General features: G+C 60.8%; 46 protein-coding genes and 4 pseudogenes. 26 read left to right on the top strand and 24 right to left on the bottom strand.

Annotated features, from left to right (window positions below; translation table 11 throughout):
- The 3 genes and pseudogenes from JL39_RS03395 to JL39_RS03405 form a co-directional block, all read right to left on the bottom strand.
- Positions 1–444 (bottom strand): annotated as a pseudogene (locus JL39_RS03395) (integrase); the annotation flags it as partial.
- Positions 434–850, bottom strand: coding sequence for a type II toxin-antitoxin system VapC family toxin (locus JL39_RS03400; RefSeq protein WP_037146307.1), 417 nt, complete (start codon positions 848–850; stop codon positions 434–436). The pseudogene JL39_RS03395 and the gene JL39_RS03400, both read right to left, overlap by 11 nt.
- Entirely contained in the window at positions 850–1,089 is a 240-nt protein-coding gene (locus tag JL39_RS03405) for a type II toxin-antitoxin system prevent-host-death family antitoxin (protein ID WP_037146308.1), read from the bottom strand. Before JL39_RS03405 ends, JL39_RS03400 begins: the two co-directional genes overlap by 1 nt.
- A gap of 182 nt (positions 1,090–1,271) precedes the next feature.
- Between JL39_RS03405 and JL39_RS03410 the strand changes: the two genes are divergently transcribed.
- The 6 genes from JL39_RS03410 (at position 1,272) to JL39_RS03435 (ending at position 7,213) form a co-directional block, all read left to right on the top strand.
- Positions 1,272–2,435, top strand: a complete 1,164-nt coding sequence (locus JL39_RS03410; protein ID WP_037146309.1) for an RHE_PE00001 family protein — start codon at positions 1,272–1,274, stop codon at positions 2,433–2,435.
- Between the two features lie 561 nt (positions 2,436–2,996).
- Entirely contained in the window at positions 2,997–3,866 is an 870-nt protein-coding gene (locus JL39_RS03415; RefSeq protein ID WP_037146424.1) for an AAA family ATPase, read from the top strand.
- On the top strand, positions 3,863–4,321 hold the full coding sequence (locus JL39_RS30415; RefSeq protein ID WP_052182635.1) for a hypothetical protein: 459 nt from the start codon (positions 3,863–3,865) through the stop codon (positions 4,319–4,321). Before JL39_RS03415 ends, JL39_RS30415 begins: the two co-directional genes overlap by 4 nt.
- A 1-nt stretch (position 4,322) precedes the next feature.
- Complete coding sequence (locus JL39_RS03425; protein WP_037146310.1) at positions 4,323–4,820, top strand: hypothetical protein; 498 nt, start codon at positions 4,323–4,325, stop codon at positions 4,818–4,820.
- Positions 4,817–5,698 (top strand): CBASS oligonucleotide cyclase, encoded by an 882-nt coding sequence (locus tag JL39_RS03430; RefSeq protein WP_037146311.1) that lies wholly within the window; start codon positions 4,817–4,819, stop codon positions 5,696–5,698. The genes JL39_RS03425 and JL39_RS03430 overlap by 4 nt, the downstream gene beginning before the upstream one ends.
- A 9-nt stretch (positions 5,699–5,707) precedes the next feature.
- Positions 5,708–7,213: an SAVED domain-containing protein gene (locus tag JL39_RS03435; protein WP_037146312.1), complete on the top strand. Its 1,506-nt coding sequence runs from the start codon at positions 5,708–5,710 to the stop codon at positions 7,211–7,213.
- A gap of 21 nt (positions 7,214–7,234) precedes the next feature.
- On the opposite strand, the gene JL39_RS03440 is transcribed toward JL39_RS03435, so the two are convergent.
- The 3 genes from JL39_RS03440 to JL39_RS03450 all read right to left on the bottom strand — a co-directional run bounded on the left by JL39_RS03440 (position 7,235) and on the right by JL39_RS03450 (position 12,441).
- Positions 7,235–8,146, bottom strand: coding sequence for an ImmA/IrrE family metallo-endopeptidase (locus JL39_RS03440; protein WP_037146313.1), 912 nt, complete (start codon positions 8,144–8,146; stop codon positions 7,235–7,237).
- Positions 8,143–8,469, bottom strand: a complete 327-nt coding sequence (locus tag JL39_RS03445) for a helix-turn-helix transcriptional regulator (RefSeq protein WP_037146314.1) — start codon at positions 8,467–8,469, stop codon at positions 8,143–8,145. Before JL39_RS03445 ends, JL39_RS03440 begins: the two co-directional genes overlap by 4 nt.
- Before the next feature lie 210 nt (positions 8,470–8,679).
- Entirely contained in the window at positions 8,680–12,441 is a 3,762-nt protein-coding gene (locus JL39_RS03450) for an SIR2 family protein (protein WP_037146315.1), read from the bottom strand.
- A 558-nt stretch (positions 12,442–12,999) separates the two neighbouring features.
- Here JL39_RS03450 and JL39_RS03455 point away from each other — a divergent pair.
- Positions 13,000–17,037 carry a hypothetical protein gene (locus tag JL39_RS03455; RefSeq protein WP_152601031.1) on the top strand — a complete coding sequence of 1,346 codons (4,038 nt, stop codon included), beginning with the start codon at positions 13,000–13,002 and terminating at the stop codon, positions 17,035–17,037.
- Positions 17,038–17,299: 262 nt separating this feature from the next.
- On the opposite strand, the gene JL39_RS03460 is transcribed toward JL39_RS03455, so the two are convergent.
- Positions 17,300–17,686 (bottom strand): nuclear transport factor 2 family protein, encoded by a 387-nt coding sequence (locus tag JL39_RS03460; protein WP_037146317.1) that lies wholly within the window; start codon positions 17,684–17,686, stop codon positions 17,300–17,302.
- A gap of 13 nt (positions 17,687–17,699) precedes the next feature.
- On the bottom strand, positions 17,700–18,392 hold the full coding sequence (locus JL39_RS03465; RefSeq protein WP_052182636.1) for a GntR family transcriptional regulator: 693 nt from the start codon (positions 18,390–18,392) through the stop codon (positions 17,700–17,702).
- 252 nt (positions 18,393–18,644) lie between these two features.
- Here JL39_RS03465 and JL39_RS03470 point away from each other — a divergent pair, with 252 nt between their 5' ends.
- From JL39_RS03470 to JL39_RS03495, 6 genes are all read left to right on the top strand, one after another.
- A complete protein-coding gene (locus JL39_RS03470) occupies positions 18,645–20,477 on the top strand; it encodes a gamma-glutamyltransferase family protein (RefSeq protein WP_037146318.1) in 1,833 nt (610 codons plus the stop codon).
- Positions 20,478–20,514: 37 nt separating this feature from the next.
- Entirely contained in the window at positions 20,515–22,032 is a 1,518-nt protein-coding gene (locus JL39_RS03475) for an ABC transporter substrate-binding protein (RefSeq protein ID WP_081952686.1), read from the top strand.
- A gap of 25 nt (positions 22,033–22,057) precedes the next feature.
- A complete protein-coding gene (locus JL39_RS03480; RefSeq protein WP_081952687.1) occupies positions 22,058–23,098 on the top strand; it encodes an ABC transporter ATP-binding protein in 1,041 nt (346 codons plus the stop codon).
- Positions 23,095–24,201 (top strand): dipeptide ABC transporter ATP-binding protein, encoded by a 1,107-nt coding sequence (locus JL39_RS03485; protein ID WP_037146320.1) that lies wholly within the window; start codon positions 23,095–23,097, stop codon positions 24,199–24,201. The genes JL39_RS03480 and JL39_RS03485 overlap by 4 nt, the downstream gene beginning before the upstream one ends.
- 3 nt (positions 24,202–24,204) lie before the next feature.
- Complete coding sequence (locus JL39_RS03490) at positions 24,205–25,146, top strand: ABC transporter permease (RefSeq protein WP_037146321.1); 942 nt, start codon at positions 24,205–24,207, stop codon at positions 25,144–25,146.
- 77 nt (positions 25,147–25,223) lie between these two features.
- Positions 25,224–26,042 (top strand): ABC transporter permease, encoded by an 819-nt coding sequence (locus JL39_RS03495; RefSeq protein WP_037146433.1) that lies wholly within the window; start codon positions 25,224–25,226, stop codon positions 26,040–26,042.
- Positions 26,043–26,147: 105 nt separating this feature from the next.
- Here the strand turns inward: JL39_RS03495 and JL39_RS03500 are convergent, their stop codons facing one another.
- From JL39_RS03500 to JL39_RS03525, 6 genes are read right to left on the bottom strand one after another with little or no spacing between them, the layout of a single operon-like run.
- A complete protein-coding gene (locus tag JL39_RS03500; protein ID WP_037146323.1) occupies positions 26,148–27,935 on the bottom strand; it encodes a gamma-glutamyltransferase in 1,788 nt (595 codons plus the stop codon).
- 10 nt (positions 27,936–27,945) lie between these two features.
- Positions 27,946–28,728 (bottom strand): ABC transporter permease, encoded by a 783-nt coding sequence (locus JL39_RS03505; protein ID WP_037146325.1) that lies wholly within the window; start codon positions 28,726–28,728, stop codon positions 27,946–27,948.
- Positions 28,729–28,731: 3 nt separating this feature from the next.
- Positions 28,732–29,595 (bottom strand): ABC transporter permease, encoded by an 864-nt coding sequence (locus JL39_RS03510; protein ID WP_052182638.1) that lies wholly within the window; start codon positions 29,593–29,595, stop codon positions 28,732–28,734.
- Positions 29,592–30,677, bottom strand: a complete 1,086-nt coding sequence (locus JL39_RS03515; protein WP_037146327.1) for an ABC transporter ATP-binding protein — start codon at positions 30,675–30,677, stop codon at positions 29,592–29,594. The genes JL39_RS03510 and JL39_RS03515 overlap by 4 nt, the downstream gene beginning before the upstream one ends.
- Positions 30,664–32,073, bottom strand: a complete 1,410-nt coding sequence (locus JL39_RS03520; protein ID WP_161784734.1) for a BPL-N domain-containing protein — start codon at positions 32,071–32,073, stop codon at positions 30,664–30,666. The genes JL39_RS03515 and JL39_RS03520 overlap by 14 nt, the downstream gene beginning before the upstream one ends.
- 56 nt (positions 32,074–32,129) lie before the next feature.
- A complete protein-coding gene (locus JL39_RS03525) occupies positions 32,130–33,194 on the bottom strand; it encodes an extracellular solute-binding protein (RefSeq protein WP_081952689.1) in 1,065 nt (354 codons plus the stop codon).
- A 241-nt stretch (positions 33,195–33,435) separates the two neighbouring features.
- Here JL39_RS03525 and JL39_RS03530 point away from each other — a divergent pair, with 241 nt between their 5' ends.
- The 3 genes from JL39_RS03530 to JL39_RS03540 all read left to right on the top strand — a co-directional run bounded on the left by JL39_RS03530 (position 33,436) and on the right by JL39_RS03540 (position 36,706).
- Positions 33,436–34,125 carry a FadR/GntR family transcriptional regulator gene (locus JL39_RS03530; RefSeq protein ID WP_037146334.1) on the top strand — a complete coding sequence of 230 codons (690 nt, stop codon included), beginning with the start codon at positions 33,436–33,438 and terminating at the stop codon, positions 34,123–34,125.
- A 793-nt stretch (positions 34,126–34,918) separates the two neighbouring features.
- Positions 34,919–36,172: a flavin-dependent oxidoreductase gene (locus JL39_RS03535; RefSeq protein WP_037146336.1), complete on the top strand. Its 1,254-nt coding sequence runs from the start codon at positions 34,919–34,921 to the stop codon at positions 36,170–36,172.
- A 39-nt stretch (positions 36,173–36,211) separates the two neighbouring features.
- Entirely contained in the window at positions 36,212–36,706 is a 495-nt protein-coding gene (locus JL39_RS03540; RefSeq protein ID WP_037146338.1) for a hypothetical protein, read from the top strand.
- 3 nt (positions 36,707–36,709) lie between these two features.
- On the opposite strand, the pseudogene JL39_RS03545 reads toward JL39_RS03540, so the two are convergent.
- Positions 36,710–37,907, bottom strand: a pseudogene (locus JL39_RS03545) (IS256 family transposase).
- 239 nt (positions 37,908–38,146) lie between these two features.
- Here JL39_RS03545 and JL39_RS03550 point away from each other — a divergent pair.
- Positions 38,147–38,539 carry a hypothetical protein gene (locus tag JL39_RS03550; RefSeq protein WP_037146340.1) on the top strand — a complete coding sequence of 131 codons (393 nt, stop codon included), beginning with the start codon at positions 38,147–38,149 and terminating at the stop codon, positions 38,537–38,539.
- Here the strand turns inward: JL39_RS03550 and JL39_RS03555 are convergent.
- A complete protein-coding gene (locus tag JL39_RS03555) occupies positions 38,536–39,282 on the bottom strand; it encodes a GntR family transcriptional regulator (protein WP_081952690.1) in 747 nt (248 codons plus the stop codon). The two genes, JL39_RS03550 and JL39_RS03555, sit on opposite strands and share 4 nt — an antisense overlap.
- A 176-nt stretch (positions 39,283–39,458) precedes the next feature.
- Between JL39_RS03555 and JL39_RS03560 the strand changes: the two genes are divergently transcribed.
- The 4 genes from JL39_RS03560 to JL39_RS03575 are packed head-to-tail and all read left to right on the top strand — an operon-like array spanning position 39,459 to position 44,635.
- Positions 39,459–40,589: an ABC transporter substrate-binding protein gene (locus JL39_RS03560; protein ID WP_037146345.1), complete on the top strand. Its 1,131-nt coding sequence runs from the start codon at positions 39,459–39,461 to the stop codon at positions 40,587–40,589.
- Positions 40,590–40,598: 9 nt separating this feature from the next.
- The gene (locus tag JL39_RS03565; protein WP_037146347.1) at positions 40,599–42,332 is read left to right on the top strand and encodes an iron ABC transporter permease; all 1,734 of its coding nucleotides are present in this window, start codon (positions 40,599–40,601) and stop codon (positions 42,330–42,332) included.
- Between the two features lie 14 nt (positions 42,333–42,346).
- Positions 42,347–43,432, top strand: a complete 1,086-nt coding sequence (locus tag JL39_RS03570) for an ABC transporter ATP-binding protein (RefSeq protein WP_052182639.1) — start codon at positions 42,347–42,349, stop codon at positions 43,430–43,432.
- A gap of 45 nt (positions 43,433–43,477) precedes the next feature.
- Entirely contained in the window at positions 43,478–44,635 is a 1,158-nt protein-coding gene (locus JL39_RS03575) for a mandelate racemase/muconate lactonizing enzyme family protein (RefSeq protein WP_037146349.1), read from the top strand.
- Positions 44,636–44,820: 185 nt separating this feature from the next.
- On the opposite strand, the gene JL39_RS03580 is transcribed toward JL39_RS03575, so the two are convergent.
- The 6 genes from JL39_RS03580 to JL39_RS03605 form a co-directional block, all read right to left on the bottom strand.
- Positions 44,821–45,546 (bottom strand): helix-turn-helix domain-containing protein, encoded by a 726-nt coding sequence (locus JL39_RS03580; RefSeq protein WP_210165740.1) that lies wholly within the window; start codon positions 45,544–45,546, stop codon positions 44,821–44,823.
- Positions 45,547–45,619: 73 nt separating this feature from the next.
- Positions 45,620–47,122, bottom strand: a complete 1,503-nt coding sequence (locus tag JL39_RS03585) for a tripartite tricarboxylate transporter permease (RefSeq protein ID WP_037146353.1) — start codon at positions 47,120–47,122, stop codon at positions 45,620–45,622.
- A gap of 30 nt (positions 47,123–47,152) precedes the next feature.
- Complete coding sequence (locus tag JL39_RS03590; protein ID WP_037146355.1) at positions 47,153–47,689, bottom strand: tripartite tricarboxylate transporter TctB family protein; 537 nt, start codon at positions 47,687–47,689, stop codon at positions 47,153–47,155.
- Positions 47,686–48,636, bottom strand: a complete 951-nt coding sequence (locus tag JL39_RS03595; RefSeq protein WP_052182640.1) for a tripartite tricarboxylate transporter substrate binding protein — start codon at positions 48,634–48,636, stop codon at positions 47,686–47,688. The genes JL39_RS03590 and JL39_RS03595 overlap by 4 nt, the downstream gene beginning before the upstream one ends.
- A 48-nt stretch (positions 48,637–48,684) precedes the next feature.
- Entirely contained in the window at positions 48,685–49,686 is a 1,002-nt protein-coding gene (locus JL39_RS30420; protein WP_052182641.1) for a CapA family protein, read from the bottom strand.
- A 422-nt stretch (positions 49,687–50,108) separates the two neighbouring features.
- On the bottom strand, positions 50,109–51,026 hold the full coding sequence (locus JL39_RS03605; protein WP_037146357.1) for a LysR substrate-binding domain-containing protein: 918 nt from the start codon (positions 51,024–51,026) through the stop codon (positions 50,109–50,111).
- A 231-nt stretch (positions 51,027–51,257) separates the two neighbouring features.
- Here JL39_RS03605 and JL39_RS03610 point away from each other — a divergent pair, with 231 nt between their 5' ends.
- The 5 genes from JL39_RS03610 (at position 51,258) to JL39_RS03630 (ending at position 56,457) form a co-directional block, all read left to right on the top strand.
- Positions 51,258–52,346: a mandelate racemase/muconate lactonizing enzyme family protein gene (locus JL39_RS03610; protein ID WP_037146444.1), complete on the top strand. Its 1,089-nt coding sequence runs from the start codon at positions 51,258–51,260 to the stop codon at positions 52,344–52,346.
- A gap of 75 nt (positions 52,347–52,421) precedes the next feature.
- Positions 52,422–53,543, top strand: coding sequence for an extracellular solute-binding protein (locus tag JL39_RS03615; protein ID WP_037146359.1), 1,122 nt, complete (start codon positions 52,422–52,424; stop codon positions 53,541–53,543).
- Positions 53,544–53,564: 21 nt separating this feature from the next.
- A complete protein-coding gene (locus JL39_RS03620; protein ID WP_081952693.1) occupies positions 53,565–54,512 on the top strand; it encodes an ABC transporter permease subunit in 948 nt (315 codons plus the stop codon).
- Complete coding sequence (locus JL39_RS03625) at positions 54,509–55,354, top strand: ABC transporter permease subunit (protein ID WP_037146363.1); 846 nt, start codon at positions 54,509–54,511, stop codon at positions 55,352–55,354. The genes JL39_RS03620 and JL39_RS03625 overlap by 4 nt, the downstream gene beginning before the upstream one ends.
- A gap of 5 nt (positions 55,355–55,359) precedes the next feature.
- Complete coding sequence (locus JL39_RS03630; RefSeq protein WP_152601034.1) at positions 55,360–56,457, top strand: ABC transporter ATP-binding protein; 1,098 nt, start codon at positions 55,360–55,362, stop codon at positions 56,455–56,457.
- 139 nt (positions 56,458–56,596) lie between these two features.
- Here the strand turns inward: JL39_RS03630 and JL39_RS03635 are convergent.
- Together JL39_RS03635 and JL39_RS03640 are read right to left on the bottom strand one after the other, a co-directional pair.
- Positions 56,597–57,342, bottom strand: a pseudogene (locus JL39_RS03635) (IS6 family transposase).
- A gap of 14 nt (positions 57,343–57,356) precedes the next feature.
- Positions 57,357–57,619: pseudogene (locus tag JL39_RS03640) on the bottom strand (IS110 family transposase); the annotation flags it as partial.
- Positions 57,620–57,671: the final 52 nt, after the last annotated feature.

Here is a 57,671-nt window from a genome sequence, read left to right on the forward strand (position 1 = left end):
GCGCCATTTCGTCAGCGTCGACCAGCTGGCAAGCCGCCGGCGCACCGTGTCGGGCGCATGCGGTCCGGAAGATCGAAGGAAGCGTTGCTCGCGCAGGCTTTGCTCAACAGCTGCAGGCATGCCGTGGTGAGGATCGATGTCGCGCTGGTCGGGCTGCCACAGATGGTGGGCGACGAATTTCAGTAGCAGTGCCTCGGGCGCCGGCCAGGGGAGGGAGGCGCCGGTTGCGGCCAGCGACCAGGCCTGCAGATAGGCGAGGTCGGAGGTGAGGGCGCGCAGGGTGTTTTCGCCCATGCCCTCGTTGACCAGATGGCGCAGTGTTTCGATGTCCTGGTCGGTCAACAATTCGGCCAGTTCGTCGCGCCGGTCGATCGGCAGGACGGCGGCGATCGTGTCGAGTTGTTTGGCGCGGGCAGAGACGAGAACTTCGCTGTCAGTCGCCATGAGCGTAAGGGCCGAGCACGGTTACCCCCTCTTTCCGGGCTGCGGCGGCCAGCTTGCGGTCGAGGGTGGCCAGGGGCACGTTTCTATTGATGGCCAGGGCAAGATAGGCCGCGTCATAGGCGCTGAGGATGTGATTGGAAGCCAGGAGCAGGATTGATCCGTCGCCGCCAATCCCTGCATCGTCGAGCGGCAATCGTCGCACCCGCTCCATGCCAAGTAGCGCGCCTCCCGAAGCAATCCGGCCACGCCTTTCCGACATGACCAGAATGTTGCGAATTTCGAACCAGAACAGTGACGGCGCAGGGCAGGGCTCCGCAATCGAGGCGATAACGGTCTCGGCCGCATCGCTATACTCTTCCGGTAGCAGCCAGGCCGCTACCAGGGATGCATCAATGACGAAGGACATTATCGGCGCCCTTCGTCCCGCCAGGACATGATCTCATCGTGAGAAGAGGGCTTTGCCCGGCCACGGGCGGCCCGCACTTCATTGACCAGAAGCTGAAGATCGGTTTCCCCGCGGATCCGGGACAGCTTGGCAATCGGGTCGTTTCCGCGTGAGATGATCACGTCTTCGCCGGCTTCGACCCGGACGAGCAATTCGGACAGATGGGCCTTGGCCTCGGAAACCTTGACGGTGGTGCTCATGACGCGCTTCCATAAAACGGGTGATTTTCGCCGAGGATAAGGCGGCTGCGGCAGTTGGTCAACCGGTAGATCTTCTAACATACGATAAGGGTTACTTATCGGAGGTTATAACCCCAACCGCCAATCATACCATGTGAGGAACTGTAATATTTATATAGAGTTCGTTTAAGAAATCATTTACCATGATTTCAATGGCTTACGATATCGCGAAAATCAGCATGACAGCGCTGATGCGGCCGGCATTCGACGCCGGTGCTGCGTTGACCCGTCTCGACGAGCGCATCGCCCGTTCGCCGGTCGGTCGGGGCTGGATCGAACGCGCCCATTTCGCCGATGCCTGCGCCTCTTTGTGGATCGACGGCGAACTCGTCCATCTCGAAGACCTCGTCCTCCACGACGCCACAAAGGATATTCGCACACCCACCCATGAGCTGACAATCGCCCGTGACGTCCTGAAAACCCGCCGGCGCATCGCTGGCCAGTCGCCGGACTGGGCTTTGTCCGCCGACGGTATCCGAACGTTGCGACAGACCCAGGCGTGGCCTGGACCATCAGACGGTTCTGATAGCGCCGCGAACGTCCGCAGAGTTGAGCCTGCACAGCTGGTCGAGCGGAAAGGGGAAGGAGATGATGGTGAGGGTGACAAAGATCTGCTTGGCGTCGACCTCGCGGCCATCGATGCGACGCTGGCCCGATCGTCGGCCGCGATCGAGGACGCAACACGTCCCGGCCGCGCCGGCGACCGTGCGACGGCCAGCCGTCCGGAAAAGGATCCGATGATCTATGATCTCGACTGGGACGAAGATGCCCGGCTCGACGAATGGCGTGCTGTGCTGCGCCAGGCCGAACACCTGCCGGCGGTGCTGCAGGCAATCGTTGCCCTCGACGCATGGAATGAGCTGTCCGTGCTGCAGCACGCCCCTTGGCTTGGCAGGCTGTTGGCCGCGTCGATTCTTCGGCAGGCCGGCATCACCACCGGTGCCCATCTCGCCGCCATCAATCTCGGCCTCAAAACCATTCCCGTCGATCGGCGCCGCCACCGCGACCGGGAAACCCGGCTGCTCGCCATCGCCCACGGACTTTTGTCAGCGGCCGAGATCGGCATCAAAGAACACGACAGGCTGACGTTGGCGAAAACGATGATGGACCGGAAGCTGGTGGGACGGCGTTCGTCTTCGAAATTGCCGGAACTGGTCGAGCTGATGATGGCGAAGCCGTTGGTGTCGGCCGGGATGGTGGCGAAGACGCTGGAAATGACGCCGCAGGCGGCACGGCGGATTGTTTTGGAACTCGGCTTGAGGGAGATGACGGGCAGGGGGAGGTTTCGGGCATGGGGGATTATCTAGGCCCAAGCGGCGCAGGACCAGTGCGGAAGTCCTTGGGCGCCCCACCTCTCGAACTACTCGCCCGCCCCGTTACAACGGAGCGCCACGCTTAGGGAATCGATCCCTTTCCCCGTCGGCCCCGGACATGGAAGCTCCTGCGGCCGCCTTATTCCGATCCGGGCTTCAAGAACTCCGAAATCCCGCGCTGGCGGTCGACGCCACACTAATTTCTTCGATGATTTCCATCCGTGCGAAGGTGCTTCCTCCCTTTGGGAGATATGCCACATCAGATCGTCAATAGGGATGTCTTGTGGCGCTTGGGCATGCCCGTGTGCTTCACGCGATGAAGCCCGGAAAAATTCAACTGTCCACATGTTCGGAGTAGGCGTATTTTTTGTTCTTGACATTTCCGGGCTACATCCCACATTTGGTTCGGCGTAGTGGTATGGTTAATGCCTCCTTGATAGCATAAGCAGCATATGTTGTGCCTCGTTGCATCTTGTGACTCAATATGTAGTATGCTGTAACATTGGAATTGCCGGACTCACGTCGCTTGGGCCGCATTTGGACATGGGTGAACGCATGAACGCAATCGTCGAGAATATTCTGCTGCCCCGTAAAGACTTCGGCGAGGCATGGGACGCGATCAAGGTGGAGGCTTCGGTGAAGCAGCGGCTTCTCGCGCAGTCGATCCTCTCCCTGCAGCTCCGCGAACGATTTGCCTTTGAATCGATGCCGATCCACGGCTTGATCGTCATGACCGGGCCTCCGGGGACGGGCAAGACCACGCTGGCGCGCGGCCTCGCCAACCAGGTCGCGAAGGCGCTGGGATCGGTTCGCTACCTGCAGCTTGACCCGCATGCCCTGGGCAGTTCCTCTCTCGGCAAGAGCCAGAAGGAAGTCTCGAAGATTTTCCAGCAGACGATCCCCGAGTTCGCCGCCAACGAGCCAACGATCGTCCTGCTTGACGAAGTCGAGACCTTGGCGGGCGACCGGCAGAAGATGAGCCTCGACGCCAATCCCATTGACGCGCACCGGGCGACCGACGCGGCGCTGGCCGGCATCGACCTTCTCTCCCGCACCCATCGCAATACGCTCCTGATAGCCACGACCAACTACCCGAAAGCGGTCGACCGCGCGTTGCTTTCGCGGGCGGACTGGATCGAGGACATCGGTCCGCCGAACGCCGAAGCCCGCCGCGAGATCATCCTCGACACGCTCGGCCTTCTCGCCAAGCACTGGACGAAGGTCGGCGACCTGAAGAAGGACATCGCCGCATTTGTCGAAGCGTCGGAGGGCATGGACGGCCGCAGGCTCAGGAAGGCCATCACGGCCGCCGGGGCGATTTCCATCGACATCGCCAAGGACCTCAACAATCTCAAGGCCGACCATGTGATCGCGACGCTCAAGCGTGCTGCATCGCAGGCGGACGTTCAGGGAGACGCAGCATGAAGGTGAAGCGTACCATTGCATCCATTCCCAAGCGGTCGGCCGCCGAGACCTGGCGCACGATCCGGGAGCTCATCACCGGGACGGGTTCGGTCGACGCCGACAAACTGTTGGCGGCCGCCAGCGTGATGGAATCGCTGATCGCCGACGAACACCCGACATCCGTTCCGATCGTCGTCAAGGGCGTGGGGTCACGGCTCGTCATCTACTGCCTCTATGGCGAAGACGCCATGGAGGCAGACCTCGAGGTCGAGAAGCTCACCTGGAACCCCACGGCGGGCAACTGGGCGATGACCGCCCCGACCGACGTCGACGACGTCAAATGGATGAACGACACGCTCGCGAAGCGGTGCTCGCGCATCACCGTCCACGACGTCAACACAACCGTCGACGAGGCGGAGGAAGACTCCGCGGCCACAGCGAAATCGCTGGCCGTCAACTGGGGAGCGATCGAATAAGATGGCCGTCAGCACGCACAACTACACCAGGACGAACACGGCCATCTACGTGTCGGACAAGGTCCGCAATCTGATGCGGCTCCTGATCATCAACTACGGCTTGGACCCGACGGAGCTGGTCGACGCTTGGTCGGACTGGGTCCAGGACGCGGCGCGCCAATGGATGGAAGACGGCGACCTCAGGGGGTTCGCGATCGAGTTCTACAAGCCGGGGGCGTCAGCAGTCTCCGCACGGTGGGAGTTCCCGATCCGGTACGATGGTTCCGACATCGACCAGATGTGGATCGACACCGACTTCCTGAAAGGTACCTTCGCCAAAGCACCTGCGCCGCCCGCGGGATGCACCTATCGTATTCTGCTGCAGCCGACCGCGAATGCGAGGCCGCTTCCCGGGATCGGAGACGCGTCGAAGCTCAGTCTTGCGGGCCTGACAGCGCGCGAGGCGGGAACGGTGATTGGAACCCCCGACATCATGGCGTCAGCAAGGTATTACAGATGATCACGACCGAGGAAGCATTCGAGAAGTTCCGCCAGCGCCTTGAACTCAGCGAGACCGAGCGCAAGGATACCATCGAGCGCCATGAGGAAGTCCGGGGTGTGATCAAGGGCGATTTCGTGGTCGATCGCGACATCCTCACCGGGTCGTACAAGCGCCACACCAAGACCAAACCGTTGAAGGACGTCGACGTGTTCTTCGTCCTCGGCAAGAAGGAACGCGACAAGTATCGCGACAAGCCTCCCGCGGACCTGATCAATGCGTTCGTAAAGACGTTGCGCGCCACGTACGGTGACGCCGCCGTCGAGCCGGGCCGTCGTTGCGCCACCGTCGAGTTCGATAAGAACACGACCGACGAGGAGGGTAAGGTCCTGTCGATCGACGCCGTCCCCGCCTTCGACATCGGCGACTGTTACGAAATTCCCGACCGGATTCGCGGCGATTGGGTGAAGACCGATCCGGAAATCCACATGGAGCAGGCCATCAAGAAGAACAAGGAGCTTGGCGGCAAGTGGATTCCCTTGGTGAAGATGATCAAGCGCTGGAACCGTTCAGCTGGCAAGCCGATCAAGCCGGCCTTCCTGATCGAAGTCATGATGCAGGACCTCGTCGACCCGCCGTTCACCACCTATCCCAGCGAGGTGCGTCGCTTCTTCGCCGCCGCGCTGGATGGTATCGAACGCGAGTGGCCCGATCCCGCGGGCTATGGGCCTCCGGTTTCGGAGCAGATGACGCCGGAGTTGATCAAGGCCGCCAAAGAGACGCTCCGTCAGGCCGAGATGAAGGCGGCGCGGGCTGTGCAGCTAGAAAAGCAGGGCAAGCAGGGCGACGCGATCGCCCTGTGGCGCGAGATCATGGGGCGTTATTTCCCGACGAAGTGAGGTGTGGCGATGGCGGATGCGGTGCTGGCCCGGCAGCAGGGTGATGACTTTCAGGCCCGGATGTTCTGGCTGAATGCCGCGCTCCTGCTGCGTGGCGACGGGATGGTGACGAAGGTCGCCTTCGAAACGGGCCCCAAGGCTTTCGACGACGTGGTGATCGACTACGCCGCAGGCAAGGGTCCGCTCGACCACCAGGGCTTGCGGATTTCGCGGCTTCATAAACAGTGCAAATGGCACGTCAAGCCGGGGGATTTCGGCGCGGCAGAGTTGCTCGTGCCGAAGTTCATTGGCGGCGAGAAGCATTCCTTCCTGAACAGGGCGCGCAACGCCCAAGTCGCCTTTGCGCCGACGGGCGAAGGAGCGATGTTCGAACTCTTGACCAATTGGAACCTGCGGCGCGCTGATCCGCTGTGGAAATTGATCCGCACTGAATGGAACGCGCTCGACCTCGACCTGCTTTTCGATGGCGGCCCTGGCACCGTCATGGGCAAGCTGCGCGCAGGTTGGGCAGATCATCTCGGCATAGACGAACCTGAACTCCGCAAGCTTGCCCGGACCCTGGTGCTTCACACGCGGCTTCAGTCCGGTGCTCAGCTTCGCGAGCAATTGAATGATCGTTTCGCGTCGGTCGGCATGCGGCAGATCAGTTCAGCGCAGACGGGTTTCGAGTATGACGACCTCATCCGGAAACTTCATCTGCAGGGCCGCAAGGAATTCGACCGCAAGAGCTTCGGTGAACTTGTCCGGGAACAGAAGCTGCTGGCCGGACCGCCGGAGCCGGAGAGGACCATCGTCGGCGTCCGTTCCTTCATGCACCCGATCGACAATCTATCGGCCCGCGTGCCGGACATGCTGGACCTGATCGGAGATTTCGACGGACGCTATCTGAAGGAGGGCAAGTCCTGGAATGGAGACCTTCTTCCGCGAGTGCGCGAGTTCATGGTCGGTGCCGCGCAACAGGGCGACCATATGCGCCTCGTGCTCGACGCCCATGTGTCGCTTGCGTTCGCCGTCGGATCGATCCTGAACGTGAAATCAGGAAAGTCGATCGAAATCGAGCAACGGACGGATGGCAAGCGCTTCTGGAAGCGCGACGATGTTCCCGTTGACCCCGAGTGGCCCGGAATCGTGGTCGAACGCGTGGAGATGGAAAACGACGGACCCGAACTCGCCGTCGCGATCGGCCTGACGCACGACATCGTGCCGATGGTGGAGGATTATTTGCAGTCGCGTCCCGACATAGGGGCATTGCTTGCGGTGAGCCTCGACAAGGGATCGGCGTCCGGGGAGAGCGTGAAGTCCGGCTCTCACGCGATGAAGCTTGCGGAGGCCGTGGCAGCGGCCGTGCGGAAGGAAAAGCGCGGCTCGACGTTGCATGTCTTCATCGCCGCGCCGAACGGATTCACATTCTTCCTCGGGCAACAGCAGCAGGCGCTTGGTCGAACGGTGGTTTACGAGTGGGACCACGACGGTCCGCGCGGCAGCGGCTATTCCGAAGGTATCGTCGTCGGATGACGGGTGGCCAGCCGATTCCGGCTATCTTTCGGTTCGTCCGAAAAACTGGGTGTAGGCATCGCCCGCGTCTTCCAGCTCGGCCTGGTACGCAGGAGATTTTCCGTCGAAGTGCAAGAGCGTGAGCTCGAAGTCGTAGCGGTCGGTACGCATGCACATCTCCACCACGCTCTCTGGGAACCAGACCCCTGCTGCCTGACGAACTCCGGTCAAGGCTTCGTCGCCCCCAACCTTTCGGACCGCGAGGCTGGAGGCGGGCATCTCGTACATTTCGTTGCGGGTGCGGATGTATCGCCCTGACTTCAGCGCGGCCTCACTCGGCTTGGCCCAATGGGCATAGCCTTCCGTGGACGAGATGACCATCGCCCTAGTCCTGGTGTAGCTCAGCCACCGAAGTGTCGCCGCGGTGAGGGAGACGCCATATCTTTGGGCGGCACGCCCCAGGCGTTCGAGATCAGCGAGTTCGTTGGCGGGAATAATGCGCCGAAAGTCGTCGAGCGGCATCAGAAGGGTTGCGGCGAACTCGTTCGCCTCCTTTTCGATGTCTTTCCCGGAGCCATGCTCGACCGCATCCTTCGAACAGTAGAAGCCGCCATCGAAGGCCGGGTCTTGATCGACAAGGTGTCTATGCACCATGAAGTGGCCGAACTCGTGCGCGACCGTGTAGGCACGTCGCCCGGGGCTCTGACGGCGATCATAAATGATGCCCCATCGCCGCGGTTTGGTTTCACCGGGAACCAGCGCCCCTTCGCAGCCATCCAGATCGTCGGCCACGATCCGTTCAATATACTCGCCGTGCGCCCCAGCCGTTTTCCGGGTGTACTCGAGCGCCAATGCTTCAACATCGACTGGGCCTCGGTCGAACCGGTCCTCGCCAAGAACCGCATTCAGCATCAAGGTGATGTCGTTTGCAGTGCGCCGCGGCGACTTTTTCATTCCTTCGCATCACTCCCAAGCAATTTCGCCATCGCTCTGATCTTTTCCCGCGTGGCTTGGGGCATGTTGCTGTATTCCCGGAAGAAGGCTTTGTCTTCGGCTGCTTCCAAGGTGGCCTCGCGCCCAATGAGATAGTCGATTGTAACATCGAGCACGCCGGCTATTTCTGATAATTTCTCAGCCGATGGTCGCGGGGGATTTTTGTTCTCTAGTTCCCAGATGTAACTCTTTGACGAGCCCGTTGCCGCAGCAAGGTCGTCCAGCGTCATCCCTTTTTTTGTCCGTAACTCTTTTATTCTTTTGCTGAAAATCGCGGTCGCCATCTCTCAGCCCTCATTGCGCAAGGTTCGGAGTAGGCGAATCCTAACTCCCTTCTTAGGCGACTTCAACCACCTGGACCTTAACGTGACCTTACGCCGCGCTGTTCCATCTGTAACTTTCAGACCGACATTTCAGATTTCGCCGGGATCTACGCTTAATCGTGATGGCGGAACCATATAGGTGCTTCTTACGGCAGGCGACGACGACCGGTATCATGGATTAGGCGTGATCGTCGGGCGGCCCAAAGCACGTCGGAGCTGTTTGAGGCGTGTATCGTCGCTCACTTTGGGAGTGCGTGCGAGCCGGTCGAGAATCTCCCCGGTATAATGTGGCCAGCGGCTAACATCGGTCGGCAACAATCGGAGCAGGACCTCGAGAAGGGCTTCGGGGTCGGTCTCAATAATCCCACGCTCGCCATCAGAATGGATGGTATAGGCATCAAAGTTATCGCACGGAACAAGCCGGCCGACGATCAGGCTCGACACGTCTGTGAACAGGTCCCCCGTCTTGAACAAGAAGGTGCTGAGGGCGCGCGATATCTCCGCCGACTTCAGTGCCTTCTGAAGCGGCCAGACCTCGCTGAAAAAGAGAACGACCTTTTCACCTGATACCGTCTTCCTCTGCAATCGCCGTCCGAGGTTCCACAGCACCTGAGTGCCGAATTCCGACCCTCCTTCGACAATGGTTTCTCGAAACTGAGCATTCGTGAATGGTGGCTTCTTCCGGTCCGACCATTCGACCCACGCGTATAGAATGATGTCTGCCAGGCTGTCGGTTATGGGCTTGCGCCGCGATCCCTCGATAACTTTCCGAACGATCGAGGTTCTCATTTTCGTGAGCAGTTCCGGTGGCGGCACCTTGTTGGCCCACAGAAAACCATCCCAAAACGCGTCGCCGTCGGCGTTTTCGGACTCCATGCTCGGCATGATCGTGGCCTCGGCCCATTTCGGATCGATCAGCCAGAAGAACACGAATTGGAACCCGGCGAAGACAAGTGCTTGCCGACGGAGGTCGCCAGGCATAGCCAAGAGGGTCTCCATCTTGGCTTTCCAGTCCAGGTCGAGCCCTGACTTTCGGCGCCTCCCCGAAAGGCTGGCGTCTTGGAGCAGGACTTGCGTCAGCTTTCCGACGGGCCTGTTCAGGCCGTCATCGGCCCAGTTCCGCTCGGAATATCTCTCGCCGCCGGCCGCCGGAAGCGCAACAGCAGCTTCTACCAACTTCAGCCACAGCGTTTCGAATTGATCTGGGAGCTCAGCCCTCAACCGTTTCGCGAGCCGCCTCATCCATTCTGTGACCGAATAAAGGATCTCCGCCAGTTCTCCAGCCGCCATCTCAGCAAGCCTCGCGCAGATCAGATGCAACAGCCTTGTGGGATCCCGCTCCCTCTTTTCCGATCGAAAGAAGGATCCCCATGCTTCCGCATGCATCCTGCCATTCCTTGCTTCGTATGCAAGTGCGGCCAGCGCTTTGACAGGGCGACGGTCAACCAGCCCGGAGAATGGATCGTGCTGGACATGCGTACGATAGTCGATGCCCTCTGCCGCCGCCGCCGTCGAGAGGATCTCGGCGATCGGAAGCGAAATGAGACTGTCGGGGTTATTTCGCGTTTCGATTGAGAAAACTCTCGGTTGTGTGTCCTCCACTGCGTCATCGACGTCGGGTAGCTGTCCACCAAGACGAGCCGCGAGATCGGCGATCATCCGGTCGACCTCGAACGAAAACTGCAATCCCTGAGCAGCCAGCCACCGCAGCCGCTCAACGAGTGCTCGATCGTTATATTCCGCGCTTCGGCTGGGATTGTCCCAGGGATAGCTGGTCGACGTTAGCTTTTGCTCCAGTCGAAGACGAGCGCTCTGCGAAAACTCGCCCCATCGAATCCCCAAGGCCATCATGAGGTCACGCTGGTGGAGGCTTCCCCAGAAAGCCTTGTCCGATAGCCCGACCAGGACGCCCGCCGCCTCGTCGGCCGACGTGATGCTTGGCTGCCCCGCCGCCCAGATGCGCAATCTGGCGAAAATGCCGTCGTCGTCGATCGGCCATCGGAGAAACTCGGCATGGGCGGCCGGCGGATCGATAGCGGCCAGGCGACTCATCGTCCTTTGCGTATCCAGGACCGGCCCCACAAGACCGTGGCCATTGGCGTCCAGAAGTTGCCCGGCATTCTCGTAGGTCGTTGGCAAGTAGATCCAGTCGCTGCTGCGCACCTCTTTCTCAAGCGATTTCGCATATTCTAGGTTTTCGCGGAGGCGCGCAACCGCACTGCCGAGCATCTCGGGCGGAATTTCCACCTCGATATGGTGCCTTGGATAGTCGATGCTTAAGCTGAAAGGGCGATCATCGTCGGATAGGCGCATCTTGAACGCTGCCTCTACCAGCAGGCGCGCGCGGCGGGTGCTTATGAGCTTTCGCACCATTTCATCGGACCATCCGACCGCATTCGCTTCTGCCGAGACGGCAAAGGCGACCTGATCGGGGTCTTCACGGCGGTCGTCCCAGGTCCTCAATAGATACCGCCATCCCCGGGCGATCTCGGCAGGAAAAGTGTCACCCTTGTCCCTTAGTTCCCAGGTCACGAGAGATTTTGCCCGTGGGTGAAGATCGGGCTGTTTTACGGCCCACGAAAAGGCTTCAGGCTGGTGCGCGACCTTCATCAGCCACACGGCGAGAAGATCGAGACGGCTTGGGAGCGGGTCCGCCGTGGCCGCGCCATGCCCGTGGAAGACACCCGATCGCCGCACCGGCACGGGAGCATCCGTCGGGTATAAATCGAAACCGTCCCAGCTGTTCTTCGGGACCTCTCGAGGTCGCATGATATAGGTGAATTCGTCTTCGCTGGGTTTAGGAGGCGGTGGCGGTGCATCGTCGTCGAGGCCGAACTGATCGAATGGATCGACACGCCCTTTCGAGAAGCTCGCGTCCGTCTCGGGCTGTCCGTAGCGCTCTTTTGGATCGATAACCCGAAGCCATGAGGCGGGAATTCCCCCGCCTGGGAGCTGTATCAGCCGACGGACCCCTTCTGTGGAGGAAAGGATGTGGGCGACCTGGCCACGTTCGTGCGGCGGCAGCGCCTCGGGACCGGCAACTGCTTTCTTGAGGACGCGGTCATGCCATCCATCGACGTCGTTGGCGCGCTGCGACCATGCTTCCAGGGTTGACCACAGAGCTTCGTGACCGTTGGACGGATCGTAGGCCATCGCATGGACGCCCTTGTTCTCCCAAAGGGAAGAGGCGACCGCGCTCTCGCCGGACTGAAAGGCGTACATTCGCCCATCCAGCGCGGATGCTCCTTTCAGAGCCTCGAGTAGATATTGTACGGGCGGGTCGTCGGCCGAATAACCGAGAAACACAATGCTGAAACGGGAGAGTAGCGACTGAATGAATCTCGCGGCCCAGCCGTCAGCAAGATAGGCGCGGCCGAAATCGCCGCTCGACAGTACAAATCCTTCCTCGTCCGAGCCGACATAGGCAGGATCGACCCGTCCGTGGAGATGGATCACCGCATTGAGCTCGGCCCGCTTCGGGTCAGGAAGATGTGCCGGACCGATTGATCTGAGATCCGGATTGCAGTCTTCGAACAGCCGATCGAAGTTGGTCGTAACCAAACGTACGGCGCCCGACTTCCGGCCGGCCAGATCGAGGACCAGTTCGTGGGCCGATAGATCAGCGGCGTTCTGCGGCTTCAGTGCCGCTGCGACGGCAGCATGGATATCTGGCGCGTCGAATTCCCGCTCAAGAAGAGAGAAAACCCTGTCCGTTGCAACGAAACTGCCGACGCCTTGGATGGGATCGAGTGTTGTCGCGAGTTCGAGTAGCTTCCTCGCCGGGCTGCCGCTTGCTGGTCCGAGTTGGTCCATGACCTTTCGAGCCAGTTGCGCGAAGTTCGAAAGCCCCGCCCGAGCCTGTGACACCCCTGCGCCGCAGAAAAAAACCACCTCGTTCCTGTCGCGGGCAAGCAGCAGGTCGTCAGGGATCATCGGGCCGTGGGCAGTGAATCTCATGCCGTAGATAAAGCAAGCGCGATCGCCCTTGTCGAGATTGTATCACGTCTATCAACTTCCTTTTAGAGTTGAGGATCGGCCGCCTGATTGCGGATTTCTGGTCAGTTCGGGTGCTATTGTTTTGAAGGAGGTGTGGGCCATCGGCTCGCTGCGAGCGGAGCGCACGCTATGCCGATGGCATGGAGTCGACCTTTCAGCCGTCTCCGCCGATCCCGGTGACGATCGCTTGTCCATAGGGCCCCATAGCACCCGATCATGAAGCCCGTAGCGCCACTTTTGCCTGCTTTCGTCCCACGACATCGCCGTCCGGGCGGATCGGGGGCTGACCGGTAGCGCAAGTGAACCCGTTTTCGCGTTCTAACTGGCTGGCGAACTCGCAGCCCTAATCAGCTTCGGCAGCCTTGTCGATCGACTTGGCATTACGACGCTTTTCGTCTCCCACGATCAGACTCTCCGCAGTTTCAGATCGTCGGTCGAAGCTGGCCGGTGGAAGCAGATGAGCTGGATATTGCGGTATGGTGCCACCGTGTTTAGATGTCATCTGCAATCACTGATAGATCGATTCCTGTGGCAAGATCCGCGTCCAAATCAGAAAACTCCCGGAAACAAAAGCGAAATGCTCCTAACAGCAAGCCGCGCGATAAGCGGCGCGTCGCGGGAGGGGCCGCGACAGGGGGCGGGGTCAATTTTCAGGCAGCGGTAACAGCCATCGCGTACGCCTATATGGTGCGCGGACGGCCACTCAAATGGCTCGACGGACTCCATGACGATATTCCTGTTTCGGTCGATGCAGAGACTGGTAAGGGCGGCGACGATATTCAGCTCGTCCTGAAAGGAGGCGGGCGATGCGATGTGCAGGTCAAGCGAGGGTTGCAGCGCGGCGACGATCTCTGGGACCCCTTGCTGGCGATGGGAAAGGCGATTACCGAAGGTAAGATCGGATTTGGGGTTCTCGCGGTTTCGACGAGCAGCAGCAGCACCATTCGCGAGGATTTAGCAAACGCCATTTTCAGGATAGGTGATGGCCGTACCGACGATCTTCCGGAAATCGCCGAGGCGTTCCTCGAAAAGCTCGACACTGCCGGTTTGGCTCGATCGGTCTGTAAGACTTTGCGCATCGTCACTCTCTCGGCAGCCACGCATGACGGAGCATCAATTGCTGCCGCACGCGCTGAACTGGGGCATGTCTGTCGAGCTTGGACGATCGATGCGGCCTGGAACACGTTGTATCGCGACGGAATCGAGTTGATCGACCGTCGCGGCCGACGCGAACTTTCGTCGCTCGTGCAGCTTCTCAAAGCGAATAACGTTGCATTGATCGATGACGTCGGATCGCCTGCCGGATTGCTCTCGACTTTGGCGGATTGGACAATCAGGACGAATGCGACTTTCTCGATTTTCGGAGTGAAGAAGCCGCTTCGGCTCAGTGAGGCGTGGATACCGCTGCACGCAATCGTTCGTGAAGAACGGGTAGTCCCTTCCGACCCGATGGCTGCCCTCCACGCATATCAGTCTTGGCACAGTCGCGAATATTCCCGCGATACTATAAGCATAGATCCTGAGACGCTCGGCCGGTTCATCAAACTCGCTGTTCTGGTGGCCGGGCCGGGCATGGGAAAAACGACGCTGTTGAGCAGGATCGCTCAGGCCTATGCGAAGGACGGCATCCCGGTTCTCAATGTCAGGCTCGCTTCAGTTGCCGCGCGCATGCAAAGCGGCGAGACCTTCGAGGAAGCAGTGTTTGCGCTTGGCTTGGCCGGCAGCACGATATCAGCCGAAGCTGCAAGAGGGGCTGATATCCGTAATTGGGTGCTCCTCTGTGACGGTCTTGACGAAACGGGAGCCGCCCAAGTGCAGATTGCATCCGCGGCAGAGCGTTTTGCTATGGGTCATCCGGAGTGCCGGGTCATCGTAACGACGCGGCCGGTCGGATACCACGCTAGCGATCTAGGCGCCTGGCGGCACTATGACATCGTGCCAATAGATCGCTCAGCCGCACATCAACACCTGACGCGACTCCTGCGCGAGATCGGAACCCAAGGATCGAGACCTCTTGATGACCCCGCGGACATCGCCAGAGCCGAGTTGGAAGAGGACGCTGTCGCGGCGACGATATTGCGCTCGCCGCTCCTTTTGTCCCTCGGCGCGTCGCTGATCGCGCGAGGCGGCTCGCTGGGCCTAAGTCGAAACCGGCTCTACGAACAGCTCTTTGAGCTCGTCGATGAAGCTCCGAACTCGAGGACACCCGAGCCGCCCGCGCAATCGCTCGTACTTCGTCGGTTTCTCGACATCCTCGGATGGCAGATCTCTTCCGACCCTATTGCATCGGCCAACACCGTTGTCGGTAACTGCGCGAAGATCCTTGAAGAAGAACTTGGAATGAAACCGCTCGCAGCTCAGGCGGAGGCACAGTCTTATTTGCGTTATTGGCAGGATGTAGGACTTATAGAGCGTGTCGGCCTGCAGGGGGCGGAGACCCTCACCTTTCTCCACAAGACGTTCGGTGAGTTCGCAGCAGCGCGCTTTCTAGTGGCGCTGCCCTTGGCTGAAAGAACGGCTACGTTGTCGTCGATCCGCAGTGAGGAGAACTGGGAGGAAGTGCTGAATTTTGCGGCAATGCGTGGTCTTGCCGGAGACGTCTGTACGCTACTCATGGAGGGCATTGCGTTTGATGGACCCGGAATTGCCTCGATAGTTCGATGCCTCGAGATTTGTGGTGAAGCAGACCTCGCACCAAGCGAGCAGGTCCGTCACGCGATCCTTGATTACGCGCTCGAGGTGATAATGTCGCCGCGCCGAGAGAGGGCGGCCGAAGTCGGTATCGCAATGGTTCCTCATGCGCAGCGCTTTCCTGACGAAGTGGCGGCACGCTGCGCGGACCTAACGTCTCATCCCCAATCTTGGACGCGTTTAGCTGCCTGGGCCGCCTTGGTCGCGGCTGGACGGCACCATCTCGAGATATCGCGTCTGCAGATGATCATTCGCGACGAAGCTTCGCTCGCCGAGTCTGGCATATGGTCGAGCCACAGTGGCCGCCTGGTGTTCGGGTCGGGCAAAGAGCGTGATCTGGCCCAGGCCTTCGTACTTGGCGGCGCGCGACTGTTGCTGGAACATTATCCAGGGCCGGCGACCGACGAGGCCATTGCTGCAGCATTGCGCACCGAAAGCCTGGGGAGCATGGGATTTCTCCAGCGAGCTTCGCGATTGCTGAAGGAGTTTGGAAAGCCCGCCAATGTTTGGCCGGAAGCGACCAAGAACTCCCTGGCCCGGCTCATTCCGTCGACCGACTTCCTGAACGCGCAGCGCAAAGCGTTTTCCGCACAACTTGATGCTATTGACGGTTGCGGGGGAACAGTAGAGGTCCAGTCGGCTGTAAAGTCCAAGCTGCTGAACCTGAGCGCGCTCTTTTATGTGACTAACTATATGAAACTTCCACTCAGCGACGTCTGGAATTGGCAGGAACCCTTCGATCCAGGCCCCGTCCGCGAGACGTTGCGCGCCGCAATCGAAGCGTCGGGCATTCCACGAGATATCCTCGAGCATGAGGTTCGGATCGCACGCAACGTCATCGTGGAAGGCGATGCATTTGTTCATCTTTTCCCACTCATCGCCGACGTAGATATGAGGCCTGTAGACTGGAAGCAGGCTTCAGCCTGCGAACCGGATCTCCAGAAAATCGAAGCTGCGCTCTATCATCGGTCCCCATGGGTAATCTGGATAGCCGCCACTCTCCTGGAGGCGCTTGCGGACAAGGCCACATTGCAGGACATAGCGCGACGGGCTATTGCCGGCGGACAGGGCGAGACGTTATGGGCGGCGGCGGGACTTGCCGTTGATCTGGACAAAGCGGAAATGGCTTCGGCCATCTACGACCGCCTGCGCGACGATCTGTCATACGGCTGCGGTCACCTGCTGCTCGCACTTCCCGACTTGGCGGCCCCCGTGGATGCCCGCCTGCTCGTAGCGCTCGAAGCCGCGTTTCTGCACGGCCTTCTTGAGACCGCGATGGCGGCAGGCAAATTGGCTGTGCGATATGCTTCACCCGACGTCCTGGACCTGCTCCCAATTCTTGACCGGGCTGCCGCGCATTGGAAGATCAAAGAGATGCCTTATCCGAAGAATGGTGGTGTTGTGCCGGACAGTCCGCGTGCGGCGATCGCCGAAGCGCGAGCCGCCATCCAGGCGCCGACCTACGAAAATCTAAAGACCTATCTGACGGACACGCGTTCGGATATGCGTGAGCTTGGTTCTAAAACCTTGGTCACCTGCCTTTCCGGACAGCCCCAATTGGCGTTAACCTTTCTCGCGGACATCGAGGAGGGAGCACTGTCTGCGGATATTCTCGACAAGGCGTTGACGAGCGGTGTCGCCTGGAAGGCAGAACCCATCGCAAAGGTGAACGGCTTTCTGAATTCCTCCACAAAGGCGCTACGGTTTGCGGCTATGGCCGTCTTGCGGCAGGAATACTGCCAGCCGGACTTCATTCGAAGTGAAGCAACACGGATGACAGAGGATCCTGATCGGCAGATCAAGGAGCGGGCCTACCGCATTCTCGATCTGTTGCAAGTCTGAGACCCCGGTGCATTTGTGCCACTCGGATCTTTATTGTCGGTCGAGGACATTATCGTGGATATTCAGCGTCTTGGTTTTATACACAACGGGCCGCAGGTTCGAATCCCTTCAAGACCTTACTATGTTCTGGCAACAGCGATGTTGTGCAAAGCCATTGAGCGAACTCGTCTCTACGTTTCTGGCGGACAATCCAGGACCAGAAGCGGCAATAAAAGTAGAACATCTTGGTTTGGCGCATTGCTATTCATCTGGAAGGCGCACCCTACCGTTCAGTGTTTGAGACGTGGTTAAGTGCGATAATCCATTTGCCGTTACGCTTGCGCATTAGGCGGGTGTTCACGCCGGACTGGTTTCCGACGGCGCGTACCAGCTTGTAATCGCTGATCAGTTGCGCTGCATCCGGTGCCAGCATTTCGATCCGGATATTGGAGAAGGCAAGCTCGCCCTGTGAGCCGGGGGACCCGCCATAATCGTCGATATAGTGGTCCAGCGTTGCCTGCCAGTCCTTCTGGATCTTGCCTCGCGAGACGAAGATCACGTCAGGATTTGCGAACCCAGCCATGTATCCGTGGAAATCCCCGCGGTTCCAGGCGGCCTGCATCTCTGCGATGACATTGCGAATGGCGTCTTTTTCGATCGTATCGGACATCGATATGCTTTCTTCAAAGGTGACTTTTGGCGGCGGCTTCGTCTTCCTGTCGCTGGCGCTTGAGAAGGACTTCCTGGGCCGCGGAAACGAGGTGGCGGCGCAACGCGTTTTCTGCGGCTTTCGGGTCCTGATCGAGAATGGCGTCAACGATCTGCTGATGCTCGCGGCAGGAACGCTTCAGGCGACCCTTGTCCTTCAGCTGATATTTGCGGAAAGGTGCAAGCTTCAGCCTCAGGGTCTGCGCGGCCGAGATGAGATCGCTGTTGTGGCTGCCCTGGAAGAGCAGGCTGTGAAACCGTGTGTTGATCTCGTTATAGGCTTCGTGATCGCCCTCGTCGGCCAACGCATTCATGTCCCGATGCATGTTTTCGAGCTCCGCTCGCTCGCTCATCGTCATCCGGTGTGAGGAAAGCCGGCCACAAGTTGCCTCAAGTTCCGCCATCGCTTCGAACATCTCGTCGATACGCTGCGCCGAAATCTGGATGACGACGACGCCCTTGTAAGGCTCACGTTCGGCAAGACCGCGGCCGCAAAGAATGTGCAATGCCTCGCGAACCGGCGTCCGCGAAACGCCGAACTGCGCCGCGATCGATGTTCCATCGAGACGTGAACCCGCCGGGATGTCGCCATTGATCACAGCTTCCTCCAGCTGTTCTGCAACGAAATCACTTCGACTTTTCTTGGCGTTAGCCGGAGTTTCCAGCATCAGGCATCCCCCTTTGCCCATTTCGGGCTGTCTGCTTGTATCGTTTTGATCGCCCAATCGGCAAGATATTACACAATCCCCTTGCAATGTCGGCAACAAATATACAGTATGTCCACAGAGAGGGGCTGTCGCATGCGATGCGGCACTTAACATTTAGATTTGTATATAATCCAGCACCAACATGCGGTCCCGCCGGTAACCTCTGCGAAGAGGCTGAAAGATGGGACGCACGCGGCTGGCCGGGGAATTGCCATGACCTTCACAACACGACCGGAACTCAGGGGCACGTTCGGAGCAGTGTCATCGACCCACTGGCTCGCCTCAACAGTCGGCATGTCCATGCTGGAAAAAGGCCATACGGCCTTTGACGCCGCGGTTGCGACCGGCTTTGTCCTTCAGGTTGTCGAACCCCATCTCAACGGCCCTGCGGGCGAAGTGCCGATCATTGTCACACCTGCCGGCGCAACGGCCCCGACTGTGATTTCCGGTCAGGGGCCTTCCCCGTCCAGTGCCACGATGAAGTACTTCAAGGAACTTGGCCTCGATATTATTCCGGGAACCGGGCTGCTTGCGGCCTGCGTACCGGGCGCATTCGGCGCATGGCTGACCCTGTTGCGCGACTACGGCACGGCTGAACTGGAAGACGTGCTGGCCCCGGCGATCTATTATGCACGGACCGGCCATCCGCTGGTGCCGCGTATTGCCAACACGATCGCCTCCATGCGCCAGCTGTTCGAAACGCATTGGCCGAGCTCGGCGGAAGTTTACCTGCCTGGCGGTGTGGCGCCGCAATCCGGCAAGCTTTTCCGCAATCCACTGATTGCAGACCTCTACCAGAAGATCATCGACCAGACGAAATCGGCCAAGACTCGCGAAGCGCGGATCGATGCTGCGCTTGATTTCTGGTATCGCGGCCCGGTCGCCGAACGGATTGAGGAATTCTGCGCAACGGAAGAAGTCTGGGATGTGTCCGGCCGTCGCCACAAGGGTCTGATCACAGCCCAGGACATGGCCGATTACAAGCCGCTGATCGAAAAGCCGGTTTCCACCACCTATGGCGATTGCGAGGTCTTCAAGTGCGGGCCGTGGTCGCAGGGCCCGGTTCTTCTGCAGATGCTGAACATCCTCAAGGGCACGGACATCGCCGATCTCGACCCGATGAGTGCCGATTTCGTGCATCTCGTCGTCGAGACCACCAAGCTTGCGATGGCTGACCGCGATTCCTGGTATGGCGACAGTACCGACGTGCCGATGGGGGCGCTCTTGTCTTCCGACTATGCCGAAACCCGCCGGGCTCTGATCACCAACACGGCCTCGATGGAAGTGCGCCCCGGTACGCCGGACGGCCGCAATCCCAATATGCCGCCGCTGCGCACAGTCGGCACGATTCATCAACCCGGCCTTGGCGGCGGAGAGCCGACAGTCGCCCGTGAACCCAAGCTGCCGAACGACAGGTATGGCGAACCGGCGCTCACATTAGAGGGCGCACAGCGCGGCGATACGGTGCAGGTCAGCGCCGTCGACCGCTGGGGGAATATGGTTTCAGCAACGCCTTCCGGTGGATGGTTCCAGTCGAGCCCGGTCATCCCGGGCCTCGGCTTCAGCCTCACCACCCGCGGCCAGATGTTCTGGCTCGAAGAAGGTCTAAATTCGTCACTCATGCCGTCGAAGCGTCCGCGCACAACGCTAACCCCGTCCACCGTCTTCCGCAACGGCCAGCCCTACATGGCCTTCGGTACGCCGGGAGGCGACCAGCAGGACCAGTGGCAGCTCATTATGCTGATGTACCATATCCATCACGGCATGAACCTGCAGGAGGCGATCGACGCGCCGTCCTTCCACACCGACCACCTGCCGTCTTCGTTCTGGCCGCGTGAGATCAGTCATGGCGCGATCACGCTGGAATCCCGCTTCCCGGAGGCAGTGCGCGAAGATCTCGCGGCCCGTGGTCACAGGATTACCGTTGCCGATGCCTGGTCCGAGGGCCGTCTTGCAGCCGTCGCACGGGAAATGGATGGCGACGTTCAGCTGATCAAGGCTGGTTCCAACCCGCGCGGCGTCCAGGGTTACGCGGTCGCACGCTAGGCCGAAACAAAGAGTTCTAAACAAGAGAGGGAATTCGATGAAACCACTTTACCTCGCACTCGTAGCCGGCCTGGCGCTTGGCGGCCTGGCCTCCGCCACGGCACCTGCCGCTGCCCAATCCGTTCTGAAGATCGGCCTGCAGGACGATCCGGATACGCTGGATCCGTCGACCAACTGGAGCTTCGTCGGTCGCCACGTTCTTCAGTCGCTTTGCGATAAGATCGTCGATATCGATGAAAACGGCAAGATCATCCCGATGCTTGCCGTAAGCTGGGAATGGAGCGCCGACAGCAAGACGCTGACCCTGAAGCTTCGTGACGACGCCGTTTTCCATGACGGCACCAAGGTCGATGCCGCCGCGATCAAGTACAATCTCGAGCGGGCCCTCAACGCAAAATTCTCTCGCCGCAAGCCGGAAATCAGCGCGATCAACACGGTTGACGTCGTAGACCCGACCACGGTTCAGATCAATCTGAAGTCGCCGTCCGTTCCGCTGCTCGCGGCCCTCAGCGACCGCGCCGGCATGATCATCAGCCCGACGGCAGGTGAAAAGCTCGGCGAGAAGTTCACCGATGCTCCGGTCTGCTCCGGCCCGTACAAGTTCGTCGAGCGCGTCGTTCAGGACCGCATCGTCCTTGAAAAGTTCCCGCAATATTACAACGCCGAGAAGTATAGCTTCGACCGCCTGATCTATCGCGGCATGCCGGATTCCAACGTCCGTCTGCTGAACCTGCGTTCCGGCCAGCTTGACCTGATCGAGCGTCTCGCGGCAACGGACGTCGAAGCCGTCAAGAAGGACAAGGCGCTGGCCGTCGATCCGGTCGTCGGCCTCGGCTACTATGGCATCACTTTCAGTATCGGCGGAGAAGGCGCAAACCTCGACGCCGGCAAGAAGGCCGCAATCCGCGAAGCCTTCAGCCTCGCGATCGACCGCGAAGCGATCAGCAATGTCGTCTTCGACGGCCAGGCATCGATCGGCAACCAGCCGTTCCCTCCGTCGAGTCCCTTCTACGACAAGAAGTTCCCGGTTCCGGCCCGTGACATCGAAGCCGCCAAGAGGAAGATGGCGGAAGCCGGCGTGAAGTCCGTCGATCTCGAACTCCTCGTTCCGACCGACGCCGAGCGCCAGCAGGTCGCGACTCTGATCCAGGCCATGGTTCAGGAAATCGGCATCAATGTTTCGATCAAGCCGACCGAGCTGATGACGCTGCTCGACATCGCCCGCCAGGGCAAGTTTCAGTCCCACCTCGTCGGCTGGAGCGGTCGTGTCGACCCTGACCTGAACATCACTCCGATGCTCTCCTGCGGTGCGCCGACCAACGATGCGCATTACTGCAACAAGGAACTCGACGCGACGCTCGAAAAGGCTCGTTCGATCGGCGACGTGGAAGCTCGCAAGGCCGAATACAGCAAGGCCGTCGCAATCCTCCAAAAGGACCTGCCGATCGTCTACCTGTACCACTCGCAGTGGATCTTCGCCCACAACTCCAACATCGTTGGCATGAAGCCCGCTCCGGATGGCATCATCCGTCTGGCTGGCGTCAGCCGTAAATAATACCCAAGCTGACACAAAAGCTTCGATGAGCACGTCTCAACATACACTTGAAAACCAGTCAGCCCGATCTGTTCGGGCTGACGACGCACGTGCGTCGGTGCTGGACGTCAATAACCTGCGCGTCGTCTTTGAGGGCGATATGCGTACGGTCACCGCCGTGGACGGAGTCAGCTTTTCGGTCGGGAAGGGCCGCACCCTCGCGATCGTCGGTGAGTCGGGTAGCGGTAAGAGCGTTACCTCGCTTGCCATCATGCGGCTTCTGCCCGAACACAGTGCCCGCATTTCCGGCAGCGTCAATTTCGACGGACGGCAATTGCTCGAGGAAACGAAGAGCGGCATGCGCAGCCTTCGCGGCAACCGGCTGGCGATGATCTTCCAGGAGCCGATGACCTCGCTCAATCCGTCCTATACGGTTGGTGAACAGATCAACGAAGTCATTCTGCGGCACCGGCAGATGTCGAAGAAGGAAGCGACCGAACGCGCCATCGCCATGCTGAAGTTGGTGCGCATCCCCTCGCCCGAGACCCGTTACCACCAATATCCGCACAATCTTTCCGGCGGCATGCGCCAGCGCGTGATGATCGCCATGGCGCTTGCCTGCGATCCGGAACTGCTGATCGCCGACGAACCGACCACCGCGCTGGATGTGACGATCCAGGCGCAGGTGCTGGAACTGATGCGCGAACTGCAGCAGGAGACCGGCACGGCCATCATCCTCATCACCCACGATCTCGGCGTGGTCGCAGAATCCTGCGACGACGTGATCGTCATGTATGCGGGCCAAGTGGTTGAACAGTGTTCCGTCGAGGAACTGTTTACCTTCCCGCAGCACCCTTACACAGTCGGTCTGCTCGGCTCGCTGCCGCGTCTCGATGAGAAGCGCGAACAACTCGTCGCCATAACCGGCACGGTGCCGGACATGGCCAATCCGCCGTCAGGCTGTCGCTTCCAGTCGCGCTGTCCGTTCCGCATCGAAAAATGCGCTGAAATGCCCGAACTGATCGAAGTCTCCGCCGGTCATTTCAGCCGCTGCTGGCGTGCGCCCATGCAGGACCTCGTCCCATGACCCAGACTACCACAACTCCCATTATCGAAGCCCGCGGGCTCGGCCGGAAATTCGTGGTCAAGCGCACCGTGTTCGGCCGCCCGCTGGCATCAGTCGGCGCCGTCGAAGATGTCACCCTGAGGCTGATGCCGGGCGAAACGCTCGCGATCGTCGGCGAATCCGGCTGCGGCAAGTCCACGCTCGGCCGCCTGCTGATGCGGCTGATTAGACCGAGCGCCGGTGAAGTTTTCATCGATGGCCAGAATGTCACCAATCTCAGCCATGCGGCGATGCGTAAACAGCGGCGGCATGTCCAGTTGATCTTCCAGGACCCCTATGCGTCGCTCAATCCGCGCATGACGATCGCTCAAACGATCGCCGAACCGCTGATGCTGCACAATATCGTTCCAACGGGCCAACGCGCCAGGCGCGTCGCCGAACTCCTCGAAATGGTCGGCCTTCGCCCGGAACAGGCAAGCCGTTATCCGCACGAATTCTCCGGTGGCCAGCGCCAGCGTGTGGTCATTGCACGAGCGCTTGCTTCCGAGCCGAGGGCGATCATCTGCGACGAAGCGGTTTCCGCTCTCGACGTCTCGATCCAGGCGCAGGTGCTCAACCTCCTGAAGGATCTGCAGAAGCGCCTCGGCCTCGCCTTCGTCTTCATCTCGCACGATCTGGGCGTCGTAAAACACATCGCCGACCGTGTCGCCGTCATGTATCTCGGCAATGTCGTCGAGATGGGCACCGCCGACGAAATCTTCGCGGTGCCCCGCCATCCCTATACGCGGGCTCTGCTATCGGCCATTCCAGTCGCCGCTCCGCCGAGTCACCAGCGCGCAAAGGCCGCCCGCCTGCGTGGCGACTTACCGAGCCCGCTTTCGCCGCCGGAAGGTTGCCGCCTGCATACCCGCTGTCCGTACGTGCGGCCGGAATGCAAGACCGTCAGCATGAAGCTCGACGTGGAGCCGAACGGCCATGCGAATGCCTGCGCCTTCTGGCGCGAACTACCGGCGCAGGATGCCGCTGAAGTCGCCCGCGAGCCGCGTAATCCTAAGCTCGAAGAACTGTTCGCGGCGTTTGAAGCCATGGCCAAGCGGCCGGCCCAGACCGTGACAGGAGGCTAACCCATGTCATCGCTTCTCGCACGCCGCCTTCTGCAGCTTATCCCGACCGTCGTTCTGCTGTCGCTGATCATCTTTTCGCTGCAGCATCTTCTGCCGGGCGACCCGGCGCTGGTACTGGCCGGCGAGAATCCGGATGAGGCAACGCTTGCCGCCATCCGCGCCCAGTACCATCTCGATCAGCCGTTGATCGTTCAATATCTCTACTGGGTAAAGGGCGTATTCGTCGGCGATCTTGGCGAATCCATGCGCCACAACCGTCCGGTCCTCGAACTGATCCTGCTGAAGCTGCCGGTTACCCTGCAGCTTGCCGTCATGGGCATCATCGTGGCGCTCGTACTCGGCATTGCCGGCGGCGTCATTTCGGCGCTTCGCCAGAACACGCCGGTCGACTATGCGACCAACGTCGTGTCGCTCGCCGGTATTTCGCTGCCAAACTTCTGGCTCGGCATCATGCTCATCATGTTCTTCTCGGTAAACCTCGGCTGGCTGCCGGCGTCGGGCTTCGTCAGCCCCTGGGAAGATCTGAAAATGAACCTGTCGACAACGATCATGCCGGCCTTCGTGCTGGGCACCGGTATCGCTGGCGTCATCATGCGCCACACCCGTGGTGCCATGCTGCAGGCGCTGGAAAGCGATTACGTCCGCACCGCCCGCGCTAAGGGCCTCAGCGAATGGGTCGTCGTGTTCAAACATGCGATGCGCAATGCGCTGACGCCGATCATCACGCTCGGCGCGCTGGAATTCGGCGCGCTGCTCTCCGGTGCGGTGCTGACCGAACAGATTTTTACGATCCCCGGCTTCGGCAAGCTGATCGTCGATGCGGTCTTCACCCGCGACTATCCCGTGGTGCAGGGCGTCGTGCTCGTGACTTCGCTGTTCTACATCATCCTCAACCTTCTGGCTGATATCGGATACATCCTCGTCAACCCAAGACTGAGAAGCTGACCGTGCTGACGATCTCGGAAACCAAATCTGTTGCCACTCCCAGGGGAAACCCCGTCACGCACTTCTTCCGCGGCCGCCTGTGGCGGCGGCTGTCGAAACGAAAGAGCGCGCTTCTTGGCCTCGCGGTCGTGCTGCTCATGGTGTTCGTCGCCGTCTTCGCGCCGTTGCTGGCCCCATACGATCCGGCTGCCCAGAGCTGGACACTGGTCCGCAAAGCCCCGTCCATGGCGCATTGGTTCGGCACGGACGAAGCCGGCCGCGACATGCTTTCGCGCATCATCTGGGGCGCGCGCGCCTCGCTGATGGCCGGCCTTACCTCGGTTGCGATCGCGATGGCAATCGGCGTTCCGCTCGGCCTTGCCGCCGGTTTCCTCGGCGGCATCATTGACGGTTTCATCAGCCGTTTTACCGACGCCATGCTCGCCTGCCCGTTCCTGATCCTGGCGATCGCCTTCGCGGCCTTCCTCGGCCCGAGCCTGACGAATGCCATGCTTGCAATCGGCATCACCGCCACGCCGCTCTTCATCCGCCTGACCCGCGGTCAGGTTCTGTCGATCAAGGCGGAGGAATATATCGAGGCTGCGAGCGCCGTGGGCAATCCGCAATGGCGCATTGCAGTGCGCCACATCCTGCCGAACATCCTGCCGCAGTTGATGGTGCAGGCGACACTGACGATCGCATCCGCGATCATCGCAGAAGCCAGTATGTCCTTCCTAGGCCTCGGCCTCCAGCCGCCGGCCCCGTCCTGGGGTTCGATGCTGAACTCGGCGCAACGCTTCCTCAGCAATGCGCCCTGGATGGCGCTCTGGCCCGGCATGGCGATTTTCATGACCGTGCTGTCGTTCAACCTTCTGGGCGACGGTCTGCGCGACGCGTTGGACCCGCGGTCTCGATAGAGGACTATCGACATCTTCATTCCAGAAACATCGATGTCTATCCGCTGAAGGGTCGCATGGACAAGCAGGATATGGAATGGGGACGGTGCCCGATAGGACGATCGGTCAGCGTACGATCGCGTAGCTCTGGGCGTGGCGAGGCGTCGCCGCGCCGTAGAGCAGACCGTTTCGTCTTTCGACGGCACAGACGCGGCCGAGAGCCCAGCTCTCCTGGACGGAGAGCTTGTGGCCTCGCTCGCGCAGCGTATCAAGAACAGACGCGTCATACCGGTCTTCGATGAGAAGACGGCCGAGTTCGTATTCTCGTGGATAGAAGGATCCCGGCCAGTGCTTGCTGTGGAACATGGGAGCGTCGATCGCGCGTTGCAGGCCGTGTCCGTGCAGGACATGCCGCAGGAATACCGTCAACGGCCATTGATCCTGCTGGTCGCCGCCCGGTGTCCCGATCGCAAGGAAACTTTCTCCGTCTCTGGTCACCAATGTGGGGGTGAGGGTGGTGCGGGGGCGGGTTCCGGGCCGCAGCGTCGAAGGTAGGCCGTCATCCAGCCAGAACATCTGGGCTCGGGTGGAGATCGGAAAGCCAAGCCCTGGCACGACGGGCGAGCTCTGCAGCCAGCCGCCGCTCGGTGTCGCCGAGACCATGTTGCCGAAACGGTCGACGATATCGAGATGGACGGTGTCGCCCTCGATCTCGGGCACAGCGGCGAACGTGACCTCGCCGCCGCCCGGCCCCTGCGGAACCTCGCTGCCGGCGCGGGCTGCGATCCGCTCCAGCCTTTCCGCCGCCCCGGAAAGATGGCTGGCGGCCAGCCGCTGCGAAGCCTCGGAACCAACCAGTTTGGCCCGCTCCCGGGCGTAGTCGTCGGAAAGCAGGGTTTGAACCGGGATGTCTGAACTGTTCGGATCACCGTAAAACGCCTCGCGATCGGCAAAGCAGAGTTTGGCGCTTTCGACGACCGTGTGGATGAAGTCGGCGCCGTATGGGTCGAGACTGCCGATGTCGAGCTGCGACAGCAGTGCTAGCTGCTGCAAGAAGACCGGTCCTTGTCCCCACGGGCCGGTCTTATGGACCGTCAACCCATGAAAATCGCGGGACACGGTCCTTTCCTTCGTCGCCGACCAGCGGGCAAGGTCATCGCCGCGAAGCAGACCACCATTGCGGCGGCCCGTCGTGTCGAACAGTTCCGCTGACCGGTAGAAGCGGTCGATAGCTTCCGCGACGAAGCCGCGATAAAAAGCCGTTCTCGCGGCTTCGATTTGGTCAATACGATCACCGCCCGCTGCCTTTGCCTCGTCGAGAATGCGCCGGTATGTCGCGGCGATGGCCGGTGTGCGCATCAGGGCGGCGGGTTTCGGTACTCGGTCATGCGGCAGCCAGACCTCGGCCGAGGTCGGCCATTCGTTGCGGAACAGATCCTCGACCGGAATGATCGACGCGATCGCCCGCGGCAGCAGCGGGAAGCCGTTTTCCGCGTAATCGATGGCATAGGAGAAGATATCTTCGAGCCGCAGAGTGCCGTAATCGCGCAGCAATAGCATCCAGGCATCGAAGGCGCCGGGAACGACGGCCGGCAGAAGTCCCGTGCCGGGCACCATGTCGAGGCCGAGCGAGCGGAAAGCCTCCAGGCTGGCCAGAGCTGGAGACACGCCCTGACCGCAGATGACGACCGGTTCGTCCTCGCCCGCGCTCTTGAGAATGATCGGGACTTCGCCGCCGGGCCCGTTCAGATGCGGTTCGACGATCTGAAGGGTAAAGCCGCAGGCGGCAGCCGCGTCGAACGCATTGCCGCCGCGCTCCAGCACCGACATGCCGACGGACGTACCCAGCCAATGGGTGGAACTGACCGCGCCAAAAGTGCCGCTGAGTTCGGGGCGTGTGATAAAAGGTGCCATATCCGACTGCCTATCTCTGGACGAGTTGCTTGGCGCCGACCAACCGTTCGGCCAACACAAGCACGAAGAGGATGATGAGGACTTGCAATGCCGAGGCCGCGGCGACGACGAGTTGGTTGCCCTGGAATTGCAGGTAGCTGAATATTTCGATCGGCAGTGTCACGATGCCCGGCCCCGTCAGGAACAGCGCGGTGTTCAGTTCCCCGAAGGAGACGACGAAGGCGAACAGCCAGCCAGAGAGAACTCCTGGCCAGATGATCGGTAGGGTGATCAGCATGAATGAACGCACTGGTCCGGCGCCCAGACTCTGGCCTGCTTCTTCCAGCGTTGTGTCGAAGCTTTGCAGCGAGGTCAGCACGGCTCGGAAGGCGTAAGGCAGGCAGACGACCACATGCGCGATGAAAAGGCCCGGCAACACGCTCATGTTGACCGTTTTGTAGAGCAGCAACAGCGCAAGCCCGAGGATAAGCGCTGGAAACACCAGCGGCGCCATGATGAGCATCTGCAGGAAGGTCGAAAGGCCGTTCCGGTTGCGAGAGACATAGATGGCGCCCAGAAGTCCGAGCAGGGCGGAAGCACAGGCCGAGGTGAGCGCCAGAACGATGCTGAGCATGAAGGCGTTGCGCATTTCGGCTATTCCGAAGAATTCGACGAACCAGCGCAGCGAGAAGCCGGGTGGCGGAAAGACAAGCGCATCGCCCGAGCTGAACGACACGATCAGCACGACAAGGATCGGCCCCATGATCAGGGTAAGCGCGATGCCGACGATAAGGCGGAGGAAGACGGGTCCCATGGTTCAGTCCTTCCCCTGTACGCGATTAGGTCGAACGACGAGCTGAATGATGACCGCAATAATCAGGGCGATGATCAGCAGCGCAAAAGAGAGAGCCGCAGCGCGGGGCCACCGGAAGGTGGTGACGCTGTCGAATACCAGGCTTACCAACAGCTTGTAGCGTGGCCCGCCGAGGAGCGCGATGGTCACGTAGGCGCTCAGCGTCAGGAAGGTGACAAGCATAAGGCCGGATGCGATGCCTGGGCTGGAAAGCGGCAGGGTAACGCGCAGGAAAGCACGCCACGGGCTGGCGCCGAGCGAATAGGCGGCTTCGGTATATCGCGTGTCTATGGTGGTCAGCGAGTTGGTGAGCGAGACGATCATGAAGGGCAGAAGGATCGTCAGCAGTCCGAGCGTTACCGCCTCGAAGGAATAGAGATATTGCACCGGCCGTTCGATGAGGCCAACGCCTGTCAGCGTGCTGCTGACCAAACCGCGCCGTCCCAGGATCGCGACCCAGCCATAGGCCCGGACCACGTTGCTGACCATCAGCGGTACCATCATCACCATCAGCATGATCATGCGCCCTCGGGCGGACAACCGGGCTGCATAGAAAGCGACGGGATAGCCGATCAGCAGGCAGAGGGTGAGGACGATGGCCGTAGACAGCAATGTCCGCCGGATGATCAGCAGGTAGAAGGAGTCGGTGAAGATTTCGGCATAGTTGATCAGCGTCGGCTCGAGATCAAAGAGCGACGTTCCCGAATTCGTCATGAAGCTGACGAACAGCAGGTAGCAAAGCGGCACAACGAAAAACAGGCCGAGGATCACCAACGGTGGCAAGGCGACAGCGTAGAGCAGAGATGATGCGGGAAGGACCCTGTTCATGTCGGATCCTCCAGTGCGACGGCGCTTGCCGTTTCCCATGACAGCCCCACGGAGGTGCCGGTCTCTATATCGGCTGGCGTCGCGGCGGTGTTCTGCAGTACCGCGTTGAGGGCTATTCCTCCCATATCGAGGTAAAGGAAGGTCTGGGCGCCTCGATAGATGACGTCCTTCACCACCGCCCGAATGCCGCTTTGCGGATCGAGCACGATCTTCTCCGGCCGCAAGGCGAAGCGCAGCTTCCCCTTGCTGACGGGCGTGCCGGAAACCTGAACGAGATTACCGGCGACGTCCACGACAGCACGAACTCCTTCGCGGCCCCGCACATGTCCTTCGAGAATGTTGCTCGCGCCGAGAAAAGTCGCGACGAATTCGGTGCGCGGCCGATCGTAAATGTCTTTCGGTGTGCCGGCCTGCTGGATGCGGCCGTGGTTCATCACCGCCACCCGGTCGGACATGGTCAGCGCCTCTTCCTGATCGTGGGTGACGAAGACCGTGGTCATGCCGAGGCGGTGTTGCAACTGGCGGATTTCCACCTGCATCTGCTCGCGAAGCATCTTGTCCAGCGCGCTCAGGGGTTCATCGAGCAGCAGTACGTCCGGCTCGAACACGACGGCACGAGCAAGCGCGACGCGTTGTTGCTGGCCGCCGGAAAGCTGGCGCGGGTAGCGGTCCGCAAACTTTCCAAGTGCCACGAGGTCGAGAACGGCGGCAACCTTCTGGCGGACGACATCCTTTCCGATGCCGCGCATCTGCAGACCGAATGCCACGTTTTCGGTGACGCTCAGATGCGGAAAAAGCGCGAAATTCTGAAAGACCATGCCGAAGCTTCGCTTGTAGGCCGGTATGCCCGTCACATCCTTTCCGCGAATATATACCTGTCCCCGGGTCGGCTGCTCGAAACCGGCGATGAGGCGGAGGGTTGTTGTCTTGCCGCATCCGCTCGGCCCGAGCAGCGCAAACAGCGTCCCACGCTCGATCTCGAGGTCCAGGGAGTGCAGAGCGGTCGCGGTTTCAAACGACTTTTCGACCGAGACGAAGCGTACATCGGATGCGCCGGCCGAGGTGGTGCTATCGGTTTTCATGGGATGTCTCCAGGGCATTGTCGCACCGCATGATACGCAGTCCTGCGGCGCAGAGCCTGATCGGCATTTCGGTCAACACCAGGGTTTCGGTAGGCTTCGACGGGGCTTCGAGCGAGGGGAGGGATGCCTGCAGGACGCCGACAAGGCCATCGACCAGCCGGATGTCGACGAGGCCTGCGGCACATTCAGTCCGGATGCCCGCCAGCACGTCTTGCCATTCCTGCTTCAGCCTTCCGAATTCGGCGGAGAGGAGGTGGTGCATTGCCTCGGTCTCGGAGCACGCCAGGGCCTCCAGCCTGACAAACGAGGCGATCATGGCCGCGTCCAATTCGTTGAGCAGCTGCAGGAGTTCGTGCGGCGAGACCTTCTCCATTTCAGAGATGGCGCCATCGCCTCGCCTTTCGAACAAACCGAGATAGACAAGCGCATTATAGATCAGTCTGAAACCCGCGCAGTCTTCTTTCATGAAGAAGCGTAGCGTCTCGTCCATGACTTTGAAGCCGCGAATGGGAAGAAACCGCCGAACGTAGGCTTCAAGCACGATGCCCTTACGCAGGAACTCGCCCATTTCCGGGTGCGGCGAAAAGATGATCACCTTGCCGCGTCCGAGATTGGCGGAAAGAACGGCGGGCGTGTTTTTCATCTCGCGATCGAAGAGTGACGGTGCAAGCGGGTTGTCGATGAACAGCCGGCTTTCAGAAATGAAATTGCGGAAGTGCCCGAGCGAGACTGCAGCGCGAACCGAATTCGAATATACCGGTCCGTGATAGTATGGCAGTTCGATCGCCTCCGGCAGGCCGCGTCCAAGAACCGGGTCGCTGACCGAAATGCCCAGCACCGCTGCTCCGGTTGAAAGATATTCCTGCGTATAATTCGGGGTCGCGTCGATCGCGCGCAGCCAGCCCGGCCGCCCGTCCGAGGCATAGAAGCCGCCGCCACAGGAACCCATGAACGCGCCGCCCGCGGAGATGAAAGCGTGGATTGCCGCGTCGATGCCGGCGAGGTTTTCGGCGCGATCCAGGCCCCAGGTAGCGAAGCCGCCGGGCATGACGAGCAGATCGTAATCCGAAAGCGCCCCGGCCACGATCTGCCGGCCGTCGATTGGCGAGAAGGTCAGCCCCAGGCTGAGCAGGGAATGGGCATAATAGGCCCAGTAGGGATAGCCGACGGCCTCGCCCGCGTAGATTGCGATGCGCGGAGGCGTACTTGTCTCAGGCAGACCTTCGGCAGCTTCGCCGGTCAGGCCAAGTCTCGCAGCGGCTTCAGCGAGTTGCCCGTCGACCACGAATCCTTCGGCACCGTCGGCCGCGGGGAATTGATATGCGCGGCATCGATTGAGGAACGTCAGAGGAATGCCGGTGAACGCTCCGCGGTCAGCCAGCTTGAAAATCGTCATGAGATTGGGATTCCTGCCATTTGGTGCGGCGGCCATAAGGCCGCCGTCCATTGTCTTCAACCGCCCGAAACGACGCGGTTCCAGCGGTCAGTCCATTGGCCGCGGTTGGCGGACATGAATTCCTGATCTAGGTCGACGATACGCGCCGCCTCTTCCGGCGAGAACTGAACTCTCTCCTGCAGTTCCACGGGCAGCTTGGCCAGCGTGTCGGGATGCGTGCCGCCGTAGTTGAACACCTGGGCGACCCACCCTTGCGTCGATGGGTCGATCGTCATGTTCACGTACTGCTCGGCCAGCGCCTTGTTTTTGGTATTCTTGGCAATGCCGGTTCCGGAGAGGTAGGAGATCGCTCCTTCCTTCGGAAAGACCCATTCGACCTTTCCACCCTGCTGCCGCACCGTATAGGTCTGCGACTTGTAAAGCAGGCCGACGGCCGCTTCCTCGTTGACCAGCGCGCTCATGATGGTGTCCGTATCTTTGGCCCAGATCGGATCGAGAGCGGCCATCTTGCCCAGCATGTCGAAGCCGGCTTCGCCGTCCCTGGCGTCCTTGCCGGCTGCCATTGCGCCGATCGGGATGATGTAGGGGCCGATCGAATGGGTGATTTCCGGCAGGACGATCTGTCCCCGATAGTCCTCGTTCCACAGATCCGCAAAGCTGGTGGGAGGCTTTTTGACCAGGTTCGGGTTGTAGGCAATCCCGAGGGCGGAATAGATCATCGCCACCCAGCCCTTGCGCTTGAAGCGGTCAGGCACGGCGGCAAGAAAAGGCAAATTCTGAGAGTTAGGATCCAGTTCTTCCAGAACGCCCTGAGCCTCCGCCAGCGGGACGACACCATCATGGAGCTGAACGAGATCGTAGACCTGGTTGCCGAGGCTGATCTTCAGCTTGGTGATGCGCTCGACGGGGCTGGATCCACGATCCTGCACGATCTTGACGCCGGTCTTTTCCGCAAAGGGCGTATCGACATTCTTGGCCATGCCATCGCCCCACAGACCGCCCCAGGTCATCATTGCAAGTGACTCGGGTTTCGATTGTGCGAAGGCGAGGCGCGCCGAGCCGATGGCTGGAGAGGCAAGCGCGGCTGAGGCCGCGAGTTTCATAAAATTACGTCTGTCCATTTTGTTCCCCTTAAATGAACCATTTCAAATTGGTTCCATAAATACACTGAGCCTTTTACGTCTGTCGCTGCGATCAGGTCTTATTTTTTTGTCATTCGACGGGCCTAGTCAAGCTAGTTTCCGGCAATTATGCCATATAATGAATCAAATGGATTAGTCCGCCTAAAAAAATGGCGCAGTGTATATCTTGATAAATGGTTCGCAATGGTTCACGTTGTGGCCGCGAATATGAGGAATAATCGTGTCGACGAGAAACAAGCAAAATCTGCTCGATACGCTACGTGCAGCAATCGAGGCCACGGACGAACGGTTCATTAGGGAGGAGCGGCTTCTGCCGGAGCGCGAACTGAGCGATCGGTTCGGTGTAGGGCGGCGTGCCGTCCGAGAGGCATTGAATGAACTCGAAGGGGAGGGGCTGCTTTTCAGAAAGCAAGGGCTTGGAACGTTTGTTCGAGAGGTAGGGCCAAAGTCCACGAGCCTCAAATCGCTCACCAACCGGACCAGCCCCCATGACATCATTGAGGTCAGACTGGAGATCGAGCCGGTGCTGGCCCGTTTTGCCGCGACGCGCGCGACGCCGAAAGACATCGACCAGATGAAGCTTTTCGTCCGCAGGGCGGCGCAAGCTGCAACACCACGGGAATACGAACGATGGGACAGCGCCTTCCATACCAAGATTGCGGAAAGTGTTCGCAATACAATGTTTTGGGGCGTATTCCGCCTCATCAATTCCGTGCGTAAGGAACAGCATTGGGTGAATTCGCGGACACGTGTTTTCACCCACGGAGTGAGCGAGGAGATGGTCCGTCAACATAACGCCATCGTCGCCTCGATTGCGGCGAGGGATCCGCAGGCAGCTGAGGACGCCATGCGTGATCATATCGCGACTGCGGGCGTGCGGATCAGCCAGTCGATCGTGGAAAGTCTCTGAAGACAAGAAGCTCCTAACCGCAGGCACTGCCGTTTCCAGCGCGCCCGGCCCGGACTTGATAGCCCGTCCTGGCACGCAATGTTCAATTTCACATTTCTTGATGGCCGCGAGGACACACTTTTCACAGCGATTTCCACCCACGGTGGGATCATCATCGAGACCGTCAACCATTCGGCAGGGCGATGATGTTCGTGCCCTCTTCGTGCTGATGATCCTAGCAACGCTTCTCAACGGTCCTGCCAATGTCATCGAAAGGCGCGTCGGACCTTCACAATTCGAGTTGTCGGATTGTGAGTAAGCGTCCCGAAAATCACACCTGCGCCCAGGCGCAGGGCATATAATGGTTCCTCGTCACGCGTACCGACCTCAACCCAGTTTCGCGGCGATCTTAAGATCGTCAAAGGCGTCGCACCGGCGCCGCTCCCTGGGTCGATATGGGGTTAAGGGAACGGCTCAAGGCAGCCAGGAACTACGAAATCGCGACGACGTCGGTCACTGGCGCATCACCTTTTCAGTGATCTGTTTTCGCGATGACTTCAAAGAATCAAACTATTTGTCATTCGTCAAGAACAGCTCTAGCGATGGTCATACATCGGACATCAAATGAACCGGCGCTTCTTCGAGCTCTGTTGATGGCGATGATCGGGAGGATTGCAATAGCTTTAGGACTAACCACGGCAGGTACTTCCTGTGGTGGCGAAGCTTTGCCCAAAACCCCGACCAGTTTCGAGTGTCTTCCGGCGGTATCCGGCGGGAGGTGCCAGCTATTCTCGACGGGAGATGGGAGCAGACAATGGAAGTGACGATTGTAGGTGGAGGCATTGGCGGGTTGACGCTTGCGCTCATGCTTCATGAAGAGGGAATCGCCTCGCGCGTTTACGAAGCAGCCCCGGAATTGAAGGCGCTGGGCGTAGGGATCAACCTCCTGCCGCATGCCTCACGCGAGATGTGCCGGCTCGGCCTTGAGGATGCCCTGGTCAAGGTGGCGATCACCACGAAGGAATCCGGTTTCTACAATCGTTACGGCCAACATATCTTCACCGAGCCGACCGGCCGCTATGCAGGATATCATTGGCCGCAATTCTCGATCCACCGCGGCGATCTCCACATGGTTCTGGTCGAGGCATTCAAGGCGCGTTGCGGTGCCGATCGCCTGATGACCGGCTGGCAGTGCACCGGCTTCGAGCAGGACGACGACTTCGTCACGCTGCATTTCGTCGATCCGCGCGACGGCTCGGCGCGTCCCTCGGTCAAGGCCGAAATGGTCGTCAGCGCCGAAGGCATTCATTCGAAGATCCGCAAGCAGCTTTATCCGAACGAAGGCCCGCCGCGTTATTCGGGCATCAACATGTGGCGCGGCGTCACCAAGTGGAAGCCGTTCCTGACCGGCGCCAGCATGGTGCGCATCGGCTGGCTGAATACGGCGAAGGTACTAATCTACCCGATCCGCGACAATATCGACGGCGAAGGCAACCAACTCATCAACTGGGTCGTCGATATCGCCACCGAGAACTACAAGTCGCAGCGTGACTGGAACAAGCCGGGCCGCATCGAAGACTTCTTCGATGTCGTCAAGAACTGGAAGTTCGACTGGCTGGATTGCCCGGCGCTCTTCAACGCGGCCGACGCCATCCTCGAATATCCGATGGTGGACCAGGACCCGCTCGACCAGTGGACGTTCGGCCGCGTGACGCTGCTCGGCGATGCCGCGCACCCGATGTATCCGCGTGGCGCCAACGGCTCCGCCCAGGCGATCCTTGATTGCCGTGCGTTGACCGACGCGATCGTCAAGGAAGGTGATCCGATCAAGGCGATGCATGCCTATGAAGCGGTGCGCCGTCCGGCAACCGCACAGGTCGTGCTCACCAACCGCAAAAACCCGCCGGATGCCATCCTGCGCGAAGTCTTCGAGCGGACGGGTGACAAGCCGTTCAACGACATCAACAAGGTGATTAGCCACGAGGACCTCGAGAAGCTATCCACCAGCTACCAGAAGATCGCAGGTTACCATAAGGAAAACCTCGCGATGTCGCCGGCCGGGGTTTAACTCCCGGCTCGTCGACAGCATTTCGTTCGGGAGGTCGGGATGTCGTTACAGGAAAGCAGTTGCGCAAAATCGGTCGAAAAGCCGAGCTTCTTCGGCCGTATTCGGGCCGAATGGCTGATCATTGGCGCTGCGGTACTGATTGTCGGCTTGCTTGCGCTCGTGCCGTTGGTCTTCCTTCTGTGGCAGAGTTTCATAACGCCTGCCGTAGGCGACGTTCCGGCCGTCCTCACGCTCGGAAACTATGTCTGGGCGCTGACGGACGCCAGCATTCTGCCGCTGTTTAAAAACTCGGTGGTCTTCGCCACGGGCACGTCCTGTCTCGCGCTGGTCATCGGCACGCTGTTCGCCTGGCTCAACGAGCGGACGAATACGCCGTTCAAGATGATGTTCTATGCGGCCTCCATCGTGCCGCTGGTCATCCCGTCGATCCTGTTCACCGTGTCCTGGATCATGATGGCGAGCCCGCAGATCGGATCGTGTCCCATGGAGTGGTGTAGCTTAGACGACCACGGCTCATCCCAGAGGGCCGGATGAGTGTCAGCTTGCGGCTTGCAGGCTGATGAGCGGATCATCGCTCATCGCGGCGATGGTCTCAAGTGTCATGTAGCGGGATCGTTGGACGGCCCATTCATCATTTTGTTCGACCAGCAGCGCGCCAACCAGTCTGACGATGGCGTCATCGTTGGGGAAGATGCCGACGACCTCTGTCCGGCGTTTGATCTCGCCGTTGAGACGTTCGATCGGATTGGTGCTGTGAAGCTTGGTCCAGTGCTGCTTGGGAAAGGTCATGTAGGCGAGCACATCCTGTTCGGCACTATCCATCAGCGTGGCGAGTTTCGGCACCTTCGGCCTGATCTGGTCGGCGACATTACGCCATTGCTGGCTGGCGGCTTCAGGTGTGTCCTGGGCAAACGCTGTTGCGATGAAGGCGGAGACGACGCGCCGTCCGCTCTTTCCAGCGTGCGCGAGCGCATTTGCGCATGAAATGGACACGGCACCTCTGCCAGGTCGCGGAGAGCACCTTCGACACGGCGGCCTTGATACCCTCATGCGCATCGGAGACGACGAGTTTGACGCCGCGCAGTCCCCGTCTGGTGAGCTTGCGTAGGAACTCGGTCCAGATCGCCTCGGCCTCGGATGTGCCGATCTCCATGCCGAGCACCTCGCGTCTACCGTCAGTGTTGACGCCAACGGCGATGATCACCGCAACGGAGACGATGCGTCCGCCACGCCGGACCTTCAGATAGGTGGCATCGATCCAGAGGTGGGGCCATTCTCCCTCGATGGGCCTGTCGAGAAAGGCTTTCACCTTCTCGTCGATCTCCTCACAAAGCCGGGACACCTGACTTTTGGAGATGCCGCTCATGCCCATGGCCTTGACGAGGTCGTCGAGGGATCGGGTCGAAACGCCCTGGATATAAGCCTCTTGGATGACCGCCGTCAGAGCCTTCTCGGCCATACGGCGCGGTTCAAGAAAGCTCGGGAAATAGCTGCCTGTGCGAAGCTTGGGAATGCGCAGCTCGACGGTGCCCGCTCGTGTCTCCCAGTCCCGGTCGCGATAGCCGTTGCGCTGGGCAAGTCGGAAGCCATTCTTCTCGCCATAGCCAGCACCGGTCTTGGTGCTGACCTCCAGCGCCATCAGCTTCTCGGCAGCAAAGCCGATCATCTCGCGCAGCAAATCGGCATCGGCGCTCTTCTCAACAAGTGAGCGCAGGTTCATCATGTCGTCGGTCATCGGTGGTGTCCCTCAGGTTGGTCATAAGCAACCCGACCCTACCGGAAATCACCGATGGCTATGAAATCCCGGCTACACCACTCCATGGGACACGATCCCCGCTCTCCCGGCATCATATCGCCCAACCGCTTGAATCCGACGACAAAATATGCAGCTTGAACGCCCATAGATTGCCAATTGCACATACATTCGTTGCTCGCGGGTATCTTGCACCGGACATCGCTACTTGGATGGTTTGTATGGACTCTGACGCAATCGTTTCTCTGACTGGTTCGGATTTCAATTATAATTACAAGGAGATTCCGACCCGCTGCTCTGACAGTGAGATCCAAAACTATATCAGCCGGACACGTGATCTATTTGATCCGATCGCACGTGCATTCGAAGATGGATGCAACACCGAATGGTTTATCCGAAGCTATCTGGCACTAAAATACGTCCTTAGCTCTACGGTTCTTGCGAACTCTGCCGAATATTCCAAAAAACGTAACCTGCAGGTGACCGATCGTGCCGGCAGTGGCACGCTGATCAGTCCGGCTCACACCGGAGAGCATGTGGCCAGAGCCGTCCAGTTACACCACCACAGCGGGCACGATCAGACTTCCCGAGGATCTGGAGCGGAGAATGACTAGCTCGCCGTGCGCTGAGATGTTTTTTCATCGGTTTGCTCGGAGATCTCCGAAGCGAAATGATGAGTTTTCGCCATTTTACCCAGGAGGCGATCCCGTGCTGCGGTCACGTGATCAAAAACGGCATCGCCTGCAGCTTTTGGGTCTTTGCGCTCAAGGGCCACGACCATCTTCTCGTGCTCGGCAATGACCGCCTCGAAGGTGTCCGGCGTATAGCCGCCGAAGCCGTCGCCGACGGTCCGGACGACACGCGTACGCCCTTCGAGGATGAGTTCTGCTTCCGGATTACGGGCGATCGAATAGATGCGCTTGTGAAATTTTACGTTCTCCAGCGCCGCCGGCATTCCGCCGCCGGTCCGGATCAGCGCCGACAGCTCTTCATGCATCCGGCGTATATCCCCGATATCCTCGTCGGTCGCGAGTTCCGCGGCGCGATGAGCGAGTAGAGACTCTATGCCAACGCGGATATCGTAGATGCGCCGGATATAGCCTTCCGTCACCGCTTCAATCTTGAATCCGCGATGCGCGAGCGAGATCAGGATGCCTTCTCCTTCAAGCTGGCGCAGCGCCTCGCGGATCGGCATGTGGCTGACGCCGTAGCGTGATGTCAGGGCATCGATCGTCAGGTGCATGCCAGGCTGAAACTCTCCTGATACTAGATCCGCCAGGATCGCGCGTTTTACCCGCAGATAGACGGGTTCGTTGAGCGGAGGCACGCTGGCGGAACCGTGGGGACTCGCCTTCATATTCCATTCCTTTCATGGCCGTGGCGGCATCATAGCCGTTCCTCGATGCTTTTGCACCAAATCCTATATTTGCGCAAATATCAAAATCGAGATTGACTCATCCTATATTTGCGCAAATATAGGATAGCAAACGCTGTGAGGAGGGAGCCTCACCATATGTTCAGGGAGGAATGCACATGACACAGAAGGACATGCCCGGAATCCGTTGGGATGTTTCCCGTCGACATCTGCTTCAGCTCGGTGCGATAGGTGCCGCCGCTGCAGCTCTGCCTTTTCCCGGACGAGCGATCGCCCAAACCCCGGGGCCGGATGCGGACCTTGTCGCAGCGGCTAAGGCTGAAGGTACCCTGACCTATTATCATACGACGGCCATCGACATCACCGCGACCTGGACGTCCGCCTTCACCAAGAAATACGGCATCACCACACAGAACGTCCGCGGCCCGAGCTATCCGCTCTTCGAACGCTGGCTGACGGAAGAACGTGTCGGTCAGCATATCGCCGACGTCATCCAGATCACTGATACGGTGCTCATCGAATCCGCCCATGAGGAAGGGCTGATCGGCGAGTATACGCCGCCGTCCGCCGCCGGCATCCGCCCTTCGATGAAGAAGGAAGGCATCTGGTACACGATCTTCGTCAATGCGATGGGGATCGCCTGGAACAGCGAGAAGGTGACGCCGGAAGAGGACAAGCTGATCCGGGAGGGCGGCTGGCAGGCTCTGACCGATCCGCGCTGGGCTGGCCGCTTCGCCACCTCGACACCAGCTTCCGGCGGCAGCAGCTACTCCTTCGTCTACATGTTCCTCGGCGGCAAGCGCGACCAGTTCGGTCCCGATTATGAGGCCAAGATCGCGGCGTTGACGCCACAGATCTATGAAAGCAAGTCGCCGATGTACGACCGGCTTGGTGCCGGCGAACATGCGATCGTCGATCAGGCCTCGCAAAGTGACATGGGCAACCTCTACCTAAAGGGCGCACCGATCCGGTGGATCTTCCCATCGCCGACGCCTGCCAATCTGACCGTGCAGGCGCTTTCGGCAAAGGCACCGCATTCCAACGCGGCAAAGCTGTTCCAGGAATGGGCGGCGAGTTCGGAGGGCCAGGCGGAATGGTTCAAGCTTTCGGGTGTCACCTCTGCCCGCGAGGATACTGTCGATGCCCGCAAGACCAACGGGACGGACTGGTACAAGGAGGATTGGTATGCCGATCCGACGGACCTCTATCTCGATTACCTGAGCGATCCGGGATACGTCGATCCGGCCAAGCCGATCATCGCCGAGTGGAACCAGATCTTTGGGCGGTGAGGTGGCGACGTGTCGATATCGCAAACGCAAGCGGTGGCCCTTCCGGTCCGCCGCTCCGATCATCGTCGCAACCGGCGCGGGTTGGCTTTGCCGCTCGTGCTCGGCCTCCTGCTGACGATCCTTGTTCTCCTGCCGATCCTGCTGATGTTCCTCGGTGCCGTCCGCACCGGCACCTTCGTCGATCCGCGCGCGCAGTTCTCCCTCAGAAGCCTGCAGACCGTCTACATGACGCTGCCCTATCTCAAGACGCTTGCCGTCACCGTCGGGGCCTCGCTTCTTGTCTCACTGATTGCCTGCCTTGTTGGCATTGCGCTTGCATGGCTGCTGGCGCGCACGGATATCCGCGCCAAGAACTTCATGGAGCAATGCGTGATCGCGCCGCTCTATCTCTCGCCCTTCGTCGGCGCGCTCGCGTGGTTGATCCTCGCCTCTCCGAATGCCGGGCTGCTGAACGTCATGGCGCGCGATCTTTTTGGTATTCAAGGCGCGATCATCAACGTCGTCAGCGCGACCGGCGTCATCCTGATCATGGCGCTCTACAACGTGCCCTATGCCTATATGACCGTGTCCTCGGCGCTGAAGGGCATGGATCCGTCGATGGAGGAGGCGTCCTACCTGAATGGCGGCGGCACATTTATCACCGCCTATAAGATCACGCTGCCGATCGTTCGTCCGGCAATCATATCGGCCTTCTTCTTCGTCTTCGTGCTCACCTGCGGCACCTTCTCCATTCCCGCAGCACTCGGCGGCACGCAGGCGATGCCTTTCCTCGCCGTCGATATCTACCGGGCCGTGGCGACCTTTCCGCTCGATTATTCCCGCGCGGCGGCAATCGGAACCCTGCTGTTCTGGATCTCGCTGATTGGTGTTGCTTTCTATCGCTTCGCCTCGCGGGTTGCCACGCGCTTCGTCACCGTGACGGCAAGGGGCTATCGCGCCCGGCAAGTGCGGCTTCGAGGCTGGCGGTTTGCAGCCCTTGCCTTTATTCTCGTCTATGTGCTGCTGGCGATCATCCTGCCTTATCTGGCGCTGCTCTATGTCGCCTTCACCAGCTTCACCTCCTCGTCGATCCTCGATGCGAACTTCACGCTTGCGAATTTCAGGGCGGTGCTGGGCTCGGTCTCGGTGCAGCAGTCGATCTGGAACACGCTGCTTGTCGGCATCCTGTCGCCGACACTCTGCGTAGCGCTCGGCATCGTCATTGCCTATGCGGTGCGGCGGCTGAAGGTGAGGGGAGGCGATATCCTCGATTATATCGCCATGTTCCCGATCGCCGTGCCCGGCATCGTCTTCGGCACCGGCATCTTCTGGACCTATCTGATGACGCCGGCCTATGGCACCATCTGGATCCTCGTGATCGCCTTCGTCGCCTCCTACATCCCCTTCGCTTACCGGATGATCGATACCTCGATGATCCAGATCGACAAGTCGCTAGAGGAAGCATCATCCGTCTGCGGCGGCTCGCACTGGCTGACGGCGCGCAAGATCACCTTCGTGCTCATCACGCCCGGCGTGCTGTCGGCCTGGGTCCTCGTCTTCATCTTCTCGATCCGGGAAATCAGCGCCGCGATCCTGCTCGCCTCGCCGAGCAACAAGGTGCTGTCGGTAATGTCCTGGGACTATCTCGAATTCGGCAACGTCCAGAACGCAACCATCATCGGTCTCTTGCAAACCGCGATCCTTGGCGCCGGCATCTTCGTCGGCCGCTACGTGCTGCGCGTGAAGCTGTCGCAGGCCGTCTGAGAAAGGAACATCCCATGGCTAAACTGAGGGTCGAAGATCTCGTCGTTGCCTATGGTGCCGTCGTCGCAGTCCGCGACGTCTCCTTCACCGTGGAGGATGGTGAATTCGTCTCGCTGCTCGGCCCGAGCGGCTGCGGCAAGACGACCACGCTGCGCTGCATCGCGGGCCTCGAAGGCTCGTCGGGGGGCACCATCCACCTCGGTGACGCGCTCATGGCCGCCGACGGCCGCGACGTCCCGCCGGACAAGCGCGGCATCAACATGGTATTCCAGTCCTATGCCGTCTGGCCGCATATGTCGGTCTTTGAAAATGTCGCTTACGGATTGCGCATCCGTCGCGAGCCGACCGCAGATGTCGAGCGGAAGGTCGGGGAGGCGCTGAAGCTCGTCGGTCTCGACGGTTTCGCCGACCGCTACGGCACGGAACTCAGCGGCGGCCAGCAGCAGCGCGTGGCGCTCGCCCGCGCCGTCGTGACCTCGCCGCGGCTCCTCCTCTTCGACGAGCCGTTGAGCAATCTCGATGCGGGCTTGCGCGATCGCATGCGCTTTGAGCTGGTGGAGCTGCAGCGCCGGCTTGGCCAGACATCGCTCTATGTTACGCACGACCAGTCGGAAGCGATGCTGATGAGCGATCGCATCATCCTCATGAAGGATGGTCGGATCGTGCAGTCCGGTACACCGCGCGACCTTTACGAGCGGCCGGCAAGCCGCTTCGCCGCCGAGTTCATCGGCAATGCGAACATCGCCGAAGCGACCGTCATCCGCTCCGCGAGGGACCGGACGGCGCTGGCCGCTTTGCCGGGCAATATCGCGGTTGAAGGGCATTTCTCGCGCAGCGAGGACATCCGTTCGTCCGGTTCGGTGCTTGCCTGCATCCGGGCGGAGAGCATCGCCCGCGTCCCGCCCGGTGGGGCCGACCTGAACACGTTCGATGCCCGCGTCGAATCCGTCGGCTTCCTCGGACCGCAGGTCACCTGCACGCTGAAGCTCGGCGAGGTGACCCTGCGCGCCGAGCTGCCGGCGCGAAATCCCCCATCTGTCGGCGAGAGCATCCGGATACGGATCGCCCCCGAGGACGTCATCATCATCTCGGAACAGTAGGCCGCATGCTTGGCGGCCCCATCGGAATGGAAGGACTAAACGAACATGCGTATTGAAAGCATCGAAAGCATCTTCATCGACAAATATTTCTTCGTCGAGATCCGCGCGGACAACGGCCTCGTCGGCTTGGGCGAGGGCGGAGCCTGGGGCTTCCACGAGGCGACCGCCGGAGCTGTCACGCGTTTCAAGGAATACCTGCTCGGCAAGGACCCGCTGCGCATCGAGCATCACTGGCAATATATGTATCGCTGGGCGCATTTCCGCGGCTCCGCCATCATGGCTGCCATCAGCGCCATCGACATCGCGCTCTGGGATATCGCCGGCAAGCATTTCGAAGCGCCGGTTCATGCGCTGCTCGGTGGCAAGGTGCGTGAGAAGGCGCGGGCCTATTACCACGTCTTCGGCGAGACCAAGGAAGAGCTCTTCACCGGGATCGAGAGCGCCAAGAAGATGGGCTTCACGGCGGTCGGCCATCTGACGCCTTTCCTCGATTCTCGCCGCGAGGTCCCCTATTTCCAGACCCATGCCCAGAAGGTCGGCGACGCGATCGACACCGTGCGGGAATACCGCAAGATCGCCGGGCGCGAGATGGACCTCTGCATCGAGATCCATCGCCAGATGACTCCCTTCGAGGCGGTGCAGCTCGGCCGCGGCATCGAGGAATTCCTTCCATTGTTCATGGAAGATCCGGTTACGCCAGACAACCTCGACGAGATGGGCTATGTGGCAGACAAGATCGGCATCCCCATTGCCACAGGCGAACGCATGACGACGCTCTGGGAATTCCAGATGCTGCTTGCCCGCAACGCCGTTCAGATGGTCCGCCCGGATGTATGCATCGTCGGCGGCATTTCCGGCGCCCGCAAGATCGCGGCCCTTGCCGAAGCCTCGCATGTTGGCGTCGTGCCGCATAATCCGCTGAGTGCGGTCTCTACTGCGGCCTGCTTGCAGATTGCCGCGACGGCGTCGAATTTCGTGCTGCAGGAGTTTCCTAATGACACATGGGACGTGACCGACAAACGACCAGATACCGACAGCTTCCTGTCCGGCGCTTCGCAGCATGACGGCGAGGGTTTCCTGACGATTAGCGACGAGCCGGGCATCGGCATTACGCTCAAGCCGGATGCTGCGAGGAAATATCCCTACCGGTCACGTCAGCTGCATACCCGTCTTCATGTCGACGGCTCGGTCGTCGATCAATAGCCTGGCGCGGGGCGGGAAGGCGGGCGGTGTGGTCCCTACCGAACGCCGTTCTGTCTCCCGCCCCATCGGGCCGCGATGTGCGTGGCACGAGCCAGTGCGGCCCGATGGGGCGGGCGGCAGGTCTATCCTTGCTTGAGGCGATCGTAAGGGAGCCGTGCCGCGCCTGCGGCGCGGCCGGTACCGGATCAACGAATGCCGGCCGGCACCATGGCGGCGAGACGCCGGGCGGCCTCCATCACCAGCGGGCCTTTTTCCTCGACGTCGGCGATGACGGTCGGGAACAGCACCGTCACGCATACCCTGCTCGGGCCGGCGTGATCCGGGACGGGCGCCGAGATCGCGGTCGCCTGGTATTCCATGACCCTGTCCCGCGCCGCAAAACCCCGGCTGCGCGCGAGACGCAGTTCGGCGTCATCGTCGGCACGTGCCGGCAATGTCATGCGCAGCGCAAGCCCCGACGTGCTGTCCATCGGACGGCGCGCGCCTTCCCGCGAGCGCACCGCCATGCGCGCAAGTTCCGCCTCCACGGCGAGCACGTAGACCACCTCGTCGCCGTCGGCGAGGCCGAGCACCGCGGTCGTGCCCAATCGCTCGGCAAGGTCCCGAACGACCGGGAATGCCGTCTGCCGCAGATCGCGCTTGACGTTCCGCGTCAGGCTGAGCAGGCCGAGACCGAGCTCGAAATGGCCGTCGCGCGTCGGCGTGCCGAGCAATTGATGGTACTCGAGCGTCTTCAAGAGCCGGTAGACGATGGGGCGGCTGAGCTTGAGCCGGGAGGCGATCTGTTGCGCGGTCAGCGGCTGCCCGGTTTCGGCCAGGACCTCCAGCACCCTGATCCCGCGGCTCAGCGTCTGAGCGACCGAACGGTCGAAACCGCCTTCCGGTCCGCCGTCGCCGGCCAAATCAGACAAATCGGTCGGGTCGGACATTTCGGACTGCCTTCGGGATTTTCAAACGGAAGTGGATCATAGCCGCGTTGCACGGTCAGTTGAAGACCGGCCGGAGACGCCTCCACACATGCCGGAGGCCCGGCAGCAGGAGCACGACGACCGTCGCCGACAGAAGCGTCAGGGAGATCGGCCGGCTGAAGAAGATCTCCGGCGAATTCGCGGACAGAAGCAGGCTCTGGCGCAGGTTGGTCTCCAGCAGTGGCCCGAGCACGACCGCCAGAATGAGCGGCGCCAGGGGATAGCGATAGATACGCATGAAATATCCCAGGATGCCAAATACCAGCATTACCCCCACATCGAAGAACTGCAACTTGTCGAAATAGACGCCGATGATGCAGAGCACCGTGATGAAGGAGATCAGATAGGGCTGGGACCAGCGTATCAGGACGGTGAATGCCGGCACGAAGGCGGTGTTGAAGATCAGAAGCAGGAAATTGGCCAGGAAAAGACCGGCAATGGTCGCCCATATCACGTTGCCGGAGGTCTCCAGCATGCGCGGCCCGGGCTGCAGGCCGACGGTGATCAAGGCGCCCAGCAGCACGGCGGTGATCGCCGAGCTGGGAATGCCGGGGGTGAACAGCGGCACCAGTGCCCCGCCGATGGAGGCATTGTTTGCCGCCTCGGGCGCGCTCAGGCCCTGATCGGCCCCTGCACCGAATTTCTCGGGCGTTCGCGAAAGCCGCTTCTCGACGCTGTAGCTCATGAAGGTCGCGATCGTCGAACCCGCCCCCGGCAGAACGCCGATGACATAGCCCATGAGCGACCCCCGCAGGATCGAGCCCGCGTTGTTCAGGAGATCCTGCAGGCCGGGAATGAGTTCTTTCAGCCGGATGTCGGGCAGCTTCTCTTCCGGCCTTTCGCGTTCCGTCAGCAGCGCCAGCGCCTCCGAAATGCCGAACAGGCCGACGGCGATCGCGACGAAGCTCACGCCATCCCACAACAGGACGGTGCCGTAGGAAATCCGCACGTCTCCGGTGATGCGGTCGAGGCCGATCACCGCGATCAGCAGCCCGATTCCGAGCGAGACAAGACCCTTGAGCAGGTTGTCCTGGCCGAAGCCGCTGGTTGCGACGAGCGCAAACAGCATCAGGGCGAACATTTCCGGCGGCCCGAACCTGAGGCCGACCGCGCTCAGATAAGGCATCAGGAATATCAGGCCGATAAAGCCGATCGTGCCGCCGACGAAGGAGGCGATGGCGCTGATCGACAGAGCGTAACCCGCGCGCCCCTGCCGCGTCATCGGATAGCCGTCGAAGGTCGTGACGACGGCACTCGGTTCTCCTGGGACGTTGATCAGGATCGAACTGATACGGCCGCCATACATGGCGCCCTGATAGATGGCCATCAGCAGGACCAATGCCGGCACCGTGTCAAGCGTGAAGCTGAGCGGCAGAAGCAGGGCGATGCCCGCGACCGGCCCCAATCCAGGCAGCGCCCCGATGAAGGTGCCCAGGAGCACGCCGATAATGCTCCAGAGCAGGGCGTCGAAGGTGGCGAGATCGGCAAAGCCTTGCATCAGATTGGCAAGGTTATCCATGGAACAACTGCTTCCTACGTTTGCACGCCGTCATCCGAACAGGTCGCGCAGGCCGACATTCATGCCGAGCCAGAGGTCAAACACGAGATAGACGCAGAGGAGCGTGTTGAGGGTGAAGATCAGTGCGGCCCGCAACGGAACCCGTTCGACGAGGACGAGCCCGGCCAGCAGCACGATGCCCGTAATGGCCAGCAGGCCGATCAGGTCACCCACGGCAAGCGCCAACACGACCAGCCCCACGAGCATCAGCTGACGGGCCGTCACGATCGCACCATTCGGATCGGACCGCTCGGCGGCGGCCGTCTTCATCGGTCGCGCGATGGCCAGATAGGCCGCATGCCCACCGACGAGCACGATCATCAGCACGGACAGGACGATCGGAAAGAAACCCGGTCCGATCGTCTCGTCCGGCAGAAAAATCGGCAGGGACAGCGCCTGGACGAAGACGGACACGATGGTCGCCAGCAACACCAGGACGAACGCCACCTCGCTCCAGCGGCGACGGGATGCCCCAGTCGCCGTCGTGCCGTCAGCGTCGTCTTGCCGGTTGGTGTCCGCCTCGCTCATTTACCGTCGCCGCTGAGGTCCTGAAGGACGGCCCGGGTATCGGCGATGTATTTGACCACGGCATCGCCATACTGGTAGTTCACGGCAACGCCGATCTTGGCAAGCGCATCCCGGAACTGCTGGTTATTTTCGAGATTGGCGAGCGCCAGCTTCAGCCGGTCATGCACCTCTGCGGGCAGGCCTGCCGGCGCGTGGAGCGCGGAGAGCGATTCTAGAGACACATTGTAGCCAAGCTCCTTCATCGTCGGAACATCCGGAAGGAAGGGTGACCGCTGGGCGGAAGCCACCGCAAGCGGACGCGCGCCTTCGCCCACATAGGGCAGGATCGTCGTTTCCGGTCCGATATAGGCACTGATGTCGCCTGCCAGCAGTGCGGTAAGCGCCGCGGCCCCGCTTTCGAAGGGGATCTGCTGGGCGTTGACACCGGATTCCTTGAAAAGCCGCTGACCGGCCAGCTGGAGCGTGCTGCCCGCGCCGGGGTGACCGTAGGTAATCCGCAGATTGTTGGCCTTGGCGTCCTCGATGAATGTCTTCAGGTCCGTGATGCCGGATTTCTGGCGGACGCTCAGGGTCGGCGAACTGCCTCCGAACGAGACGATGAAGTCGAAATCCTCCGTCTTGTAGGCGAGGTCCGGGCGGCGGATCGGCTCCGACGTGAAGAGGCTGCTCGGCGAATATTGCAGCGTGTAACCGTCGGCCTTCTCCCTCACCAGCGCGGTCGTCGCGATGACCCCGCCTGCGCCCGGCCGGTTCTCGACCACGATGGTCTGGCCGAGTTCCTGCCCCAGATACTGGGCGATGACGCGCGCGGCCGTATCCGTCGATCCGCCGGCGCCGAGCGGCACCCGAAGCGTGATCTCCTTTTCCGGCCACGCCTCGGCGCGCGCACCCAAGGCGCCGAGCAGCAGCGGCGCGGCTGCGGCAATTGCAACGATAAGCTTCCTCATCTCTTCCTCCCGGTTTGTGGCGGCAGGCTGCACCCGCTGCCGGAATGCTCAGGTTCTGACGACGAAATAGTCGTCTTCCAGACTTACCACGTCGGCGGACGCTTTCTTTAGGTAGGCCACCTCCTCGGGAACTTCGGAGAAGGGGGCGAAATAGGGCTCCAGAGTGTCGTGGTCCGGTTTGACGAAACGCCCGGACCAGCGCCGTTTGCCTCCTGCGATCTCCAGCTCGACCACCAGGCCCGGTCCGCCGGGATGCTTCAGCCGCGCCACGAAAGGCCAGCCGAATATCACCTGGCTCAGCCCGTAGAACAGCGGCTTGCCCTCGTAGACTTCGATCGGCTGGACGACGTGCGCGTGGGAACCGAAGACCGCGTCCGCACCGGCATCGACCACAGCGCGGGCGACGGTGCGTTGGTACTCCACCACCTCGCGCTGCGACGAAACGCCGAAGTGAAAATAGGTGAAGAGAAGATCGACGTTCTCGCGCAGAGCGGCAACATCAGCCGTCAGCTCAGCCAGTTCGTCCGCGTTGGGGAAGGTATGGACGATGGCAGGCGCGCCAGGCAGTTCGATCAGGCGCGGATGCGGCTGGTAGGCCGTCGTGACGCGCAGCGGCATCACGCCCGCCTGATCCTCCAGCGCCTCGTGATGGTGGGGCCAGAACACGGAGGTGCGCGAGATCATGCCGATGCGATAGCCGCCGACCTCGATGATCATCGGCTGGCGGGCCTGCTCGCGGTTCAGCCCCGCTCCTGCGTGACCGATGCCCGCTTCGCCGAGCTGCTCAAGGGTACGCGCGATCGCGTCGCGGCCAAACGTGACGTTGCTCGCAAGGCTCAGGGCCTTGAACCCTGCCGAAGCGAGCGCTGGGGCGTGGCCTTCGCCGACATGGGTGAAGCCCGCCTTGTAGAACAGCTCCTCAGGCTTGGCGAGCAGACCCTCGAGCACGCCGGCCGAAAGATCGAGCGTGTCGAGATAGGGCATCAGTCGATGAAAAGGATTCCGGTCGAGCGGGAAATCGAGAAGGTTGATGTCCCCGACGAACCCCATTTTGAACGTCTTTGAAACCGCAGTCACTCTCAACCTCGCTTGTCCGATATACGGATCACTGTCCGCTATTCATAGTATTGACCAAGCAGATGATCGTCAACGTCGGGGCGTCACTTTTGAACCGGCATCTGCGGACGATGGCCGGGCACCGTCGAACCGGGCTCATGACAAGCTTGATGGGGCTGCTGCCGCGCACGCCATCCATGATGATCGTCGACCGACGCAGGAGATTTTCCTGCACGCCGAAGCGGCTGAGTTCAGGCTCTCCTGTTTAAGAAAGGCCTCATGTATAGCCTTTCGGGCGGAGCCCGGACGCTGTTCGACCATGCACCACGAAGGACGGAACGGCACGACAGCTGACTCGCTCGGCAGCCTCGAAGCCGCCGGCGGCGCGCAATCATTGATAGGCGGCACCTGCTGCGTCAGGGCCAGTCTTCGTCAGGAGGGATGGGTTTGACGTAGCTCCAGAACGTCTCCGAAGCGACGCTCAGCCTTTCCTTCGGCCGGAACAGGCGGACCTCCATCGGAATGCTCCAATGGGCGCCGCCGGCCTCGACCAAGGAGCGACTGGCGAGTTCGCGGCGCACCACGCTTGCCGGCACCCACGCGACGCCGCGGCCTTCGAGGGCCAGACCCAGCAGCAATGCCAGATGTGATGTGGCGATCGGCACGAGCTTCGGCTTCAGCTGCTCGATATCGAATACGGTGCCGAAGATACGCCCGAGGCCTGTCTGCTTCTCATAGGCAAGCAGGGGGATCGAATCCGCCCCGCCGTCATCGAGATGATAGAGAGGCTTGCCTTTCCCATCCGTGGCAACAACCGGCATCAGGCGGTCGGGCAGGATGGAGATCCAGGTGAATTCTTCCGAGGGCAGTCGAAAGGCCATGTCGTCATAATGATGGCACAGCAGAAACTGCGCCCTCCCTTGCAGCATGTCGTATTCGCATGGCTCAAGGCCGCCCGAAGTCAGGTGGATGCTGTCTATCTTGAACTTGCCGGTGATGGTCTTCAGCCACTTCGGAAAGAAACTGAGGGACAGAACCTGCGTTGCGGCGAACCTGAGCGTCGCCTTGGAACTCTGTTCGGCCTCCTGGGCGACCTGCCGGGCCTTGTTGATCCTGTCCAGGATTTCCACCGCATAGTCGACAAACTGCCGGCCCGCATCGGTCAGTTCCGCGGGATGGGAGCTGCGATCGACAAGCGTTGCGCCGGCCCAGTCCTCGAGCAACCGGATGCGACGGCTGAAGGCCGGTTGCGTGACGTTGCGGATTTCGGCCGCGCGTGAAAAATTGCCGCTTTTGGCAAGCTCCACGAAGTCCATCAGCCATGCAGAATCCATAGGCAAATCACACGTAATAATTGTATCTGAAATCGGCATTGGAGGCGAACTCTCCGACTTGATAATAATGCCGCACGGCTGGAGTAGCAAGGTCGGAGGAGCGAGAGTTGCTACGGACGAGCGGGAGGAGGCACATCCCTTGTGGGGAGGTGCCAATCGTCGATGCGCGCCCATGCGGTTCTCAATTCCTTTGCCGGATTTCCGCCTATCCAGGAAATTCAAGAGGATAACATGACGATCAAGTCGGCGCGCGTGACCGCATATTCGGCTCCCTACGATGAGCCCATCACCAATGGCCTTTACACCTATACGCATACGGAGATCGCCGTCGTGGAGCTGGAGACGCGCTCCGGCGTTGTCGGTATCGGCTGGACGCATGGCGGCAAGATCGTTTATGAAGCTCTGAAGGAAATCGCGCAGGTTGTCGTCCGCCAGCCGCTCAATACCGAGCGCATCTGGAGCCTGATCTACCGGCCGAAACTGTTCGGCCGCCGCGGACTTGAAACCCGAGCCCAGAGCGCCGTCGACATCGCCGTCTGGGATGCGATCGGGAAGGAATGCGGCCGCTCCGTCCACCAGATGCTCGGCGGATACCGCGATACCGTCCCGGCCTATGTCGCCGGCGGTTATTACGGCAAGGGGAAGGGTCTCGACGGGCTGCAGCAAGAGGTCGCCGAGAAGACCTCGCGCGGCGCCAAGGCGATCAAGATGAAGATCGGCGCCGTGCCGCTGGCAGAGGATTTCGCCCGTGTCGACGCGGTTATCGAGGCGGTCGGCCCCGGCGTATCCGTCCTGACCGATGCGAACAATGCCTATAACCGGCTCGACGCGCTGAAGATGGCCCGCTTCCTGGAGGAGCGCGGCTGCTACTGGTTCGAGGAGCCCCTGTCTCCCGAGGACAACGAAGGCGCCGCCGACCTCGTCCGCCGCACGGATATTCCGATCGCGCTGGGAGAGAACGAATACACCGTCACCGGCTTCCGCGAACTGATCGTCGCGCGCGCAGCAGACGTGCTGAACGCCGATGCGCAGATCCTTGGCGGCATTACCGAATGGCAGAAATGCGCCCATTATGCCGACGCGAACCATATTCCGGTCGCCCCGCACGGCGACCAGGAAATCCATGTGCATCTTGTTGCCGCAGTCCCGAATGGGCTGATCGTCGAATATTACGACAACAGCCTCAACCGGCTGAAGGACGCGATGTTCAAACAACAGCTCGAAGTCAATCCGGACGGCTCGATCAGCGCCCCCACGCGCCCCGGCCTCGGTTTTGACCTCAATCACGCCGCGATGGAAAAATTCAGGATGTACGACTGACGAGCCTGCGGCGCACGCCGGCAGGACCGGAGCCGCAGCCAATCAAATAACGACGTTCAACTGGAGGAGGACAGAATGAGAGGACTGAAGGCATGGATGGCGGCGGCAGGCACCGCAACGCTTTCCCTTTTGGCGACCGGAGCCCTGGGCCAGGATGCAAAGCCGGGCGAGGACCTGGTGGTCTATACCGGAACCGGTATCCCGACCGATTTTGCCGATGCGCTCGTTGAGCCGTTTTCCAAGCACATGCAGGAGAAATACGGCGTTGCGGTGCATGTCCGCACGGTTCCGGGCGCAATTCCCACCGTCTGGGCGCAGCTACAAACCGAATGGCCGAACCCGAGCGGCGACGTCTACTGGCTTTACAACCAGAACATCCGGGCTGGCATCGATCTCGGCTACTGGCTGCCGTTGCAAGACAAGTTCACCGCCGAGGAATGGGCGAGCTTCGACCAGAATGCCATGAAGACCCTCAACACCACGGGATATTCCGCACCGATCGAAATCTCGGCCTGGGTTCTTGTCGTCCAGAACAGCCTTGCCGACGGCAAGGTCACCTCGATGAATGACCTCGGCAGCGAGGAGTTTGCCCATCGCATCACCTTCGACTCGGCACTTTCCGTCGGCTCGGGCTATAATGCGATCGCTGCAGCGGCCGCGATCCGTGGCGACGACTGGCACACCTGGTTCCAGAACGGCGACTTCAACGAGGAAGCCGCCCGTCCGACATTCGAACTGGTCGCCGAATGGGCCGAGAACGCCCTGACACTCACCCAGGGTTCCGGCTCGATCCGCCCGCTGCTTCGCCGCAGTGAAGCGCTGATCTCCGCATGGTGGTGGCACAATGCGGTCGAGGAGGTGAAGACCGGCACGCCGGTTCACATCGTCGAGCCGAAGGAAGGCGTCGTCTCGCTCGTCCAGTCCGGTCCGGTCATCTCGTCGAAGACCAAGAACCCGGTCGCTGCCGTCGAATGGACGAGATTTGTCCACTCCGCGGAAGCCAATGAGATCGCCCAGAAGGTCGGTTACCTCAACAAGCTGCCGCGCACGGGCGAATCCGCCTCGCCGCAGTGGGAGGATTTCGCCAGCAAGGCGAAGCTGATGTGGGTCGACGAATTCCGCGATGCAATGCTCGATCCCGCCTACAATCAAAAGGTGCTCGACCTCTATAATCGCGTCGTGATCCAGGGCCAGTAACCACCTCCTTGCGGGACTTACATGACAGAACTTCGTCCTCCCAGGGAAGAAGCGCGTCCGCCGGTGCCTTCGTCAGTGCGGGCATCGGTGGACGGTGAGGGGTATCGTACCCTGCGCCGGCGCATCCGCCGGGAAAAGCTCTTCTTCCGCCTCTGCACGCTTCCGGCGATCTTCGTGACAGGACTGGTCGCGATCGTTCCGCTGGGGCTTCTCTTCATCAACAGTCTGAGAAACCAGAGGAGCGGCGATTTCTCGCTGGAATATTATGTCGCTTCCTTCGGCAATGCCTTCTTCATGCGCACCCTCGGAACGACCATCCTCATGGCATTCTGCGTGGCGCTCACCTCCATCGTGCTCGCCCTGCCGATGGCCTATCTTCTGGCGCGCCGGACGATGCTCCGAAACTTCATCATGCCGGTCATCACCATTCCCCGCATGCTGCCATTCGTGGTGATCGGTTATGCGATGATCCTGCTGCTCGCACCGATGACCGGTGTCGCCAACAAGGTGCTGCTCGGGCTCGGCATCCTGTCCCAGCCGGCGTTCATCCTGTTCGACTGGCCGGGCCAGGCGATCGCCTTCATCTATAGCGGCATCGTCGTCGCGACGGCCGTGCTGACGGGCGTTCTCATGTCGGTCGATCCGCAACTCGAGGATGCGGCCGTCAGCATGGGCGCCACGCGCCTGCCCACCTTCTTCGTCATCACCATTCCGCTCGCCATTCCCGGCATCATCGCCGCGAGCGCGCTGATCTTCACTTCGGTCGTGACGTCCTACGCCATTCCCGTGATGCTGAACGGACGGGTTCCCTACATGGTCTCACTGATCGTATCCGCCAATCTCCTGACACTGCAGCAGCCGCATCTCGCCTATGCCCAGGCGGTGATCATCTCGTTGCTGGCGATCGGCGTCACGGCGCTGGCGCAATTCGTACTGATGCGCTACGGCAGACAGGGAGGGCAGCGATGAGCGAGAAATCCGCGCCCGTCCGCCGCGCCAGCCCCTCCGGCCTGTTCGGCAAGGGTCTGCTGGTCGTTTATGTCGGCCTCATGCTGGTTTGGCTGCTCTTCCCGATCGTGCTGGTGCTGCTCGCCTCCTTCCAGGGAAAGCTCGAGGTCTCGCTTTCGGTCGCCGACGTTTCGCTGGAAGCCTACAGGGCGATCCCTCCCGCTTACTGGGAGGCCTTCTGGTTCACCGTGCGGATCGCTTTCACTGCGACGATCGTCGCCCTGCTGGTCGCGGTCCCCGCGGCCTGGGCGATGAACCGCGGCCGGCTCGCCGGCAGCCGCCTGATGAGCAATCTCGTGCTGATCCCCGACGTGGTGCCGCAGCTCATCCTCGGCATCGCTCTCCTGACGGTGTTCATCCCGCTGCGGCTCTCGAACAGCTTCGCCGGCGTGCTGCTCGCGCTCGTCGCGCTTAGCCTTTCGACCGGGCTTCGCTTCACGGAAGCCCTGCTGGCCGGCCTGCCGGAAGAATACGAGCAGGCGGCCCAGACGCTCGGAGCCGGGCGGCTGACAACCCTCCGGATCGTCACCCTGCCGCTAATTGCGCCGGGCGTGGCGATCGCCGCGCTGTTCATCTTCATGCAGAACCTCGTCACCTTCGAGCTTCTCTTCTTCGTTTCCGGTCCGAATGCGACGCCGATCTCTATCCGGCTCTTCAGCGACATCGTCGACCGCGGCGTGGTGCCCTATGCGGTCGCCATGGCCGGAATCCTCGTCTATGTGGCGATCGCCTTCTACACCATGGTCGCGATCGTCCTCGGTCCCAAATACATGGCCGGCTCGGTCATGAGCCGCAAAGGTTGATCATCATGAACTTGCCAGACCGCAGCCGCTCCCAGCCGGTGCATATCAGCCATATCCGTAAGTCGTTCGGCGCCTTCGTGGCCCTCAAGGATTTCTCGCTGGATATCGAGGCCGGCGAGTTCGTCACCTTCCTCGGCCCGAGCGGCTGCGGGAAGTCGACGACGCTGAAGATACTCTCCGGCCTGACACCGCAGGATGCCGGCGAGATCCGTTTCGGCGACAGGCGCATCGACATGCTGCCGGCCAACAGGCGCAATATCGGCCTCGTCTTCCAGAATTACGCGCTATTCCCGCATATGACGGTCGTAGAAAACATCGCCTTCGGCCTGCGAATGCGGAGCTGGAGCAACACCGCGAAGGCTGCACGGGTCGATGAGCTCCTCGCCCTTGTGCGCCTGGAAGGCCTCGCCGAGCGACGCCCGGAGCAACTGAGCGGCGGGCAGCAGCAGCGTGTCGCCGTCGCCCGGGCGCTCGCCTTCGAGCCGGATCTCGTACTGCTCGATGAACCCCTGTCCAACCTCGACGCCAAGCTGCGCGAACAGGTGCGGATCGACCTGCGCGACATCCAGCGGAAGGCAGGCCAGACGACCGTCTTCGTTACTCACGACCAGGTGGAGGCTCTGGTCATGAGCGACCGCATCGTTCTGATGAATGCCGGGCAGATCGACCAGGTCGGCACGCCCGTCGATCTTTATTCGACGCCCGCCACCGAATTCGGGGCGAGGTTCGTCGGCGCCAACAATCTCCTGAAGGCAACCATCACCGGCATCGGCACCGATCCGCAGGCACATGTGCAGGGCGCCGGGCTGTCGATCTGGCTGGCGACGGTATCCCCGCTGGTCACCGGTCCGGAGATCTGGTGTTGCGTCCGCCCCGAGCACATCGCCATCCGCGCCCCCACTGAAACAGGACCGGAAACGGGCACGCTCGGCAAGGTGACCGACAAGATCTACCAGGGAACGACCGTGCTACTCGACATCGAGATCCCCGGAGTGGAGAAGATGCGCGCCGAGCGGCCGACATCCGAGGCAAACCGGATCAACATCGGCCAGACCGTGAACGTGCTATTTGAACAGGCGCATGCGGTGCCGAGAATGCCTTGAGGATCGATCGGTTGTCTGCAGTGCCGGGCGGCGCGCCGGTTGCCGCTCATCCGGCGGCGACAACCGATACGAACAGGCCTCCCAATACGGTGATGTCACGTTGTTTGACTGAAGTCGGGTGAAGGGCTTGCCGTTGAACTCAGGCAGCAGCGCCGGTTACGGCCTCCACTGGGCCATTGCGCGGAGATGATGAATGTGGGTGGCGAGGGCGGAATGCTTCTGGTGTGACGGGACGAAGTGATTTCTGATTGCCGAAAAGACCGCGATGAATCGTTGCAATCCGCCGGCGGATCGGAAGCCTTGCATCTCTCGCTTTCGCAGCGGCCGGTGTGAATTTTCCGCGCGATTGTTCAAGCCTTTATGCGATCGATGTTCGACCGTAGGCATCACATCCCGCTTTGCCGCTCCATATGAGCGCAGTTTGTCGGTAATGATCCGCTTCGGCGTGAGGCCTTGCTTCTTCAGCAGCCTGACCAGCAATCGCCTGGCAGCCTTCATGTCACGACGAGCCTGTACGATTTCATCGAGAACATATCCGTGCTGGTCGACAGCTCGCCAAAGCCAGTGTTTCTGGCCACCTATGGAAATCACCATCTCGTCCAGATACCCAGGTGTCCTTTCGCGACGGCTTCTTTCATCGCAACTGCTTTGCGCAGGCAGCACCGAACTTACTGCTCCATCGCCGGATCGTTTCATAGGAGACGACGATGCCGCGCTCCAGAAGCACTTCCTCGACCAGCCGCAGGCTCAGAGGAAACCGGAAATAAAGCCACACGGCATGGGCAATGATCTGCGGTGGAAAACGATGATTTTTTGTAGCTGATGATCGACGGGTTCATGGCGCCGGCTTAGCCTTCAACCCTTAAGTCGCCAGTAACGTGACATCACCCGTGTCGATGCTATGCGGTTTCCACGATGGCGCCCTCGATCACGACCCCGGAGTTCGGGTATTTCCAAAGCGCAACAAGCAGCTTGCGTGCCAGCGCGACAATGGCCGTTTTCTTCATGCGCCCGCCGTTGCGTTCAACGCGAGCCTTGAACCATTTCGTCAGCGCCGAAGCTGGCTGATGCCACAACCACAGCCAGGACAGCTGGATCAATGTTGTCCTCAGTTCCGGATGCCCGCCTTCGAGACACCTTGTTCCCAATTGATCGTCCCGCTATGCTAGGCGATCGGCCTTCACGTCATGACGATCTTCCAGCCACGTCGCCAG

This window comes from Rhizobium sp. YS-1r, assembly GCF_000757525.1.
In the GTDB taxonomy this organism is placed as follows: Bacteria; Pseudomonadota; Alphaproteobacteria; order Rhizobiales; family Rhizobiaceae; genus Neorhizobium; species Neorhizobium petrolearium.

What these genes read in the sequence shown, in the direction of transcription:
- JL39_RS03575 (WP_037146349.1), top strand. Translation starts at nt 43,478, where the DNA reads ATGCGTATTGAAAGCATCGAAAGCATCTTCATCGACAAATATTTCTTC.
- JL39_RS03470 (WP_037146318.1), top strand. Translation starts at nt 18,645, where the DNA reads ATGACCTTCACAACACGACCGGAACTCAGGGGCACGTTCGGAGCAGTG.
- JL39_RS03480 (WP_081952687.1), top strand. Translation starts at nt 22,058, where the DNA reads ATGAGCACGTCTCAACATACACTTGAAAACCAGTCAGCCCGATCTGTT.
- JL39_RS03505 (WP_037146325.1), bottom strand. Translation starts at nt 28,728, where the DNA reads ATGGGACCCGTCTTCCTCCGCCTTATCGTCGGCATCGCGCTTACCCTG.
- JL39_RS03425 (WP_037146310.1), top strand. Translation starts at nt 4,323, where the DNA reads ATGGCCGTCAGCACGCACAACTACACCAGGACGAACACGGCCATCTAC.
- JL39_RS30415 (WP_052182635.1), top strand. Translation starts at nt 3,863, where the DNA reads ATGAAGGTGAAGCGTACCATTGCATCCATTCCCAAGCGGTCGGCCGCC.
- JL39_RS03440 (WP_037146313.1), bottom strand. Translation starts at nt 8,146, where the DNA reads ATGAAAAAGTCGCCGCGGCGCACTGCAAACGACATCACCTTGATGCTG.
- JL39_RS03590 (WP_037146355.1), bottom strand. Translation starts at nt 47,689, where the DNA reads ATGAGCGAGGCGGACACCAACCGGCAAGACGACGCTGACGGCACGACG.
- JL39_RS03410 (WP_037146309.1), top strand. Translation starts at nt 1,272, where the DNA reads ATGATTTCAATGGCTTACGATATCGCGAAAATCAGCATGACAGCGCTG.
- JL39_RS03490 (WP_037146321.1), top strand. Translation starts at nt 24,205, where the DNA reads ATGTCATCGCTTCTCGCACGCCGCCTTCTGCAGCTTATCCCGACCGTC.
- JL39_RS03550 (WP_037146340.1), top strand. Translation starts at nt 38,147, where the DNA reads ATGGACTCTGACGCAATCGTTTCTCTGACTGGTTCGGATTTCAATTAT.
- JL39_RS03535 (WP_037146336.1), top strand. Translation starts at nt 34,919, where the DNA reads ATGGAAGTGACGATTGTAGGTGGAGGCATTGGCGGGTTGACGCTTGCG.
- JL39_RS03450 (WP_037146315.1), bottom strand. Translation starts at nt 12,441, where the DNA reads ATGATCCCTGACGACCTGCTGCTTGCCCGCGACAGGAACGAGGTGGTT.
- JL39_RS03525 (WP_081952689.1), bottom strand. Translation starts at nt 33,194, where the DNA reads ATGGACAGACGTAATTTTATGAAACTCGCGGCCTCAGCCGCGCTTGCC.
- JL39_RS03630 (WP_152601034.1), top strand. Translation starts at nt 55,360, where the DNA reads ATGAACTTGCCAGACCGCAGCCGCTCCCAGCCGGTGCATATCAGCCAT.
- JL39_RS03520 (WP_161784734.1), bottom strand. Translation starts at nt 32,073, where the DNA reads ATGACGATTTTCAAGCTGGCTGACCGCGGAGCGTTCACCGGCATTCCT.
- JL39_RS03400 (WP_037146307.1), bottom strand. Translation starts at nt 850, where the DNA reads ATGTCCTTCGTCATTGATGCATCCCTGGTAGCGGCCTGGCTGCTACCG.
- JL39_RS03415 (WP_037146424.1), top strand. Translation starts at nt 2,997, where the DNA reads ATGAACGCAATCGTCGAGAATATTCTGCTGCCCCGTAAAGACTTCGGC.
- JL39_RS03435 (WP_037146312.1), top strand. Translation starts at nt 5,708, where the DNA reads ATGGCGGATGCGGTGCTGGCCCGGCAGCAGGGTGATGACTTTCAGGCC.
- JL39_RS03560 (WP_037146345.1), top strand. Translation starts at nt 39,459, where the DNA reads ATGACACAGAAGGACATGCCCGGAATCCGTTGGGATGTTTCCCGTCGA.
- JL39_RS03465 (WP_052182636.1), bottom strand. Translation starts at nt 18,392, where the DNA reads ATGCTGGAAACTCCGGCTAACGCCAAGAAAAGTCGAAGTGATTTCGTT.
- JL39_RS03455 (WP_152601031.1), top strand. Translation starts at nt 13,000, where the DNA reads ATGTCATCTGCAATCACTGATAGATCGATTCCTGTGGCAAGATCCGCG.
- JL39_RS03510 (WP_052182638.1), bottom strand. Translation starts at nt 29,595, where the DNA reads ATGAACAGGGTCCTTCCCGCATCATCTCTGCTCTACGCTGTCGCCTTG.
- JL39_RS03500 (WP_037146323.1), bottom strand. Translation starts at nt 27,935, where the DNA reads ATGGCACCTTTTATCACACGCCCCGAACTCAGCGGCACTTTTGGCGCG.
- JL39_RS03570 (WP_052182639.1), top strand. Translation starts at nt 42,347, where the DNA reads ATGGCTAAACTGAGGGTCGAAGATCTCGTCGTTGCCTATGGTGCCGTC.
- JL39_RS03595 (WP_052182640.1), bottom strand. Translation starts at nt 48,636, where the DNA reads ATGAGGAAGCTTATCGTTGCAATTGCCGCAGCCGCGCCGCTGCTGCTC.
- JL39_RS03405 (WP_037146308.1), bottom strand. Translation starts at nt 1,089, where the DNA reads ATGAGCACCACCGTCAAGGTTTCCGAGGCCAAGGCCCATCTGTCCGAA.
- JL39_RS03540 (WP_037146338.1), top strand. Translation starts at nt 36,212, where the DNA reads ATGTCGTTACAGGAAAGCAGTTGCGCAAAATCGGTCGAAAAGCCGAGC.
- JL39_RS03555 (WP_081952690.1), bottom strand. Translation starts at nt 39,282, where the DNA reads ATGAAGGCGAGTCCCCACGGTTCCGCCAGCGTGCCTCCGCTCAACGAA.
- JL39_RS03460 (WP_037146317.1), bottom strand. Translation starts at nt 17,686, where the DNA reads ATGTCCGATACGATCGAAAAAGACGCCATTCGCAATGTCATCGCAGAG.
- JL39_RS03475 (WP_081952686.1), top strand. Translation starts at nt 20,515, where the DNA reads ATGAAACCACTTTACCTCGCACTCGTAGCCGGCCTGGCGCTTGGCGGC.
- JL39_RS30420 (WP_052182641.1), bottom strand. Translation starts at nt 49,686, where the DNA reads ATGGGGTTCGTCGGGGACATCAACCTTCTCGATTTCCCGCTCGACCGG.
- JL39_RS03585 (WP_037146353.1), bottom strand. Translation starts at nt 47,122, where the DNA reads ATGGATAACCTTGCCAATCTGATGCAAGGCTTTGCCGATCTCGCCACC.
- JL39_RS03605 (WP_037146357.1), bottom strand. Translation starts at nt 51,026, where the DNA reads ATGGATTCTGCATGGCTGATGGACTTCGTGGAGCTTGCCAAAAGCGGC.
- JL39_RS03625 (WP_037146363.1), top strand. Translation starts at nt 54,509, where the DNA reads ATGAGCGAGAAATCCGCGCCCGTCCGCCGCGCCAGCCCCTCCGGCCTG.
- JL39_RS03615 (WP_037146359.1), top strand. Translation starts at nt 52,422, where the DNA reads ATGAGAGGACTGAAGGCATGGATGGCGGCGGCAGGCACCGCAACGCTT.
- JL39_RS03485 (WP_037146320.1), top strand. Translation starts at nt 23,095, where the DNA reads ATGACCCAGACTACCACAACTCCCATTATCGAAGCCCGCGGGCTCGGC.
- JL39_RS03515 (WP_037146327.1), bottom strand. Translation starts at nt 30,677, where the DNA reads ATGAAAACCGATAGCACCACCTCGGCCGGCGCATCCGATGTACGCTTC.
- JL39_RS03610 (WP_037146444.1), top strand. Translation starts at nt 51,258, where the DNA reads ATGACGATCAAGTCGGCGCGCGTGACCGCATATTCGGCTCCCTACGAT.
- JL39_RS03430 (WP_037146311.1), top strand. Translation starts at nt 4,817, where the DNA reads ATGATCACGACCGAGGAAGCATTCGAGAAGTTCCGCCAGCGCCTTGAA.
- JL39_RS03445 (WP_037146314.1), bottom strand. Translation starts at nt 8,469, where the DNA reads ATGGCGACCGCGATTTTCAGCAAAAGAATAAAAGAGTTACGGACAAAA.
- JL39_RS03620 (WP_081952693.1), top strand. Translation starts at nt 53,565, where the DNA reads ATGACAGAACTTCGTCCTCCCAGGGAAGAAGCGCGTCCGCCGGTGCCT.